Below are 57,379 nucleotides of genomic sequence, written 5' to 3' on the forward strand. Positions count from 1 at the left end.
CAACGCAACAGCCTGTCGAGCCGCCTGTTCGGCCTCCACCAGCAGGCCTTGCTGGCGGCACATCTCGGCCAGGTTGCTGAAGTAGATCGCCGGTGCGCTCAGTGTTTGGCAAGCCTGGCGCAGGTAGCTCACGGCCAACTCCAGACGACCGAAGGCGTGGGCAATCAGCCCGAGCAAATGCAGGGCGTCGGCCTGTTGCGGCCATTGCCCCAGGATCCGCAGGCACAGCTGCTCGGCCTGTTGTGCCTGGCCCGCGTTCCAGTGTTGATGGGCCAGCGTCATGGCTTCGGCAAACGTCAGTTGTGGAGTACCGGGAGTTGTCGGTGTGCCGCTCATGGGGGGCCTTCAAATAGGGAGTAGAGACTACTGTGCAAAGGATTTTCGTCCACATCCGCTGCCGACTGACGGATAAACGCCCATTGTTCATCACTGAACAACAGGCGTTTTCGGTTAGGCGCAATGTAGCGGATCAGAAGTTCCAGCGCACCTGCACATCACCGGTATTGGCGGTGTAACCGCTCGCCGCCTCCAGGGTGTACTTCACCCCCAGGCTGAGGTTTTCGCTGTGCAGCAGGGTCACGCCCAACGCCAGCACGCCGGTGTCGGCAATCGCTTTCGCGCCCGGACTGGTGAAGCTGGTGGCGCCCGAGGTGTCGGCGGCATAGTTGGCGACCGACTGCAGACCCTTGTCGTGATACTCATGCCGCCAGGTCAGTTGCGCCGAAGGCACCACGCTGCCGTAAGAGGTGGCGAAGGAACGCTCCAGCTTGGCGCCCAGGTCGCTCTTGAGCGAAGTGGTGTTGCTGGAGTCCAGGTGCAGCGCCGCGCCATTGCCGCCGCTCTCGGTGTAGCTATCCTGACGCAAGGTGCTGTAGGTCAAACCGGCAATCGGCGTGAGGATGGTGTGAGCCAGGGTCGGGCCGAGGTCGATCGGGTAGCCAGCCTGGGCGGAAGCAATGTACTGCATCCCGTCATGCTGACCTTTGGCCGCGCCGTTGAAACCGCTGAAACTGATTTCACGCTGGGTATCGTACTGATGCTGGATGGCCCCCAGCGACAGGTCCAGATACCACGGCTGGCCCTGGTAGCTGGCGTAGCCGAACAGACCGTAAGACTTCACATCGGCGGAACTGCCGCTGTTGTCGCCGTCGTTGTTGACCGTGGTCTTGGTGTAGCTGAACAGGCCACCGGCGCGCCAGCTGTCGTTGAACGCGGCATCGGCGCCCAGCAGGAAACCGCTATAGCGGGCGTGGTAACCGGCGATATCGTCGCGTTCACCCAGGCGCGAACTGCCGCCGAAGGCCTGGCCCCAGAGCCCGGTGTTGCTGGCGCTTTCGCCTGTGGCGACACCGCTGCCGACGCTGTCGTTCTGTGCGGTGCGCAACCCATCGAGGTGCGCCGCGGCGACATTGAGCACTTGTACGGTGGAAGCGGTCGACGCCTGGGTGGCGGCACTGGCGTTCGCGGTCGGGCTCAACTGGGCCCCGGCGTGGTTGCCAGCGGCCGAAGAGTCGAGGGCGGCAGCGGCGTTGAACAGGTTCATCAAGTCGGCATTCAGACCGTCGTAATGGAACAGCCCGGCCAGGGGGGCGGTGCCATTGGCACTGGTGGCCTGGTTGAGCGGCGCTGTCGACCCCAGCGTTACCAACAAGTCGCTGTTGGCGCCATCGGCCACACTGGTGCCCGCTGCGTTAAAACCCGCAACCGTGTAGTGAAGGGTGTTGGCGTTGTAGTTCGTCCCCGTGGAGTTGGCTTGAATCACCACGTAGCGTTGGCCTTGGGCAAAACCATAGCTGCCCAGCTTCTGCAAACCGATCGTGGAACCCGAAGCGATGTTCGCGCTGCCGGACACCACCAGGCGGCCGTAACCGCTGTCGGTGGCAACATTACCGGTGGTCACGGCATTGTCGGCCACGCCGAGGATCAGGCTGGCGTTGGCGCCCTGCTGGTAATTGCCGTTGATATGGATCGTGTTATTGACCTGCAGCGTGGCCGCCAGGTTGGACACCGTATGGGTAGGGTCACCCAAAACGGTGATGTTGTCATTGAGCAACAGGTTGCCAGAGCCAAATACCAGGTTCGAGAAACTATTGGTGATCTGACCGATGTTGCTGGTGCTCACACTACCGTCGCCTGCTCCCGTCAGGATGCCGAACACCGAGCCTGTACCGCCGTTGATTGTCAGGCTCTGCGCCGCGTCATTGCGGATCGCGCCGGCGATGGTCCCGGCATTGGTAACAGTGCCCAGAGTCGCCGCTGAAATGTTGTAAAGGGCGTATAGGTTACCCGTGATGAAACCGCTGTTGTTCAGGGTCCCGATGCTGCCGGCGTTGTAAATACCCGTGCGCCCGCCAGAGATAATGCCGCCAGTCTCGTTGTTCAGCGAGCTGAGAGTAGCGGCGCCGCCGTTGTAAATACCCACGAGCCCGCCAGAGATAGTGCCGCCCGTCTCATTGTTCAGCGAGGTGAGGGTACCGAAGTTAGCCACACCGTTGGTGTCACTGGAAATACTGCCGCTGTTGCTCAGTGTCCCGATGCTGCCGTAATTGTAAACACCAGAGGAGGAGCCACCGTGAATGGTGCCGCTGTTGCTCAACGTCCCTATGTTGCCGCCGTTGCTAATACCCGTGTCGCCGCCAGAGACGGTGCCGCCCGTCTCATTGTTCAGCGAAGTGATGGTACCGCTGTTGTAAATGCCACCGCTGCCGCCAGAGACAGTGCCGCTGTTGCTCAACGTTCCGATACTGGAGGAGTTGACAATCCCGTTAACGCCGCCATTAATGCTGGTCCCCAGCGGATTGTTCAGCGAGGGGAGCGGGGTGCTGTTGTTAAGACCAATAGCAGGAGGGGTGGCACTGGCCTGACCTGCGGCCAACGCCGAGGCAATGGCGATGGCCAGGACCGTCAAGCGGCCTGGTGTTCGTGATGATGGATGTCTGGACGAGTGCATGCGGTGTTTTCCCCAACGGTAATAAAAGGGTCATTGTGATTTTCGGGATCGACCATGCAGAACAGCTCGTCCTCCTGAATCACGGCCTGACTGGCAGCTTTTTAGGCGCTAATTTTTCAGGGTGGCATTTTGCCAGATTTTCCGGAAAGCACTTGACCGTGCGTATCAGTTGCTGAACTTTTTTGAACCTGAGTGTAGCGTTGCGCTAACGTGTGGCGACCGACGCCTTGGCGGAGACAATTGGATGGATAGCCCCGCAATCAAAGAGCCTTATGGTGGTCCATGGCCTGTTCTCGAACTCCAGCACCATCACTTCAATGTCAGTGGTGAGCCAGTACCTCGGCAGTTGCTGGCCTGGCGGGAGCGGGTCGGCCATGTCATCGATGTGTTGCCTTCATTGACGCAAGTCGAAGCCCCTTTCCAGGGAGTCATCGACCGATACGATCTCGGCACTGGGCGCTTTACCGATTGCCTCAGCGATACCATGGTGCTCGATCGTTCAGTGGCACGTATCTCCACGGATACCCAGCGCGATTATGTCTTTCAGGTATTCACGTCGGGGGGGATCGAGTCCGTCGGGAGGGGCGGCCTGTCACTTCGTCAAGGGCATTCGACCGCCAGTATTTTCGTCACCGATCTGAATCAGCCGATACGCATGCAACGCAGCGCTTGCCGGGTGCTGACATTTTTCGTACCCCGACCGGTTGTGGACGCTGCCTTCCCCCATGCAGAAGCCATCCACGGCAGAGTGTTTGAAAACGCTTCTCCCCTGATGCAATTGTTCATTGAGCAGGTGTTGGCGTTTTCCAGGAACCTTCCCGGACTGAGTGCACATGAAGCGGGCAGCACCTTCGATGTGAGTGTGCAACTGCTGCTCGCCGAGCTTGGCAAACAGAGCAAACTCAGCGGCAATGCACGTGCCGCGGTGCGCGCGGCCATGTTCGACAAAGCCCGACGTTATATTAAGGCCAACCTCCATCAAGCCTCACTGTCCCCCGAACGTTTGTTGGAAGCCCTGCAATTACCCCGCCTTACGCTCTATCGTCTGTTCGAGCATGAGGGGGGGCTCGGCGCCTATATTCGCAATCGCCGGCTGCGCGAAGCGGCCGATGAACTGGTCAAATCCCCGAACGTGCCGGTGACGGATATCGCTTATGGGCTGGGTTTCAAAAGCGCTTCGGACTTTAGCCGAGCCTTTCGTCGGACCTACGAAATGGCACCACAGGATCTGCGGTTCATCGCGTCGCAGCGTCTGCGCAATGGTTCGCGGATCTGATCGAGCGTAGTCGTTGAAGGCTGTCTGGAAACAGGATCAGTGCGAACAGACTGATACACATGACGGCCAACAGATACCAGGCAGGCGCCATTGGATTGCCGGTCACGCCGATCATCCAGGTCACGATAAAGGGGCAAAAGCCGCCAAAAATCAGTGTTCCCAGGCTATAGATCGTCGAAATGGAAGTCGCCCGATAATGACGGGGGAAGGCTTCCAACATCATCACCGTGGTGGCGGCGTTGCTACACAGCAACAGCAGCGAATAGCCACCGATGAGCAGCAATGAGAGCGGCTCGCCAATCCCTGTCGTCAATAGCAGGAAAACCGGGTGAACCAGTACGATGCTGCTGATCATCGTCCAATACTGGATCGGCTTGCGCAGGCGTTGCCTGTCGGCAACGCGGGCCAGTAGTGGCACACCGATGAAAATCAGGGTACTCGACAGACAGGCGGACAGCAGGCTGACGGCCGCCGGCATATGCAGCGTGCCGACCAGGTAAATGGGCATGTAAAACACCAGTATATAAATGCCCGCCGTCGGTGTTGCCATCAACAGGATGCCTAGCCAGAACGGCCGGGAGTGGTGCGCCAGGAGTGTCTTCATGGCCGGGCGGCGGGACTTTTTTATCGCAGCATCAGGTATTTGCCGACGCAGGTACCAGCCGACCGGTCCGATCAACAGTCCAACGGCAAACGGAATGCGCCATCCCCACTGGAGCAGTACCTCAGGGCTCAGCAGCATCGTGGTCAAGGCGCCGACCAGAGCCCCTGCCAACACGGCGGCGGCCTGGCTCGCCGCGCGCCAGCTGACCCCATAACAACGGTTTTTCCGGGCGGTCAGCTCCATCAGCACCACCGAGGAAACGCCAATCTCGCCGCCCACCGCGAACCCCTGCATCAGCCGCGCGGCGACGATCAGTAGCGTGGCCACCGGCCCCATGACGCTATAGGGCGGCGCAAACACCATCAACGCGGTGCCCAGCGTCATCAATGCGATAGAACAGGTCAGGCCCGCCTTTCGCCCTTGGCGATCGGCCAGATGACCAATGAACAACGCGCCGATCGGACGCATCGCGAACCCGGCGCCAAAGGTGAGCAATGACAGCAACAGCGATGCAAACGCGTTGCCGGAAGGAAAGAACAACTTGCCGATGGCCACTGCCGAAAAGCTGTAGACCGTGAAATCATAAGTCGCCAGGCCATTACCGATAGCGGCGGCCAGGACCAGACGTCTTTTTTTCGTGTGTGCCCGCGCTGACAACTCGAACAGGGGCACTGGAGCCAATGGAGAGACGATGGGGTTATGCATTTACCCTGCTCTTGAATAGCACTCCAATCAGGACAGGCTCAGGTAAACACCTTGACCTGGGGCCACCGGAATCCTGTCGCTGAATTTTGAGCATAATGGCATATAGCCTTATCCGACTATAAGCGATTTACAGCAACAAACCCGATATATATGGCCTCCTCACATCAGGCCGGCTTTGACGAGGGCGTTGCTGATCCACGATTGTTCGATCGCTTGGGTGGCGATCTCGGCCTTCACCCGCTCTTCGTGTGCTTCGTGTTCACGGGCTTTGGCCAGCACTTGCTCGGCGGCCTCCTGGGAGAAAGCCACCAATCCGTCTTCATCACCGACAACGATGTCCCCCGGGTTGATCACCATCCCGCCAATGGACACCGGCACATTGATCTCGCCCGGCCCCGTCTTGTAGGGCCCGCAGTGCACGACCGTTCTGGCATAGCACGGGGTGTTCTCAAAACACGCCACATCACGAATCGCGCCGTCGATGACAAAGCCGATACAACCCCGTTGCAGGGCATACAACTTGATCAGCTCGCCGATCACGGCGTTGTTGGTATCGCCTTGCCCATCCACCACCAGCACGTGACCAGGCTTGAGCATCATCATCGCTTTGTAGATGTAGAGGTTGTCGCCTGGACGGGTCTTGACCGTCAGTGCAGTACCGACAAGCTTGCCTGTGCGGTTGTAGCGCGTCAGGCCTCGGGCACCGATATGGCGCCCCATGTTGTCGCTGATATGAGGTGTCACCACAGAGGCAAATGCTTTGATCAAGGCATCAGAAGCAAGCACAGGCGATGGTTCGATACGGGTGCCTGGAAGTAACATGATATCTCCCGGTGTTATTAGGTGTGCTTTCACGAAGACTTGATCTTAGGGAGAATCAAAAAATACTTTTAGCGATATTTATCTATGTTTTAGCATCTCTTTTAGTAATCATATTTGCGCCGCACCGCAGCCCACGCCTCTAGGATGAGCCCTATGCCCTCCCCCTTGCACCGCTGTCTTTCACTCCAGGATTTCGAGCCCCTGGCGCGACGCCTGTTGCCCGCTCCCCTCTTCGCCTATGTATCAGGCGCTGTTGAAGACGAACTCTCGGCCATCGCAAACCGGGCATCATTCCTGGACTACAGCTTCCTGACAAACGTGCTGGTGGACGTGGCGCACGTCGATACGTCGGTGAGGTTGCTTGGCGAAACCTATTCGTCTCCGATCGGCATTGCGCCCATGGGCATTGCCGCGCTGACCAGCTACCGCGGCGATATCGTGCTGGCCCGCGCGGCGACCCAGGCGAAGGTACCGTGCATCATGAGTGGCTCTTCATTGATCCGCCTGGAAGAGGTGATGGAGCAAGCGCCGGGTACCTGGTTCCAGGCCTATCTCCCGGGAGAGGGGAAACAGATCAATGCCCTGATTGATCGCGTTGCCGCAGCCCCTGTTGAAACCCTGGTGCTGACGGTCGATACGCCGGTAGCCGCCAACCGGGAAAACAACATCAGAGCGGGCTTTTCGACACCACTGCGTCCGAGCCTGGGATTGGCCGTCCAAGGGCTTCTGCATCCCCGGTGGTTGCTCGGAACATTTTTGCGGACCTTGATCGTTCACGGGATGCCGCACTTCGAGAACAATTACGCGACTCGCGGCGCACCTATCCTCTCAAGAAATGTACTGCGGGACTTTTCGGACCGAGGCCATCTCACCTGGGAGCATGTCATCGACATTCGTCGCCGCTGGAAGGGCAAGCTGATCATCAAGGGCATCCTGAACCCACGGGATGCGGTGAGGGCCCAACACATCGGTGCCGATGCGGTGATTGTGTCGAATCACGGCGGGCGGCAACTGGATGGGAGCGTCGCCCCCCTGAAAATCCTGCCGCGTATCGTCGAGGCGGTACCGGATATGACGGTGATGCTCGACAGCGGCGTGCGCCGGGGCACCGATGCCATGAAAGCCATGGCGCTGGGGGCCAAGGCGGTCTTTATCGGGCGGCCGTTCAACTACGCCGCGACCGTGGCCGGCGAAGCAGGCGTGCGGCATGCACTCAAACTCATCGGCGCTGAGCTCAAGCGCGACCTGGGTCTGCTCGGTGTCGCCAGGCCCGAAGACCTGGGTGTCGAGAACCTGTTTTCCTCAACCGGGCCTGAGCAATGATCACGTTCAAGCAACTGGAAGCAATCTACTGGATTGTGGAACTGGGCAGCTTCGAATCCGCCGCCATGAAACTGAACATGTCCCAGTCAGCCGTCTCCAAGCGTATCCAGGAACTGGAAGACGCCTTTGACATGCCCATTTTCGATCGATCCAAACGCAGCGCGCGCCTGACGGAAAAAGGTACGGAGTTGTTCGAACAGGCCTCGGAGATCTTGCGCCAACGCGATTACCTGCTTGAGCGCATCAGTTCCAAGGAGGTGCTGGTCCGGCGCTTTCGCATCGGCGTCACCGAACTGACCGCGATGACCTGGCTACCGGTGCTGATCGAGGGCATCCGCAGCGCTTATCCCAAAGTGGTACTGGAACCTTCGATCGAACTCAGCACCGAGTTGGTGGCGAAATTGGAGAACGATCAGCTCGACTTGATCATCGTGCCCGACATTTTTGCCGACGCCCGTTTCGTCAGCACCCCGCTGAGTTCGGTGGAGAACGCCTGGATGTGCGCGCCTTCATTGCATCAGGGCAACGGGATAATGAACATGCAGGCCATCTCCTCGTACACCGTACTGACCCAGGGAGGTGGCTCCGGCACCGGGTTGATCTATGAGCGCTGGCTCGCCCAGAACGATGTCCGGGTCAACCGCACGATCAAAAGCAACTACCTGATCGCCCAACTGGGGCTGACGCTCTCCGGTATCGGCATCAGCTACCTGCCTCGCCAGTGCCTTGCGCCGCTGGTGGAACAGGGCCGGTTGCAGATCATCGAAACCGAGCCTGCGCTGCCTCCCATCCACTACATCGCCGCACATCGTGCCGATCGCCTTCAGGGCCTCAGCGTCGAGGTGGCGCGCCTGGCGGCACAGTGCTGTGACTTCAGCCGCATGGTGTTGTAGCTCGTCGCCCCTACGATATAGCCCAATCCAAGCTGAATATTCATTTTAAGTATTACAAATCAATTTTATAGTGCGTTTAAATCTATTCAGTCTTTTTAAACAACTGCCTGAGTAATCGCCTTTGAAAAAAACAGTCTTTCTACCGCTGGGTCTCGCTCTGCTTGCGAACTGCTCACTGGCACTGGCCGGCTCCACCCTTGATCGAGTGACAAAAAAAGGCGAGCTCGTCGGTGTCTTGATGGAAAGCTACCCGCCCTTCTCCTTTCTCAACGATCAAAACCAGCTGGATGGTTTTGACGTCGATGTCGCCAAGGCCGTGGCGCAGCGTCTTGGGGTGAAGCTGCATCTGGAAACCCCTTCATGGGATGTGATCGCGGCAGGCCACTGGAGCGGACGCTATGACATATGCGTCTGCTCGATGACCCCGAGCAAGGCACGCGCTGAAGTGTTCGATTTCCCGGTGGAGTATTACCAGTCGCCGGCGGTCATTGTGGTGAACGCCAAAAACAATGACATCGCCTCGGGCAAGGACCTCTCGGGCAAGAAAGTCGGCGTGATCAGCGCCTCGACCTACGAGGCCTACCTGAACAAGGATCTGGTGATCGAGGGTGCCGAGGACAAACCCCTGAAGTACCCATTCGATCAGGTCCAGGTCGCGCCCTACGACAATGAAACGGTGGCCTTCCAGGACCTCGCCCTGGGAACCGGCGTGCGTCTTGACGCCATGGTCACCAACCTCATCACCGCCCGCGAACGGATTGCCCAGGACCCTCGCTTCAAGATTGCCGGCGACACCTTGTATGCGGAACCCAACGTCGTGGCCGTCGAAAAAGGCGATGCGCAATGGAATGCCAAGGTCACTCAGATCGTTTCCCAGCTTAAAGCCGACGGGACACTCAGCAAGATTTCGCAGAAGTGGATCGGTGCCGATATCAGCCAATGACAGCCTTTGAGCCAACCCCCACGCCCGTGACTTCGGCAACCGACAGCAAGCCGCGCCGCTGGCACCCTCTATTGAGTTTCCGGGCCCGGCTGTATCTGACCTGGGCGGTCATGCTCGGACTGTGCGTGCTGTTTTTCATGAGCTTCGATCTGAAGTTCTCGATCATTCTGGATAAATGGCCGAACCTGGTCGGCCTGCGCCTGGGACCGAACGGCTTTCTGCAGGGGGCGGCACTGACGTTGTTCCTGTGCTTCTGTTCGATCTGGCTGTCGCTGCTGCTGGGCTTCGTGACGGCCTTGGCACGCTTGTCATCCAGCGCGGTAGCCTTCGGCGTGGCCAGTTTCTACGCCTCGTTTTTCCGCGGTACGCCCCTGCTGATCCAGATACTGCTGATCTACCTGGGCCTGCCACAACTGGGTGTGGTGCCCGGGGCGATCAGCGCGGGCATCATTGCGCTTTCGCTGAACTACGGCGCCTACCTCAGCGAGATCTTTCGCGCGGGCATCATGGCCGTGGCACCCGGTCAGCGGGAAGCGGCAGCCGCCCTGGGCCTGCGCCCCACAGCGACCTTCCTGCACATCGTCCTGCCGCAAGCGATGCGCACGATCATTCCGCCGACCACCAGCCAGTTCATTTCCATGCTCAAGGACTCCTCGCTGATCTCGGTCATGGGCGTCTGGGAAGTGATGTTCCTGGCGCAGTCGTATGGCCGCTCCTCCTATCGCTATATCGAAATGCTCACCACCGCCGCAGTCATCTATTGGCTGCTCTCCATCGGCCTGGAGCTGATACAGGTACGCCTTGAGCGCCATTACGGCAAAGGGTTCAAGAACCAGCGGTGAGTCCACCCCTTCAACGACTTTTTCAGGAACGAAGATGTCCGATCCAAAACCTCTATTGTTTGCCCTCTACGAACAAGCCAGTGTCGGCTGCGGCGGTGCGCCAAGCCTCTGGACGCACCCGGCCGACGAACGCCTGGCCATCAACTCCCTGGGCTACTGGACAAACCTGGCGCGCATTGCCGACCAGGCCAACCTCGACATGCTGTTCTTCGGCGATGTGCTGGGCTTCTACGACGTCTTTGGCGGCAACGCCGATGCCGCGATGAAATGGGCCGTGGAGGCGCCGGCCAACGATCCGCTGATGATCATTCCGGCCCTGGCAGCGGTCACCGAGCATCTGGCCTTCGGTGTCACGGTCACCACCAGCTACGAACACCCCTTCACCCATGCCCGGCGCTTCAGCACCCTGGATCACCTGACCAACGGCCGCGTGGGCTGGAACATCGTGACCTCCTATCTCTCCAGTGCCGCGCGTAATTTCGGCCTGGAACAGATGATCAAACACGATGACCGCTATGAACGCGCCGAAGAGTTTCTCGATGTGGCGTACAAGCTCTGGGAAGGCAGCTGGGCCGACGATGCCGTGGTGGCCGACAAGGCTCGCCAAGTGTATGCACGGGGTGACCGGGTACGGCCGATCAATCACGTGGGCGAGCATTATCGAGTGGCCGGACCGCATCTGACCTCGCCGTCGCCACAGCGCACACCGCTGCTGATCCAGGCCGGCTGGTCGGGTCGGGGTCGTGAATTCGCGGCCAAGCATGCCGAGCTGATTTTCATCGCCAAATCCAACCCCCATGAAATTCGTCAGGGGCTGGAAGACATCTGGGCCAAGGCCCAGGCACGCGGCCGTGAGCGTGAGGATGTGAAGTCCCTGACCGTGCTGCGGATTGTCACCGCCAAAAGCGAGATTGAAGCCCAGCGCAAATATGATGTTTTGCAAAGCAACTACCATCTTCAGGCACAACTGGTCAGCTATGCCGGCGACACCGGTATCGATATCAGCCGCTATGCCGACAGTGATGCACTGTCGACCCATACCGAAGGCTTGACGTCCTACGTCATGCACCCCGATGGCAGTGGCAAACCTTTGACGGCAGGCGACGTAAAACAGCGCTTTGCCAAGGTCACCCGCGGCAGCGACCTGATCCTGGTCGGCACCCCGCAACAGGTCGTCGACCGGATCGAGGAGCATGCACGTATCTCCGGCACCAGCGGCTACATGATCAATCCATTGATCAGTCCCGGCTCACTTGAAGACTTCGTGGAGTTGATCATTCCTGAATTGCAAAAGCGCGGCCTCTACAGAACCCAGCCCCATAGCGGAACCTTCCGGTCCAGGCTGAGGGAAGATGGCAGCAACCATTTACCCGACTCGGCCTACGGAGCATCATTTCGTTTCGGCAGGAAGCTCTAGGGCATAGGAAGGTACGACTCATGGCTCGCGACCCCGGACTCGAAGAACTGATGCGTGACCAACTTCCCATCGTGGAAGGATTGTCGGAAAAAGCCATGTTCGGGGGGCTGGCCTGGTTGATGAACGGCCATAGACCTCGGCCATCACACAGGCAGTAGCTACATTTTTGAGGTCTGGCCTGCCGAACGAGAACAACCTTGAGCGGTTAGCAAAATCATCCGCGCCCGACGAACGTCGCGCGGACTGATCTTATGCGCCGACTCAGTTCAATTTGTTCGTCTTCCCTGAGCACGATGCCCTGAGAGCTCATGTGATCACTAGTCATCCCAACATAGAAAAAGCGACTACTAGTATTTTCTTTACAATTTGTGGATCCTCACCACGAGAGATCTGTGACGAAGCATTACTTAACTGTGCATCGATATAGGCAGATGCAAACTCTGATGACATGTCTGCAGAAAACTCATATTTGGCCTTTGAACGTTCCACCCATTTCCAGTAAGCAGTTGATGCTTGCGCCTGAATGAAATCAATTTGTGCTCGTGCTGCTTCACCCAAGTGCGTGCGTGATTCACGCATTTTTATCAAAAGGCATCCCTTTGGGATCTCTTGACTATCACTAACCGAGGTGGCAAATGACACTAAGTTGTCAAGCGCCTCTCGAAACGGCATTTCTGTATTTAACATCTGCAGCACAGGATCCAGCACCTGCTCCTGATATTTAAGAATAACAGCTTTCATCAAGCCATCTTCATTCCAAAATTCACGATAAAGACCTGGCTTCGATATATCACATCTTCTGCAAATTTCATTAAGGGATAAGTTGCCTATGCCCTCTTTCCAATAGGCATCCATTGCCACATCCAAAACGTGATCACGGTCCAGGGTCTTAGGTCGTCCCCTTGAAGGCTTTGTTGGATTTGAGCTCATTTCGTACCACCTGGTATTTTAACTTGACATGCGATGCCCTGCCACCTTATTGTACCAGTCGGTATTTAATTGACAAGCCACCAGGAAAGAAAATATGAGTAACGCACAAAAAAACGTAATCATCACAGGTAGCAGCAGTGGATTTGGCCTAAAAGCAGTGAAAGATTTTGCAGATAAGGGCTACCGAGTGTTCGCCACCATGCGTGGCACAGAAGGCAAGAACGCCGCAGTCAAGACCGAGCTGGAAGCGTATAGCAAGCTCATCCATGTTGTAGATATGGATGTCACCAGCGACGAATCCGTCAAAACAGCCATTGAAAGTTTGCTGGCTAAAGCGGGCAAGATTGATATTTTGATTAACAATGCAGGCGTAATGTACCTTGGCATTACGGAGGCATTTAGTATTGCCCAAGCCAGGGAACAAATGGAAACCAACTACTATGGCGCTATGCGCATTATACAGGCTGTCTTGCCCGCTATGCGGGAAGCCAAGTCCGGTCTGATCATTAACACCTCATCAATGGTCGGCCAGATTTCGGCGCCGTATTTCTCTACATACGCCGCCACCAAGCATGCTTTGGAAGGCTACGTCCAAGGCTTACGTTACGAAGTGGCGCCCTTCGGCATTGATATTGCCATCGTGCAACCAGGCCCGTTCCCTACAGGTCTAAGTGCAGGAGGGCAAGAGCCTTCCCGTATTGACGTGCTGGACAGCTATGGTGAATTAGCAAAGATACCTGCCGCTATGTTCGCAGAGTTCGCGAAATTTATGCAGTCTGACCAAGCACCAGATCCACAGTTGGTCGTAGATACTTATTTAGCGCTAGCAGATATGCCTGCTGGCAAACGCCCTACACGCACAGCGGTCGGCATGGTTTGGGGTGTTGATGAAATTAACGCTGCCAAGCAACCCATTCAAGACCGTGTTTTAAAAGAAATGCAACTAGAAAATATTTTAGGCGGTGCTGACGTCTAATCTCCAGTATCAGGGCAAGCTGTTTCTTGCCCTGTATCAGCCATATCACAATCGCATTCTTCCTCGGGAGGCGTTCAGTAGCAGTTCCAAGGCAAGATGACTCGGCAATGGCACACCTATAGAGAGCTCGTAAAGAGCAAGGTTGGACAAGGTCGCTGGCATCCATTTCGCCTTATGGGATTAGCCGTTCAGCCATAAGACAGACCTAGAACCGAGTCCGTGGTCAAACCCGCGACCACAGACTCGTTGTCAGATTGCGGCCCTCTGCACGCACCTCTCCGCGATTGGTTTGCCAGATCCCTCACGGGCAAATGCGGAGAAAAAGCGCAGGTCTTCCCAATCAAGCAAATTGAACCCCAGGCAGAGGCATGGGGGGACCGACGCACGAGGATAGCGATCAAAAGTTCGCCGGTGTGTTGGCGCTGATGATCTCGGCTTCATCCTGGCCGATATTGCGAAAACTATGGGGTAGCGTCGTCGGAAAGTAATACCCGTCCCCGGCCGTCAGTACGCTGATCTTGCCGTCCACCGTCAGCTCAATCGTGCCGCGCGTGACCAACCCGCACTCCTCGCCGATGGCATGCACGATCGGCTCTGCCCCTGAGCCTGCCCCGGGGGCGTACTGCTCGCGCAACATGCGCATTTGCCGACCAGGCACCTGGGCACCGACCAGCAGCAACCTGAGTCCGTCACGGCCCAGATCAGGTTGTTCGTTGGCGCGGAAGATATAGCGCTGCTCCTCCACGGGCTGATCGAAGGAGAAGAAGTCCGCCAAGGTCATGGGAAACCCCTCGAGGAGTTTTTTCAGCGAACTGACCGAGGGGCTCACGCGATTTAATTCGATCAACGAAATCGTTCCATTGGCCAGGCCACTGCGCCTGGCCAGCTCCCGCTGGGATATCTTGTAACTTTCTCGCACAAGCTTGAGTCGTGAACCGGTATCCATGACAGCCCTATTCAGAACCTGAGGGTTGCGAGGGGCGGCCTGCTGGTGTCGTACGAAAATATTTCCGCGCCCCCAAATTGTCGCCTGATTAGACCATGTTTGCAGGCGCGGAACCTAGCCGCCCGAGTCATGTCATGGTTCGACGAGCGGCATATGCAGACGCTACAGCCCGGCGCTTTCGTCAGGATTGTTGGGGTTTGCTCTCTTCCTGCCACAATAAGTCGGTGTCTTTGAACCTGTAGCGCTGGACAGGCACACGCGTACAGATCCGGTCCTTCTGCAACGGATCACTCAGGTCCACGAGTTTGGGTGTTATATGGACATTCAAGACCGGCACATAGAACAGCTTCACCTTGGGGGTCAAGAGCGAATGACTGTTCTGTTCAACAACAACGCCAATGCGGCCACTTTTCAGTTGAACAAGCGACCCCACGGGATAAATACCCACGCACTTCAAGAAAGCCCGAAATACTTCATCGTCAAAGTGCCCTTCCCACGATGACATTTTCTGGACCGCAACGGCTGGATCCCAGCCCTCGTTATAAGCACGATCGGAGGTGATCGCGTCATAGACATCACAAACAGCGGCCATCCGGGAAAAGAGGCTGATCTGCTCACCAGCCAATTGATGCGGGTAGCCCTGGCCATCGAACCTTTCGTGATGGTGCAGGCATACATCCACAACCATTTCGCACACCTGCGAGGTGGCCGACAGTGTTTTTTCTCCTTCCAGAGGGTGGGTACGAACCAACTGCAATTCCTCGTCGGTCAATCGCCCGGGTTTGTTGAGGACAGCGCCAGGGATGGCCATTTTTCCAATATCGTGCAACAGGCCGGCGAGCCCCACTCTGCGGATCAATGCTTCAGGCAGGCCCAGTTGATTGCCCAAGGCAATCATCAGGGCGCAGACGGCAACCGAATGCATATAGGTGTAATCATCAAGACTTTTCAGACGAGCCAGGCTGATAAAGGCGTCCGGGTGACGCAAAATCGAACTGGAAATGTCATCGACAAGTGCACCGATGCTTTCCAGTTCCAGGGCACGGCCCATGCGCGCGTGCCTGAACATCTCAACCACGGCGGCGCGGGATTTTGCGCAGAGGCTCCTGGCGGCAACCAGCTCGTCGTTCATCGCTATTCGCGGGGGCTGCGGGGAACTGGAAGCGTCATGGGGAGAGGCTGAGGCTGATAAAACGCTGCTGTCTGGCGTTTCACTGGCGCACCCCATCACGCAATCAACTTCCAACTCGGAGTGAGTGGGTCGATCCCTCCAAAAAGGCCTTGCCTCGCTGTCGGGCGCCGCCTGACAGAACTCATGACATTTCAACATGACCTGCCCTCGTTGAATTTTATTCTATGGCACTTCTAACAGTGTCAAAGCCGGGGTAGGTCATGCCTTTTCGCCCACCGCCGCTCTCTCGGTCGGGGCATCTCCTTGTCGGCGTACCGACATCTCGACTGCCTGGGAAAGATACTGGCCCAACAATGGCACCCTCACCATCGGTGAATCCCTATTCCGGGATAGGAACAACGGAAACAGGGTAGGAAAATCCCTACACCACCGTGAAAATCCGCTTATCGACAAGCTGTAAATCATTATCGAATGTATACAGATGGGGGACACCGGTCGCCAACTCGTAGTCGATTATCTGTTCCGGCGTCATTTTCTCGATGTGCATGATGATGGAACGCAGGGAGTTTCCGTGGGCGGCGATCAACACGCTCTCACCGTTCTGCAGATGCGGGACAATTCGCGCCTGATAGTAAGGCAGGGTTCTGGCCGCGGTCATTTGCAGACTCTCGCCATTGGGAGGCGGAATATCGTAGCTGCGGCGCCACAGGTGCACCTGTTCCGCGCCGTAATGCTGGCTGGCCCAGTCTTTTTGCAGGCCTTGCAGATCGCCGTAGTAACGCTCGTTGAGCTTTTCCGAGACGTGGATTTTCAGTTCGTTCGCATCGCCGTCGGTCGGCATGAAATGCTCATACCACTCACTGCTCTGTTCATGCACCCGCACATATTGATCGCAATGGCGATTCTGCCTGAGGATCTCATACAGGCTGTCCTGTGCCCGTAACAGGGTGGAGGTAAAGGTCACATCAAAATGCTCCTCCCTCAGCAACGCCCCCGCCCGTTGCGCCTCAAGCACGCCCTGCTGGCTGAGCGAAACATCCACCCAACCGGTAAACCGGTCTTGCAGGTTCCAGATCGACTGGCCATGCCTGACCAGGAACAACCGGCTCACGATGCTTGCCTTTGCGCTTTACCCTGTCGACTCATGATGTATCTCCCAAAACGGTTCTACGCTTTGCGATTGAGTGAGAGGCGCTTCTCCACCGCCAGGACATGCTGGGTCGTAGCCAGTACGGCGTCCGGATTGAGACTGATCGAGTCGATGCCAATCTCCACCAGATACTCAGCCATCTCAGGATAGTCGGACGGCGCCTGTCCACAAATACCGGAGTGGCGACCATTGCGTCTGGCCCCCTCCACCGCCAGGCGAATCATCTGTTTCACACCCGGATCGCGCTCATCGAAATCGAAGGCGACGATTTCCGAATCGCGATCCACGCCGAGCGTCAACTGGGTCAGGTCGTTGGAGCCGATGGAGAAGCCGTCGAACAATTTGGCGAAGGCGTCGACCTGGATGACATTGTTGGGAATCTCGCACATGACGTAGACCTCCAGCCCGTTTTCTCCGCGCTTGAGGCCATGGACAGCCATCGCTGCCAGGACCTTTTCGCCCTCCTCGACCGTGCGACAAAAAGGAATCATCAACTTGACGTTAACCAAACCTATCTTATCGCGCACCCATTTCATGGCCGCGCACTCCAGCGCAAAACCTTCGGCATAGGCAGGATGGGTATAGCGGGAGGCGCCACGAAACCCGATCATCGGGTTGCCTTCCTCCGGTTCGAAACAATTGCCCCCCAGCAGCGTCGCATATTCATTGCTCTTGAAGTCGCTCATGCGCACTACGCAAGGTTTTGGATACACCGCCGCCGCGATGGTGGCGACGCCTTCGGCCAAGGTCTTCACAAAAAAATCCGTGGGGTCCTTGTAGGCAATACTCAAGGCGGCGATCTTTTCACGTGTTACGTCATCCAGCTTCTCCGGATGCGCGAGCGCCATCGGATGGACCTTGATGTATTCATTGATAATGAATTCCATACGCGCCAGGCCAATGCCATCTACCGGTAGCGAGGCAAGACTGAAAGCCTGGTCGGGATTACCCAGGTTCATCATGATCTTTGTTTTAGGATGTGCCAGCTGACTGAGATCGATCTGTTGAATGTCAAAACCCAGAAGACCTTCATAGACGTTCCCGGTTTCGCCTTCGGCGCAGCTGATGGTAATCGGCGTGCCGGTTTTGATCTCGGCTGACGCGTTCACGGCGCCCACGATGGCGGGAATGCCCAGTTCACGCGACACGATAGCCGCGTGACAGGTACGGCCGCCGCGGCTTGTCACGATCGCCGCGGCGGTCTTCATGACAGGCTCCCAGTCCGGCGTGGTGCTATCCGAAACCAGTACTTCGCCCGGTTGAAAGTCGCTCAGGTGCCTGGCATCGTTGATCACCCGCGCTTTACCTGTACCAATTCGGGTACCGACCGCCTTGCCCCTGAGCAGGACTGTCGATTTTTGCTTGAGGTGATAGATTTCGAGCAGATTACCTTTTTTTTGCGACTCGACCGTCTCCGGCCGTGCCTGCACCATATATAACTGACCATCGATCCCGTCTTTGGCCCATTCCATATCCATGGGCTTGTAAACACCGGCTTTGCTCGAATAGTGGTTTTCAACCTTGATGGCATAGTCGGCCAACACCATCACCTCTGCATCGGAGATGCAAAAGCGGGTTCGCTCCTTGCTGGGCGTATCAATGTTCCTGGTGTATTCCACCGCGATATTGCTGCTGTTGAGCGTGTCGGTGAAAACCATCGTTTTTTCCTTGCTGCCCAGGCTGCGCTTCAAGACGGCACGATAGCCCTTGAGAAAGCTGGGTTTGTGCACATAGAAACCATCGGGGACCACCGTACCCTGCACGACATTCTCGCCAAGCCCCAGCGCGGCATTGATGAACACGACATCCCTGAAGCCCGTTTCCGTGTCCAGTGAGAACATCACGCCACTGGCGCCTATATCGCTACGCACCATTTTCATGACCACGACAGCGAGATAGACCTTGTAGTAGTCAAAGCCATTGTCGTATTTGTAGTGAATGGAGCGGTCGGTAAAGTTGGAAACCAGGCAGCGTTTGTAGGCATCGAGCAGGGCATCGTCACCGGTGACGTTGAGATAGGTGTCGTTCTGTCCGGCGAATGAGGCCTGTGGCGAATCTTCGGCCGTCGCCGAGGAGCGCACCGCCAAGGAAATGTTTTCGCCGTACTCCTGTTTGAGTTGGGCATAGCTTTGCAGTATCGCCGCCTGCAAATCTCCCGGCAGCGCACAGCCGTATACAATCGCCCTCGCCTTTTCCCCCCGCGCCTGCAAGTCTTCGATATTGTCTGGATCAAGTCCATCAAGTGCCGCATGCAGGGGCTGCCAGGCCTTATTGTGCTCAAGTACATAACGATAGGCCTCAGAGGTAATGGCAAAACCGTTTGGGATGCGCACCCCCTCAGCGGCCAGGTTCTGGTACATCTCTCCCAACGACGCATTCTTGCCGCCGACCAACGCGACATCGTTAAGGCCCAGCTCTTTGAACCAACGGATATGGCTATGGGAATGCGTCACGATGTCTCTCCATTTGATGGGGAAGAGTTTTGTCGGCAGCTCGTGCAGCCATGGGTTACGGATTGGGAAGATTCCCGGACCGCGCTCGCTGCTGCGGCACCCAATTAAGGCAGCGGCACCTCCACCCCTGCCCTCAACAACTTAAGATAAAGCTGGCTATAGGGTTTTACCGCCTGGTCCCAGTTGAACGGTACAGCCATGGCACGGCAGCGCATGGCATTGAGCAGTCGGGGATTGGCGAACACCTTGATCGCCCGCGTCAGCGCCGCGGTATAGCTTTGCAGCGTCGCGTCTTCGAACAGAAAACCGGTCACGCCATCTTCAATGGTGTCAGCCAACCCGCCGGTCCTACGGGCCACCGGCAAGGAACCGAAGCGCTGGGCGTACATCTGGCTCAGGCCGCAGGGCTCATAACGCGACGGCATCAACAAGAAGTCGCTGCCGGCAAACAGGCGGCGTGCATCCGTTTCATTGAACCCGATATGCACGCCGATCCGCCCCGGAAAACGCAGGGCCAGTTCGCCAATGGCCTGCTCTTCCTGCGGTTCGCCACGGCCCATGATCGCAATTTGTCCGCCCTGATTGACGATATGCTCGGCAGCACCGATGGTCAGATCCAGGCCTTTCTGGAAAACCAGCCGCGATACCACGGCGAATAGAGGTCCCGTGCAAGCTGCAAGCCCGAACAAGCCGCGGATGTAGTCCGTGTTGATTGCCTTGCGCTGCCATTCGTTCGGGGCAAACCGACAAATCAGGTGCTCGTCGGTTTGCCCATCCCAACTGGCGTCGATTCCATTGGGAATCCCGCTGAGCAGCCCTTGCCTGGCTTTGCTTTGCAGAAAGCCTTCCAGGCCACAGCCAAAGGCCGGCGTGGTGATCTCCCTGGCGTAGGTCGCACTCACGGTGGTGATGTGACTGGCATACGCCATGCCCGCCTTGATAAATGAGAGCTTGCCGTAAAACTCCATGCCTTCGGCCCCCAACGCGTGGTCAGGAATACCCAGTTCGCGGCTGCTGCCGGTGCTGACCATGCCTTGATACGCAAGGTTGTGAATGGTGAAAATGCTCGGTGTGGACTGACCACGCCAGCGCATATACGCCGGAGCCAATCCGGCGGGCCAATCGTGGGCATGCACCAGTTCCGGACACCATGGGGTTCTCACCGCGCCATTGGCGAAGTCAGCGGCGGCAAGGCCGAGACGGGCGAAGCGGATATGGTTATCAGGCCAGTCACGGCCGTTGTTATCGACATAGGGTGTGCCTTCACGTTCGTACAGCTCGGGGCAGATCAACACATAAATGACCAACCCGTCCTTCGTGTCCATCCGCCCGATCTTGCACGGCGGCAAGGCCGCATGGCCCCCCAGTTCGCCGACGATATGGATCGGGTTATCGCTGGCAAGCACCTGCGGGTAACCGGGAATCAGCACGCGGACATCGTGCTGATGGCGCATGGCTCGCGGCAGCGCGGCCGATACATCGCCCAGCCCGCCGGTTTTCACCAGATCAGCCAGCTCCGAAGTCACGAACAGAATCTTTCTTCTGTGAGTCAGGCCAGTGGTACTTGGTAGAGAAGTCAGCAGTTGCAGTAATGGAGCACCCGTCGAAGCGCAGACCGGTAGAGGGGTCAGCTCGCTGGCAGGCAGGTTGAAACGCTCTCCCTTACGGGAGGTGACTGCAACGCCCATGATTTTTCCCTTCCGCTATCAAGTCGGTAGAACGTTGTTGTGCTGCCAGTATCCGGAGCCCTTGCCAGGGAACTCTGATCTTGATCAACAAATGGTTATCTATTGATCAGCAAACGCCAGGACAGCACACACGCGCAAGACACGACATCGGGATCGACCTCAACAAGGCATTGTTGATTTAGCTCAATGATTTTCCGGGGCTCAGGCGTAGAAGAGATTGACGGGTTCTCGCGACCCTCCCCCGTGCATCAGCCAGAGGACACCCTCATGAGCGATTTGAGTCTGCGCAATACCATAATGGAAGAGCTTGAGTTCCACCCCGAAATCGACGCCGCCAATATTGGCGTGGCGGTGGACAACGGTGTTGTCACGCTCTCCGGTCATGTCAAAAGCTACGCTCAGAAAGTCAGCGCCGAACAGACGGTTAAAAGCGTCAGGGGCGTTCGCGCGGTGGCGGAAGAAATACAGGTACGGCTGGCCAAAGGCGCCGGCATGGACGACGACACCATCGCCAACCGCGCCTTGAATATCATCACCTGGAGCTCCGATATTGCCGAAGACGCCGTCAAGGTCATTGTGCAGAAAGGCTGGATCACCCTGGAAGGCGAAGTGGACTGGCAGTATCAGAAAGAAACCGCTGAACGGGCCGTGCGCAAGCTGTCCGGTGTGCTGGGTGTGAACAACCAGATCACCCTGCGCGCGCGGGTGGACGTTGTCGATATCCAGCAACGCATCGAAGAAGCCCTCAAGCGCAATGCCGAGCTCGATGCCAAGGGCATTCACGTCGAGGTCGATGGCGATGTCGTGAAGCTCGAAGGCAAGGTTCATCTATGGCGTGAACGCCAGTTGGCCGCCCGGGCAGCCTGGTCGGTGCCCGGCGTGAGAAAAGTACAGGATCACTTGCTGATTGCCTGATTCAATCGCCCGGAGGACAGCCATGCCGGATGCAGTCGTTCACTTGAGCCGTATCAGCATCGAGTTCAGCCAGGAATGTGGCGTCCCGGTGGTTGGATGCTTATGGGCAACCCCATGAACAACATGGCCGGCGTCGCGAACCTGGGGGTCATCGTGTCAGTACGGGGCAGCGTCGTCGATATTCACTTCGAGTCCCTGCTTCCGCCGATACACTCGCTGTTGCATGCCGGAGTGGACGGCAAGGTTTTTATTGAAGTCTTTGCCCAGCTCGATGCACAACGGGTGCGTGGCATCGCCCTGACCCCCACCCAGGGACTCGCCCGGGGTATGCCGGTCGCGGATAGTGGCGGGCCGCTATTGGCCCCCATTGGCAAGGAAATCCTGTCACGGATGTTCGATGTCTTCGGCAACGCCATCGACCGGCTGCCGGCACCCGAGGTGAATTGGCGCAGCGTGCATTGCCCACCGCCCCCGCTCGCGCACCGTACGACCCAATCCGAAGTGTTCGAGACCGGCGTGAAAATCATCGACGTCCTGATGCCACTGGAACGCGGCGGCAAGGCCGGGTTGTTTGGCGGTGCGGGAGTCGGCAAGACAGTGCTGCTGACCGAGATGATCCACAATATGGTCGGCCAGCGCGAAGGGGTCAGCATCTTCTGTGGCATTGGCGAGCGCTGTCGCGAGGGCGAAGAGCTTTATCGCGACATGAAGTCGGCCGGCGTGCTCGACAACATGGTGATGGTGTTCGGCCAGATGAACGAGCCACCGGGTGCCCGCTTCCGGGTCGGCCATGTGGCGCTGACCATGGCCGAGTATTTCCGCGACGATGAACACCGTGACGTGCTGTTGCTGGTCGACAACATCTTCCGCTTCATTCAAGCCGGCATGGAAATCTCCGGGCTGATGGGGCAGATGCCCGCCCGCCTGGGCTATCAGCCTACTCTGGGGACCGAGCTGGCCCAACTGCAAGACCGTATCGCCAATACCGACTCCGGTGCCATCACCTCGATCCAGGCGGTGTACGTCCCGGCGGACGACTTCACCGATCCGGCCGCGATGCACACCTTCTCACACCTGTCGGCGTCCATCGTACTTTCGCGCAAACGGGCCAGCGAGGGGCTCTATCCCGCCATAGATCCACTACAGTCAAACTCGAAGATGGCGACGCCCGGGGTTATCGGCACGCGACATTACGCACTGGCCCAGGAGATCCGCCGTACGCTGGCGCAATACGCCGATCTCAAGGACATCATCGCCATGCTCGGCCTCGAACAATTGTCGAGCGAAGACCGCAATGTGGTGGCGCGTGCACGCCGGCTGGAGCGTTTTCTCACCCAGCCGTTTTTCACCACGGAACAGTTCACCGGCATGCAGGGCAAGCTGGTCAGCCTCAAGGACGCCCTTGACGGCTGCGAGCGTATCCTGCGGGACGAGTTCAAGGATGTGCCGGAGGCGGCGTTGTACATGATTGGCCGTATCGACGAAGCCATGGACAAGCACGTCCCGGAGGTGGGAAATGCCCTCAACCCACATGCATCTTAAGATTCTGCTGCCCTTCAAGGTCTTCGCCGAGGAGCACGAGGTCCTGCGCATCGTTGCCGAATCACTCAGTGGCGCCTTTGGCCTGCTGCCCAACCGGCTCGACTGCGCCGCGGCCCTGGTGCCGGGCATCCTGACCTATGAAACGAGGGAGGGAGGCGAAGTCTGCCTGGCGGTCGACGAAGGCGTGCTGGTTAAAACCGGTGGCGAAGTCCTGGTGTGCGTGCGCGATGCGATCGGCAATATGGACCTTGCGCAGCTGCGCCAGGTGATCGAACGGGAGTTCCTCAGCCGGCACGAGCAAGAGCAAAGCGTTCGTTCGGCCTTGGCTAAACTGGAAAGCAGCTTCATTCGCCGCTTCGCCGCCCTGCATCATGAGTGACGACGAGAAAAAGCCGACACCCGGCGAAAAGGCCTTCAGCCAGCAAGTCGGCAGCAAGGCGGCCCGCAAACTCAAGGCTCAACGCCACAGGACGCGGACCGTCTGGTCAGGCCTGGGGATGATGGGGCTGATCGGCTGGTCGGTGGTGATTCCCACCCTGCTCGGCGCGGCCGCCGGCCTGTGGCTGGATGGGCGCTACCCGGGCGGGCGCTCATGGACGCTGGCACTCATGGCCGCCGGCCTGGTGCTGGGCTGTTTCAATGCCTGGCATTGGGTCGCCAAGGAAGAGCGCGAAATACACGAACAGGAGACCGATGACGATGAATGAACTAAACCTCTTGGCGCCCCTGCTGGCCGGTGTGGTGCTGGGTGTCGTGTTTTTTGGCGGCCTGTGGTGGACGGTTCGGCGGGCGATGGCGTCGCCGTGGGTCGGCCTGTGGTTTTTTGCCAGCCTGCTGGTGCGTACAACCATCGTGCTGGTGGGCCTCTACCTGGCCTGCGGCGACACCTGGCAACGCTGGCTGGCCGCCTTGTCCGGCTTTGTCGTGGCACGCCTGCTCATTATGCGGCTCTCGCGCCCGGCAGTGGTGAACCTGGAGGGTGACCATGCACCTTAGTCCGGACGACATCGTGCTGTGGCAATACGGCCTGTTCAAGATCAACGCGACCATCGCCTTCACCTGGGGCCTGATGCTGGTGCTGACACTGGGTTCCCATCTGATCACCCGGCGTCTGGCGACAGGGCTGGAGCGCAGCCGCTGGCAGAACCTGCTGGAAATTGTCGTGACCGGCATCGTCACGCAGATCGGCGAAGTCGGCCTGGTCCAGCCGCGCAAATACCTGGGGTTTCTCGGTACCCTGTTCCTGTTCGTGGGAACGGCCAGCCTCTTCACCATCGTGCCCGGCTACGAGCCACCAACCGGCTCCCTGTCGACCACCGCGGCACTGGCTATTTGCGTGTTTATCGCCGTGCCGTTGTTCGGTATCGCCGAAAGCGGCCTGGCTGAATACCTGAACGCCTACCTGAAACCGACGGTGATCATGCTGCCGTTCAATATCGTCAGCGAATTGTCGCGCACCCTGGCACTGGCGGCCCGGCTGTTCGGCAACATGATGAGCGGCACGATGATCCTGGCCATCCTGCTGACCATCACCCCCTTCATCTTTCCCGTGCTCCTGAGTGCCCTGGGACTCTTGACCGGCATGGTCCAGGCCTACATTTTCAGCATCCTGGCGGCGGTCTACATCGCCGCGGCAACCCGCTCGCGCAAATCACCCAGAACCCCTGAACCTGCCTCAACCACATGACCCCCCGGAAGGCGTGACCATGGACAGCATGACAATTATCGCAGTGGCCTCGATCATTACCTCGGGCCTGACCATCGCCATCGGCAGTATCGGCCCGGCGCTCGGCGAAGGTCGCGCGGTGGCCACCGCGCTCAGCGCCCTGGCGCAACAACCCGACGCATCGGCCACCATTACCCGCACCCTGTTTGTCGGCCTGGCGATGGTCGAGTCGGTGGCCATCTATTGCTTCGTCGTCTCGATGATCCTGATTTTCGCCAATCCATTCTGGAGCCACGCCATCGCCCAGGTCGCTGGAAAGTAGATCATGCTTATCGACTGGTTCACTGTCGGCGCACAGATCCTCAACTTCCTGATTCTGGTCTGGTTGCTCAAGCGCTTTCTCTATCGTCCGATACTCAACGCCATCGACGCCCGTGAACAGCGTATCGCCAGGGAACTGGCGGACGCCGACGCGAAAAAAGCCGAGGCCGGACAGGAGCGTGAAGCATTCCAGCGCAAGAACGCCGACTTCGACAGGGAACGCGCGGCATTGCTCAGCCAGGCAACCGACGCGGCGAACAGCGAGCGCCAGCGTCTGCTGGATGCCGCACGCCAGGAAGCCATCAACCTGGGCGCTCGGCAACAGGACAGCCTGCGCAGTGAGGCCCAGGCCCTGCACCAGGAAATCTTTCGCCGTACGCAACAGGAGGTCTTCAGCATTGCGCGCAAGGCATTGAGCGATTTGGCCGGCGTGACGCTGGAAGAGCAAATGGTCGCCACTTTCATAGAGCGCCTGCGGACCCTGGGTTCAGATGAAAAGCAAAAGCTGGCCGGCGCCCTGCGGAACAAGGCCCTGCCGATAGTCGTGCGTAGCACCTTCGGGCTATCGGCGGCGCATCGCGCCAGCCTCGAAGCCGAACTCCAGGCACTGCTCGGAAGCGCCACCCAGGCCCGTTTCGAAATGGCTCCGGAGCTGGTCAGCGGCATCGAGCTGTGCACCGACGGACAAAAGGTGGCGTGGAGCATCGCGCACTACCTGACGGAGTTGGAAAGCAGCGTCGGCGATCTGCTGGCGGTCAATACCCCGGCCAAGGTTCTCTCCGACAAGGAAGCCCCCCATGCCCGATGAACGGCTGGAGAATGTCCTGGAGCAGACCTTTGCCCGCATACGGGAGGCGACCGAGGCGTTTGTGCCGCCGCTGGCCCCCCGAGAGATCGGGCAGGTGCGCAGCGTCGCTCCGGGGATCGCCAAGGTGAGCGGCCTGCCCGGTGTCGGTTTCGAGGAGGTGCTGATATTTCCGCACGGGATCAAGGGCATCGCCTTCAATATCGACGAAGATGAAATCGGCGTGGTCCTGCTCGGCGACTACTGGGAGCTGCAGGCCGGCGACCCGGTCGAGCGTGGCGGGCATGTCGTCGATGTGCCGGTCGGGGAGGCGCTGCTGGGACGCACCATCGATCCGACAGGACGCCCCCTGGATGACCTCGCGCCGCTACCGCCAGGACCGCGCCTGCCGCTGGAACGACCGGCCGCGCCGATCATGGACCGGGCTCCGGTCAGCGTGCCGCTGCAAACCGGCATCAAAGTGATCGATGCGCTGATTCCGGTCGGGCGTGGACAACGGGAACTGATTCTCGGCGATCGGCAGACCGGCAAGACGACCATTGCGCTCGATACCATCATCAATCAGCGCGACAAGAACGTCATTTGTGTCTATTGCGCCATTGGCCAACGTGCTTCCGGCGTCGCCAAACTTATCGACACGCTACGGGAAAAGGGCGCCCTGCCCTACACCGTGGTGATCGTCAGCGAGGGCAACAACGCCCCCGGGCTGGCCTATATCGCCCCCTACGCCGCAACCAGCATTGCCGAGTACTTCATGGAACAGGGCCGCGACGTGCTGGTGGTCTACGACGACCTGACCCAGCACGCGCAAGCCTATCGGGAGCTGTCACTGCTGCTGCGCCGGCCCCCTGGGCGTGAAGCCTTTCCTGGCGATATTTTCTATATCCATTCGCGTCTGCTCGAACGCAGCACCCATCTGCGTCCGGAACTCGGCGGGGGTTCGCTGACCGCCTTGCCGATCATCGAAACCGCCGCCCAGGACATTTCCGCTTATATTCCGACCAATCTGATTTCCATCACCGACGGCCAGATCTATCTGTCGCCTTCACTTTTTGAACTCGGGGTACTGCCGGCGGTGGATGTCGGCAAATCGGTTTCACGGGTCGGTGGCAAGGCGCAAAGCGCCGCCTACCGGGCCGTCGCCGGCGACCTGAAGCTGGCCTACGCCCAGTTCGAGGAACTCGAGACCTTCGCCCGCTTTGGCGCCCGCCTCGATGAAGCCACCCGCAAGCTGATCGAGCATGGCCGGCGTATTCGCGCCTGCCTCAAGCAGCAGGAGTTCTCCCCCCTGTCGACCTCCGTGCAAATCACCGTCTTGCTGGCCTTGACCGCGGGACTGTTCGATCCGGTACCGCTGACCCGGATGGCGGATGCCGAGCAGGCCGTCCGGGCCGCAGCCGCCACGCTTCCCGCCGCGCTCGGCGCGAGCCTGGCAGGCACCGATAAACTGAGCGATGCCGACAAACAGCTGATGACCGAACTCGCCAGGCAGGCCGTGGCGCAATTCCTGGCGACGCCCGATAACCCGGTGTCGTCATGAGCGACACCGGCGCCAGCCTGCGGCGCAAGATCGCCAGTGCCGGCGATCTCGAATCCGTGGTGCGCACGATGAAAGCGATGGCGGCGTCGAACATCAGTCAATATGAGAACGCCGTGCGCTCGCTGGAGGACTATGACCGAACGGTGCAACTCGGCCTGCTGGCCTGTTTCCGCCAGCGCCAATCCGGCGCTTTGGGCCAGCGCAAACAGCAGGACCCGGGGACGGTCTGCGCGGTGGTGTTCGGCTCCGATCAGGGACTGGTCGGCCAGTTCAACGATGCGCTCGCCGAGTTTGTGCTTGAAACACTGGATCCACTGCCAAACAGAAAAATGCTCTGGGTGGTGGGCGAGCGTATCCAATCGCGCCTTGCCGACAGCCCATTGAACACTTCCAGCCGCTTTATCCTGCCGAACGCTATCGTCGAGATCACACCCCTGGTCAGCCAGATTCTGCTTGAGCTTGAAAGCCAGCGTGAACGGGGCGAAATCGGCCAGGTCTACCTTTTTCACAACAGGCCAAAACCTGGGGCACTCTACGAATCGGTCAGCCAGCGCATGCTGCCATTGGACGATGCCTGGCAACGCCAGCTGGCCAGCAGGCCCTGGCCCACCAATAACCTTCCCGAAGTACAGCAAAACGGCGAGCAGGTTTCGCTCGCGTTTATTCGCGAGTATCTGTTTGTCTCGCTGTTCCGTAGCTGCGCGGAGTCATTGGCCAGCGAAAATGCCAGCCGTCTGGCGGCCATGCAGCGGGCGGAGAAAAACATCGGCGAACTGCTGAAAACCCTGGGGGACGATTTTCACCGACTGCGCCAGGACAGCATCGACGAAGAGCTGTTCGATGTGGTCTCCGGCTTCGAGGCCTATGACCACTGACCTGGCCTCAACGCTGCCAGGCGATCAGCGCATTTTCCGCCGGCAGAAAGGCCTCCGGGTGCCAGGCGCGAACCCGTGGGGTGTAATCCTCCAGGGGTCGCGTGACAGCCATCGAGAGGGAAAAGATATAACCGTGGACGGCGCCGGGAATCGGGCCACTGGCGGTCATCGGCAGGCACAGCGCCGGGAACTCGTCGCGCAAGGCGGCACAGAGCTCCACCTTTACCCATTCCGGGGCGATCTCCCCCAGATAGACAGGCACGCTGATATGTAGCTGATCGCCGTCGCGATGTGCATCGAGCGTACCAAAATGTATGTTGTCCCACCCCGCGCTCAGCGCCTTCTGCCACGCCTGAAGCCCACGGGCGAGCCCGGCCTGGTCCTCGCGGCGGCGTCGGAACGCCTGAATCGCCGGTTGGTAAAAACGCTCCAGGTATTCGAGCAGCATGCGGTTACTGCTGAATTGCGGCCCCAGTTGCGACATGCTGGCCCGCATGCGTTGCACCCAGGCACGGGGAATGCCCTGGGTGTCGCGGGTGTAGAAGGACGGCACGACTGCGTCCTCGAGCAAGCGGTACAAGCACTCGGCATCGACCACATCGTCGCTGGGCCCGTCAGTGCCGATGGCCCAGCCGCAATCGGGCTGGTAGGCCTCCGCCCACCAGCCGTCGCGTTCGGACAGGTTCAATCCGCCATTGACCAACACCTTCATGCCGCTGGTACCGCAGGCTTCCCAGGGGCGTCGTGGTGTATTGATCCAGACATCGACGCCCTGTACCAGATGCTGGGCCAGTTCGAGGTCGTAATCCTCCAGGAACACCACGTGCCGGCGCAGACCAGGACGATGAACGAAGTCCATCCAGGCCTGGATCAATTGCTTGCCCTGCTCATCATCGGGATGGGCCTTACCCGCGATGATCAGCTGGACCGGACGCTGCTCATCGGTGAGCAGACGCGTCAGGCGATCCGGGTCATGCAGCAGCAGATTCGGGCGCTTGTAGTCGGTAAAGCGCCGGGCGAAACCGAGCGTGAGGCAATTGGGATCGAGCACCTGCGCGGCCTCTTCAATCTGCTGCACGGACTCGCCACGCTGCCCAAGATGCCAGGCCAGACGCTGACGCGCGTACTTCACCAGATCAAGGCGTTGCTCGCCGGCCATGGTCCACAGGGCCTGGTCGTCGCTGTCGGAAAGCGGCCCGGGGAGCGACTCCACGCTACCGAGCCAACGCTCCTTGCCGCAGCAGGTGGTCCACAGGTGATCGGACCAGACCGAGTCCCAGGAAGGCACATGGACGCCGTTGGTCACATGCCCCACGGGTACTTCCTGAAACGGCCAGCGTGGATACAGATCGCTGAACAGACGACGGCTGACCTCACCATGCAGGCGACTCACCCCATTGCACTGGGCACAGCCACGCAAGGCGAGAAAAGCCATGTTGAACGGCTCGTCGTCATCCAGCGGATCACGCCGACCCAATGCCAGCAGTTCGCGCAATGAAAGATCACAGTCTTCGAGGTAGGGACGCGCGTACTTGCCGATCAGCGCGGCGGGGAAGACATCAAAACCCGCCGCCACCGGCGTATGCGTGGTGAAGACATTCCCGGCACGCGTCGCCCACCAGGCTTCCCGGAACGAAACGCCCATCTTGTGCATGAAGCAGCGGGCCCGCTCCAGCACCAGCAGTGCGGCATGCCCCTCGTTCAGGTGGCACACGTCCACGTCGATCCCCAGGGCTTCGAGTACCGTCCAGCCGCCGATGCCGAGCACCACTTCCTGGAGCAAGCGCATTTGCGAACCGCCGCCGTACAATTTGGAGGTGATCCCGCGGTCTCCGGCGCCATTGAGCAGATCGTTACTGTCCAGCAGATACAGGCGTGTACGTCCGACGATGGCCTGCCACACCCGCAAATGCAACGTGCGCCCCGGAAGTTGCAGCGCGACTTTCAGCCAGGCGCCGTCGCTGCCAATAGCCGGCTGGATCGGCAGGCTGGTCGGGTCGTTGTAGGGATAGGCCTCATGCTGTCGACCGGCCGAGTCGATGCTTTGCCGGAAATAACCTTCCTGGTAGAGCAAGCCCACTCCGACTACCGGGGCGCCCAGGTCGCTGGCCGTCTTGAGATAATCCCCGGCCAGTACACCGAGTCCGCCGGCGTAGAGTGGAAAGGCCTCGCTCAGGCCAAACTCCATGCTGAAGTATGCGATCCGCGCCGAATCGGCGGGCGCCGACTGCTGTGCATACCAGCCCGGCTCACCGAGATAACGCCGGTGCTCTTCGATGGCCTGTGTGAGTGTCTGCGAGAACGAGGTATCCCGACAGAGCGCCTCAAAACGCTGCGGCGACGCGTTCTGCAGAATCATCCAGGGGTTATGGGTACGCTCCCATAGCATTGGATCGATCGCTTCCCAGAGACCGTCGAGTGCGTGATTCCAGGTCCAGCGCAGGTTGAGCGCAAGCTCGGTCAATATGAAGAGTTGCTCCGGCAACTCCCGTGGCGAGAACGCGTACACATCGACACCTCAATGCAATAGTCGTTGCCAGGCACTGATGGAGTGCAAGCACGAGCGCACACTATCGGAGTTGGAGGACTTTCCGGCTTGATCTACATCAAGTCGAATGGATCCCATGAGCGGCTCGAGGGTTTGAGCCGCCCTGCACGTCACCTGCGGGTCAAGGGCCTACCCTAGTACCCGATGACTCAGCCGTCTTGCCGTCCAGGCCACTGCGACTGCAATGGCCCCGGCGATCAGTCCCACGGCGGCCTGGATCAAATAGTTCTCCAGCCAATGCTTGATGGCCGGCTTGACGATCCATTCAGGTCCACCGTGAACCGCTTCCGCAATGAACGCCCCTCCGACAAAAAACATGGCGATGGTGCCCACCCACGACAGCAGTTTCATCAGCTTGGGCGCGGCCGATATCAGCCAGCCGCCCATCCGGCGAAGCATTGCCGAGAAATGACCGGGGTGGGTGATCTTGCGCAGCCGCAGTCCGAGGTCATCCAGCCGAACGATGCCAGCCACTAGCCCGTACACACCAAACGTCACCAGCAAGGAGATCAACACAAGCGTTATCAACTGCTGCACGAAAGGCGCCTCAGCCACAACATTGAGGGTGATCACCACGATCTCGGCGCTCAGGACAAAGTCGGTCACGATGGCGCCTTTCACCTTCTTCGCCTCGTAGACCTTTGCCTCGGCTTCATTGAGCCTCTTTACCTTTCGTGCTTCATCCTGGCCGCCATGGGGACTCAACTTCTCGATAAGCGACTCGATACCTTCATAGCAGAGGTAGATCCCGCCAATCACCAGCAACCAATGGACCAGCGCAGGGGCCAGGTAATTGAGCCCCAGCGCCAGCGGGACAAGAATCGCCTTGTTGACCAGGGAGCCCTTGCACACGGCCCACACCACTGGCAGCTCACGATCCGCCTTGAGCTCAACCACCTTCTCCGCGTTCACCGCCAGATCATCCGTCAGAACACTGGCGGTTTTCTTCACGGCGACCTTGCTCATCACCGATATGTCGTCCAACAAGGTTGCGATGTCATCGAACAACGCGAAAAAACTGCTACCTGCCATGGTTTCAACTCCTGAACCTAACCTGCCTGGACGGCGGGCCAAGTATAAGGTTCAGGGGCGTGATGAAGCGCTTTTTCTTCAATAGCGCTACAGGAAACGGAATCCGACTGCTGAAAAGCGCGCGCCATCACCTTGATCGACGCTCCAGGCAATCAATGGGTTAGACGCACAATGGCTGGCAGGGTAGCGCCTAACAAGACAAGCGCCATGACGATATTGAAGACCAACGCCACATTCGCTCGCATCAGGAAACGTCGAAATACCACCCCACCCACCGCCCAGATCCCGACACAGGGAGTAGACACGACCGCCAGCAGCGCAGCGGTCATGAACACGTTCACAAGATGGTTCTCGAGGGGAATATAGGTGGCTGCCGCGCTGATCGATATGGCCCACGCCTTGGGATTGATCCACTGGAAAACCACCCCGCCGAAAAACCCCATGGGCGAGCGCTCCTCATCGCCGATCACCAACGGACCGCTGGAGGCAATCTTCCACGCGAGCCATAAGATGTAGGTCGCCCCCACGATGCTCAACGCGGTGTGAAACCCCGGAATGGCCTCGAACACCGCTCCGAGGCCCAGGCCCAATATCACCATCTGGAGCGCCACACCCGCCACGATGCCCCACACGAGGGGCATCGTGCGCCAGACCCCTACCCGGGCACCCGATACGAGGACCATCGCATTATTCGGGCCCGGCGTGCCTGTCATCACGATGGCGAAAAGCAGAAAAGGGAAAAGAAACGCCATATCGCTCATATATTCATCTGTTGTATCAAGCCCATGAAGCGGAATATTCTATTGCTTAAATCACAGAATTTTCTTGTGAACTCACGAGCAAAAATCGGATCCATGCAACAAACAACAGCTTTAGACCGAATTGACGAAAGAATATTGTCCGAGCTTGCCAAGGACGCGCGCCAAACCAATGTGAAACTGGCTGAACGGGTCGGTCTGTCCCCCTCTGCTTGCTTGAGGCGGGTACAGGACCTGGAATCTGCCGGTATCATCACCGGATACCGGGCCGTTATCGATAGATCCCGCCTGGGGGCTGGCTTTGTGGTGTACATCACCGTAGGCCTTTCCAATCACACCAAGGAAAGCCTTCAGGCCTTCGAGCGCGCCATCGCTGGCGCTCCGGAAGTCGTGGAATGCCACACCATCACGGGCGCCATCGAGTACCTGCTGCGCGTAGAGGTTGCGGATATCAAGGCGTACAAGACGTTTCATACCGACGTTCTCGGTACCTTGCCTCATGTATCGTCGATCACCAGCTACATCGTCATGGACTCGTCGAAGAACGAGCGGGCTTAACCCTCGTTAAAGTGAGCGGCGGCCTTCACATCAGATGAAAAAAAGGAAGCTCACTGTGGGATCTGGCCGAAGACCAGCACTCGACCCAGTTGATCCAGTCGTTCCTCGCGGCCGGTAAACCTGCCGCCCTCGTCTGCCACGCGCCCGGCGTACTGCGTCATGTCAAGAAAGCGGATGGCCGTCCGCTGGTCGAGGGCAAGAAAGTCACTGGGCTCACCAATACCGAAGAAGAGGCCGTGGGCCTGACCAACGTGGTGCCGTTCCTGGTCGAGGACGTACTCAGGGCCCAGGGTGGCCTGTACTCGAAAGCCGACGATTGGACCTCTTATAGGGCTCCTGCATAGAAACACAAATCGGCGAGATTTCCCGGAGTGGGGCGGATGAAACGCGCCGGGCCATTGAACAGCCGTTGACCCTGCCCAAAACTACTTCAACCGCCCCGCCCCCTCCAGCCAACCTGGCGCGCCTTTCAGCAACCATTCGGTGGCCGCGGAATTGTGTTTGACGCGGCTATCGAGAAACGCCACACCGATTGCCTGAATCGCGGCCACTTGCTTGGGATCCGGGGCCGGTTCGCCCGCCATCGAACTATGGACGCCACCGCCGGGCTTGGCGCCACCGTGCTTGTGCCCTCTGCTCTTGGGAGCATCGCCGGACGGGTCGCTGCCCTTGTCGGCTTTTTTCGATGGTCGGTTGAACAGCTCGGTACCGGACAAGGTCTTGTGCGTCGCTTTGTTCAGCTCCAACTGAACGCTGCCGGCCACCGTCACCGACTCCCCCAGCACCTGTCGCTGGCGATAGGAACTGACCCAGTTGAACGGATCTTCATCCTCCTGACCGGTCATCGACAGCACGGGCGCCGACATCTGGGCGAACAGCCCTGGCCGAGCACCGGCTTCCACATAAGGACTGAGCAACAACACCGCCTTGGGCTGAATCGCGACGCCCGACGTAGCGCCAGGTTCCAGCGCCCCGGCCAGTGCCTCAGCGGTCTGTGCCCCTAAATCAAAGCCGGCCACCACGACCTGGTCCCAGTCGATGGCCGCCAGTTGTGCGTCGCCTTTCGCCGCCCGAGCCCGAACCTCAGTCAGGACTTTCTGCAAGGTGGCCAGCCTGTCGCGCAAGGCGGCGGCGGTGTAATGAGTGCTGGCCACGCCACGGAAGTCACCATCCAACGCCTGCGCCGAGGCAAAAATCGACTGATCATAGGCGTGCCCTTGAACAGACAGCACCGCATAACCGGCTTGCGCCCAAGCCTTGCACCACTCCACACCGCCCGAGGCCGGCTCACCCAACCCCGGCAAGTAGATAATCAACGGCAGGCGCTCATGGGTAGCCGGCGCCAACCAGGCCACATCCACCGATTGCTGATCGAGTTGCCAGATGGCGCCCCAACCGGTTGTTTCGTTGTGGGACGGTTGATAGGCGCTGGCCAGGTCTTTATTGACCAGCTCGGTGAATTCGATTCGCGGGTCTGGCGGATCGCCCGCGCAACCAGAGATCAATCCCAGGCTGCCCACTAAGGCGCCCACCGCTAGCCAGTAACGAGGTTGAAGGTTCATTCGATTCACAAAGTCGTCAAGATCAAGATGGCTAGCAGCGTAACCGAGCCTCTGGCGAACGAGACACAAGGGCAGGTAAAGAATGGGTAAAGGGTGGCTGGAGAAGCTGGGGGTTACGCGTCTGCGCTGCCGCTCCAGCCAAGAACCGATCCGCTGCCAGAAAAACACCCCATCAACGCCTGCAACCCCATCGGTTTGGCAAAATAGTAACCTTGGGCCTGTCCCGCGCCCATTTCACGCAGCAATTCGAGCGTCTCGGCGTCCTCGACCCCTTCGGCCACCACGCTCAGGTCCAGGGATTCGGCCATCCGCACAATCGCCCGGACAATCGCGCGACTGCGGGCACTGCTGGTCAGTTCGAGGATGAACGACTTGTCGATCTTCAAGCCGCTGAAGCGGTATTGATGCACGTAGCTCAGGGATGAAAAGCCCGCACCGAAGTCATCGAGCACCACCGACATGCCGTTGTCGGCCAGCTGTTGCATGGTGCGTCGAGCCAGCGCCGGCTCCGCCACCAGGGCACCTTCGGTCAGTTCCAGGCAGATCCGCGACGGCGAGACCTGGTGCCGCGCCAGCAGTGCAAGCACATCGCTGGCGAAGTCCGGGCGCGTCATGCTGTAGCTCGAGCAATTGACGTGCACCGGTGGCCAGTGGGCGTGCTGGGGCTGGGCGAGGATCACGGCAATGCTGCTCAGCATGTACAGGTCCAGTCGACCGATCAGGCGCAATCCCTCGAAGTCCGGCAGAAACTCGCCCGGCGCGACCACCCGCCCGCCCGGCTGATGCCAGCGGACCAGCGCTTCAAGGGCCAGCAGCTCACCGCTTTCGACGCTGACAATCGGCTGGAAATACGGCAGCAGTTCATCCGTGCGCTTGAGGGCGTTGCGCAAGGCCCCTTCACGCTCGACCTGGTCCGAGACTTCGCGGCGCACTTCCTGATTGAACACCGCGTAGCTGTCGCGCCCGGCGCTCTTGACCCGGTACATCGCCGCATCGGCATCGCGCAGCAGGTCGGCCGGCTCCTGATGGAACTGGCTGTCGGCGCTGACAATACCGATACTGCAGGACGAAAAGACTTCATGGCCATTGATGAAAAACGGCAGGTCAAACGCCACCAGGATCCGTTCGGCAATGTCGATCACCCTGTCCAGCGGCGCCTCGGGAGCCAGTACCGAAAACTCATCACCGCCCAGACGCGCCAGCATGTCGGAGTCACGCAGGCAACCGCGCAAACGGTCGGCGGCCTGCATCAGCAGCAGATCGCCGAAATGATGGCCGAGGCTGTCATTGACCATCTTGAAACGGTCGAGGTCGATGAACATCACCGCCAGGTGCCCGCCTTCGCTATCGAACCGTGACCAGGCCTGGTTGAGGCGCTGTTGCAGGTAGGTACGGTTGGCTAGCCCGGTCAGCGCATCGTGGGAGTTTTCGTGTTGCAGCTTGGCATTGGCATGATCGAGTTCGCGGGTGCGGTTCTGCACCCGGGCTTCGAGCATGAGGTTGGCAGCGTGGATCGCTTCGGCGGCCGTGCGGCGCGACAGCGCGGTGTCGATGTGTCGCGACACGAACGTCAGCAACTCCTGGTCACGCAGGGTGTAGCACACCTGCGAGGTGTAGCTCTGTACGGCAAGCACGCCCCGCACCACATCGCCATCGAACAAGGGAATGCCCAGCCAGGAGTAGGCGCGGACAGACTCATGGGCCCTTTCGGTTTCACCGCTCTCCGACAAGCGCTCGGACTCGCCGGCATCGATCAGGCAGGGTCGACGCTGGCGGATAACGTACTCGGTCAAGCCCCGGCGCCCGCGCCGGGCCACCGGGTGGGTGGTCAGTCGCTCATCGACATAGTAAGGAAAGGTCACTTCGCCGGTCGCGTCGTCGAACAGCGCAATGTAGAAGTTCTGCGCGAACAGCAACTCGCCGACGATGCCATGCAGGGTTTGAAACAACTCGGCCATGTCGCCCGGCTGGCTCGACAGTTCGGCTATCTGGAACAACGCGCTCTGTAGGTGTTCGGCGCGCTCGCGGTCAAGCACCTCCTGCCTCAAGGCATCGTTGAGTGCCGACAGCTCCAGCGTACGACGCATCACCGTCTCTTCCAGGTCCGCCCGGTGCAGGATCCGGTCCAACGCCATGGCCACGTGGCGGGCCACCACCAGAAACAACGCGCGGTCTTCGGCACTGTAGATACGGGCCACGTCGTAGACCTGCATCGCCAGCATGCCAAACACTTCATCCGAGGCATTTTTCAAGGGTGCGCCCATCCAGAACTCGGGACGATCACCCACGCAGTGGAAATGGCCCCCGGCCTGGGCCTCGAGAATACCGGCGGAGTCGATCAGCAGTGGCTGGCCGCTGGTCAACACCTGGCCGGTCAAGGACAGGTGCCCAGGGTCAAGGTATTCGTAGTTCTCGGCTTCAAGGGCATCCACGTCGATAATGTCGACGTAGTACGGGTAGTCGATCTTGCCACTGAGCGGGTCATACAGCGCGAGGTAGAAGTTCTCGGCGTCGATCAGGCTGGCCAGCAACTGGTGAACCCCCACCAGAAACACCGAACGGTCGCGGGTTGAACTGGCCAGGTAGGTAATCTCATACAACACACGCTGAGTGACCTGCGCACGGGCCAGGGTATTGGTCTGTACCTCAATGCCCAGGCGCTGGGCAAACTCGGCGAGCGCCGGTTCCGCGGCATCCTTGATGGGTGCGAGCAGCCAGCCCAGCACGTTTTCGCCTCTGCCCGTCGGCCAGCGGTGCAACTGGCGAGTCAGGCAAAAGGCGTCAAACGCTTCATGGGCGACGCTTGAGGGCCACTGCAGCGAGGGGTCGCCCTGCCCGACCCGGTGCATTTGTTCTCCGGCGCGGTAAACCACCCAGGCAGTGGTATGGGCCCAGTTGCGCGCTGAGTCCAGCAAGTCTTCGATCCTGTCCTCGTTGCCAACGTAGGCCATGCCAACCGTACCCGGGGTCCCTTTTAGTTGAGAAGCGACACTATCGCAATCGTTCGATTGCAGCGGGGAGTCGGTCAATGGACGAACACTCATCAGCGCTCCCTGAGCCAAAAATTGAAGACACTCACTGATTACTAGCAATGTGCCTTCCAAGTAAAGCTTATAGCGCTTGTTTCAAACGTTTATTCGTTTGGGTGCCAACCGTGGCTGAAGCGCCCCCACGCAGATAGCATATTGCCTCTATTGGTTCGTTATGAGAATGACCGTCCGGCATGAGCTTTTTCAGAGTTGGCCGGTTGGGCCGCTCAGACCAGCCTGGCGCCCAGCGCTTCAGTGAAAATGGGGGGATTGATCGGACCGGGTGACAGCGTGTTGACCCGTATCGGCGCCAACTCCAGGGCGAGGCCTCGGGCCAGCGCTTCCATTAGACGCGGACGCGGATTGTATCGGCGCCCGTGAGTCCGTTTTCAGAACGATCAGTTGGGATTTGTGGCTGTCGATGTCGATCGACTCAGCGCCACCGACTCATTCGAAAACACCTGCGCATCGGTGAATTTCTCCACCTCGACCCGATGGGGAAAGATCTTCTTCTCGACGAAAAGATCATCCACCTGCTGCAACGCCTGCAGGTCCCTCGCCTCTACCGGCAACAACGACTCATCCCCCCAACGGCGCAGCAACTGAGAAACCTCAAGGGGAATATCATTGGCCTTGGCAAACACCCGCGCGTATTCCTCGGGATTTTTCTGCGCCCATTCAAAAGCCTTGGCGAAACGCTGCAACACATCGCCCAACGCCCTGCGCTTGAGGGGATCGGCAAGCACTTCATCGGACGCGGTGATAAAGGTCAGCCCGGTATTGATCCCCTCCCCGCTGATCAGCACCCTGGCACCTTTCTGCTCGGCAAATGCCTGATAGACGCCGAAGGTGGCCCAGGCTTCGATCTTCCCGGCATTGAAGGCGGGTAACGCATCCGTGGGCAGGACAAAACCGACCTTGACGTCTTTCTCATCCACTCCGGCATTGGCCAGGGCACGAATCAGCAGGTACTGGGAAATGCTGCCACGGGCGGACGAGACCACCACATTGTGTCCTTTCAGGTCCGCGACGGTGTGAATCGGTGAATCGGGTGGCACCAGGATCGCAATGCCCCGGGATTGGCTGCGGCGTACGGCAACGATACGCAAGGCCGTGCCCCCCGTGGCCGCGGCCAGTACCGGTGTGTCACCGGCCGGGCCCAGGTCCACCGCGCCGGCGCGCAAGGCTTCGAACAGCGGCGCGGCGCCCTGGAAGTTGGCCCATTCAACCTTGTAGTCGATGCCTTCCAGGGCGTGGGCCGCTTCTACCACCGTGCGCAAACCCTTGGCCTGATCACCCAGGATCAAGGTCACGCCCGATAAATCAGAATGGGTTTTCGGGGCCTCGGCCGCTTTATCACAGCCCCCCAGCAACAACGCGGCCGCCACCAGCATCAACACTCTCAACTCAACCATGGGCAAACCGCCGCACGCCACTGGCAGCCGCTTGCCCCACCGCCGCCGGGACGTCCACTTCAACCCCGAGAAGACTCAGCAAGCGTGCCCGGATCGCCTGGAAGCCGTCCTGACCCGTGTCCCGCGCCCGAGGCAGATCGATGGTCAGCTGCTCGGCAATCTTGCCATGGGCCAGGACGATCACGCGGTCGGCCAGCAAAATCGCTTCGTCAACGTCGTGGGTGACCAGCAGCACGGCCGGCGTATGCTTGCGCCACAGTTCGATAATCAGCCGATGCATCTTGATCCGGGTCAGGGCGTCCAGCGCGGCGAAAGGTTCATCCAGCAACAGCAGCTTGGGTTCGCGCACCAGACCACGGGCCAACGCCACGCGCTGGGCCTCCCCACCGGAGAGCGTCGCCGGGTAGGCGTCCAGTCGATGGGCCAGCCCTACCTCCGTCAACGCCTGCACCGCGCGTTCCCTGGCATCGGGAATGCGCAGTCCGAGGATCACGTTTTTCCAGGCCCGCTTCCAGGGCATCAGCCGCGGCTCCTGAAACACGGCCGCCCGGGCCTTGGGCACGCGCAACTGGCCGCTGTCGATGCTGTCCAGCCCGGCCAGGCTGCGCAGCAAGGTGGTCTTGCCGGAGCCGCTGGCGCCCAGCAGTGCGACAAACTCGCCGGGGGCGATGTCCAGGTCCAGGCCGTCGATGACCCGTTGCTGACCGAACTGGCGCACCACATTGCGCAACTGTACCGGTGCCGCCAAGGATTCGATATTCGACATGTCAGTTCCTCACGAAAGATGGGCGCCAGGCCAGGGCGAAACGTTCCAGGGTGCGGATCAGCCCATCGATCAGCAGGCCGAGGACGCTGTAGATCAACAGGCAAATCACAATCACGTCGGTGCGCATGAAGTCCCGCGCATCGCTGGCCAGGAAGCCGATACCGGCGGTGGTGTTGATTTGCTCGACGAACACCAGGGCCAGCCAGGAAATCCCCAGGGAATAGCGCAGGCCGACAAAAAAAGAAGGCAACGAACCCGGCAGGATCACATGCCAGATCAACTCGCGGCGATTGAGCCCCAGGGTGTTGGCGGCCTCGATCAACTTGGGGTCGATGTTGCGGATACCGGAAAACAGGTTGAGGTAGACCGGGAAGGTGGTGCCGGTGACGATCAGCGCGATCTTGGTGAACTCGCCGATGCCGAACCAGAGGATGAACAACGGCACCAGGGCCAGGGAGGGAATGGTGCGCAGCATCTGCATCGGCGAATCGAGGATCACCTCGCCACGCTTGGACAGGCCGGTGATCAGCGCCGCCGCCACACCGATGCTGACGCCAATGCCCAGCCCCAGCAGCGCCCGTTGCAGGGATACCAGCAGGTGCTTGCCCAACTCGCCGGAAACGATCATCGCCCACAAGGTACCGCCGATCTGCGACGGCGCGGCGATGATCCGTTGCGGGATCAGCCCTAGCTCGGAGGCCAACTCCCATACCAGCAGCAACACGATCGGGCTGACCAACCGCAATAACACCTCGGGGGTGCGCCAGTTGCGCAACCAGGGGGGCACCAGTCGTGACACACCTTCAGGCTCGCCCTGGAAGCGAGCCGCCTTGTCGACGGAAAACGAGCTGGCATTCAGGGTTTTTTCATTCATCGGGCTTCCGTCCTCACAAAAAACACGGCCAGGAGCGCCGTTGCAGCTTCATGCTAGTCGCATAAAAAACCTCAGTGAAATTCTTTTTGGGAATAACCTAATATGATTAAAAATCAGACATAAAATCCAAACAATAAATTATTTGCATAATCAAGCGAGCCTCGCCGCCCACGCCGACCTCAACCAACAAAATGCATATTACTGATAAATAGCATTTCTTAAAATTCTACAAATTAATAATTAACTTAGAACAAAACGGCATTTTACAGCCCCGCCCCCGCCCCCTACTTTCGACCCCTACAGAGCGCCCCTACCCACAAGGAACTGAGCATGAGCATTGAATTTATCGGCTACATCGGCGGCCACCACGCTTCGGAGATCCATCCCCGCAGTGGCCTGACCTTGCAACCCGACTACGTGGAAACCGTCGCTCGCGCCCACGAAGCAGCCGGCTTCGACCGTGCCCTGGTAGCCTTCCACTCCAACAGCCCGGACAGCACGCTCATTGCCTCCCACGCGGCCAGCGTGACCAAAAAACTGCAGTTCCTGATTGCCCATCGGCCCGGTTTTGCCCAGCCGACCCTGGCCGCTCGACAGTTCGCCACCCTGGACGTGTTCAACGGCGGGCGTACCGCCGTTCACATCATCACTGGCGGCGACGATCGCGAACTTCGGGCCGACGGCAGCCATATCGACAAGGACGAACGCTACGCCCGCACGGATGAATACCTGAGCGTGGTGCGCCAGGAATGGACCAGCGAGAAACCCTTTGCCCATGAAGGCACCTACTACCAGGTCGAGGGCGCGTATTCGACGGTGAAGTCGCCGCAACAGCCGCATATCCCGTTGTACTTTGGTGGTTCTTCAGCCGCGGCGATCGCCGTGGCCGGCAAGCATGCGGACGTGTATGCGCTATGGGGGGAAACCTACGAACAAGTGCGGGAAGTGGTGGCCCGGGTACGGGCTGAAGCCGCCAAACACGGACGGACGATCCGCTTCAGCTTGTCGTTGCGGCCGATCCTGGCCGAAACCGAGGAGTTGGCGTGGCAGCGTGCGGAGCAGATCCTGCAACAGGCTACCGCGCTGGCCGAGCAGAACGGTTTTGTCCGGCGCGAACCACCGAACGAAGGGTCTCGTCGCCTGCTGGCGGCGGCGGCCCAGGGTTCGAGGCTGGATAAACGCTTGTGGACCGGGATTGCCGGACTGCTGGGGGCACAGGGTAATTCGACGTCACTGGTGGGCACGGCGGAACAAGTGGCAGAGGCCCTGCTCGACTATTACGACCTCGGTATCACCACCTTCCTGATTCGCGGCTTCGACCCCCTCAATGATGCCATCGACTATGGCAAGCGCCTGATCCCCCTGACCCGCCAGTTGGTGGCGGAACGCGAGCGGCAAGCGGCTGAAAAGGTCGCATAGAGCGGCCTTTTTGAAAGCGTCGGGTTCGACCTTTTGTACTCGGGTTGATCCCCCTGCAAAACCCACCTTTCCCTCTCGGGAAGGGTGGGCATCAACTCACCCATGACCGATCAATGCTTGTAGTCGGTATCGGTACGTTCCAACTGCCGAATCAACGCATTCCAATGCCGTGCCACCCCCGGCCCTTCCCCGCTCTTGAACACCTCGGCCTGCTTCTCAACCTTGGCCACCACCTCGGCCGGCGGAAAAATCAGTTCGGCATTCCCCGCCGCCTGCGCCGCGATCTGAATATTGCACGCCCGCTCCAGGCCCTGCAGTTGCTGAAACGCATGCTCGACACTGATCCCCGCCGTCAACAAGCCATGGTTGCGCAGGATCATCACGCTCTTGTCCCCCAGGTCCGCCACCAGGCGCTCACGCTCATCCAGGTCCAGGGCCACGCCCTCATAGCCGTGGTAAGCCACCCGCCCGGAAAAGCCGATGGAGTGTTGGGAAATCGGCAACAACCCACTCTTCTGCGCAGACACCGCAATGCCGTCGCGGGTATGGGTGTGCAACACCGCTTGCAGGTCAGGACGGGCAGCATGGATGGCGCTGTGGATCACATAACCGGCGTAGTTGATGCCCAGCCCGGTCGGGTCGTCGACGAGGGTGCCATCGATGTCGACCTTGACCAGGTTGGAGGCCGTGATTTCATCGAACAACAGCCCGAAGGCATTGATCAGGAAATGCTCCTCGGGTCCCGGCACCCGGGCGGAGAAATGGGTGTAGATGTGATCGGTCCATTTGTACAAGGCCGCCAGCCGATAGGCCGCAGCCAGCTTGACACGGACCTCCCACTCTTCTGCAGTGACCCGCAGTCGGACATTGTTCGAAACGCTGGATAACGGACTGACGCTGCTCATGGCAAAACTTCCTGGATGGCCTTAAGGACTTCCAGGCAAGCCTATGGGATGGAAAAAAATAATAAAAAGCACATTTTAATCTAAGCTAATTATTATTTTTTTTCATATCCAGCAGCGCAATCATGCGGCGTTTCTGACTTTGTGCAACGACGCCGCCACCCGTTTGCCAAAGGCATCCACCGGCCCTTGCAGGTTGCCGAGGAAGTGCGGGTAGATCAGCCACAGGTCCATCACCGGCTTGAAATCCTTGAGGGGCATGACCGCCAGTTGCTCGCGATGGACGCTGCGTTCCAGCAACGGCCGCGGCACTAGGCCCAGCCCCAGGCCGTCAGCCACCAAGCCCAACTGCAACTCGGTACCGAAGGTTTCCAGGTTGACCCGCAAGGCCAGGCCCTGGTCCGACAGGGTGCGTTGCAGCCCGGCCCGGAAGCCGCAGCCATCGGGATTGAGAATCCAGCCGTTCTGGTAGACATCCGCCAGCTTGCACGGGCGCTTGGGCAACTGGGCCTTGGCGCACACCACCACCAGTTCCATCTTGCCGATGGATTCACCGATGATGTTGTCCGGGAAGATCTTGCCCGCCGGAAACAGCGCCGCCGCCGCGTCCAGTTCACCGCGCTCGATCTTGCCGACCAACTGGCTGCCCCAGCCCGTGGCCACCTGGGCGCGCAGATCGGGGTATTCGGTGCGCAGGTGCTTGAGGGCGTCCAGCAGCACCACGTCACCGATGGTTTGCGGCACACCCAGGCGCAACAACCCGGTGGGCGGTGCATCGGTGGCCACCAACTCGCGCAATGCATCCATCTCCCGCAGGATCAGACGGCACTGTTCATACACCCGGGTTCCGATCAGCGTAGGCTTGAGAGGCTTGGTGTTACGGTCGAACAACTCCACTCCGAGCGCCTGCTCGAAGTTCTGCACGCGGCGGGTGATCGCCGGCTGGGTCAGTTGCAACGACTCGGCGGCATGGCTGATGGACTGGCAACGAATCACTTCGACAAAGGCATCGATATCGTCAATTTTCATTTGGGCCGCACATAGAGAACAGTCATTAAGATGTGTGAAAAGCATAGTGAGATAAACGACGCCTGGATAGCCCACCCGCCCTATCGATAACGCCTAATGCTAGTCAAGCCGGTTCTAAATTACTTTCAGCTATAACCTAATCATTAAAAAATAGCATATTAACTATAAACATTATGCTTATATAACCCATCACCACGAACCACCCACGATGGAACTGCCATGACCCAGGCCCGACACCCGGAGAGACTCAGAGCATTCATAGGCGCCCTGGCGGAATTGATCGACGGCAACCCTCGCGAAGGCGATCTGCTGCACCGCGGCGGCAAGCTGTTGGCGCAACTGGTCAGCCATGATGACTGGCTGCCGGACGAATTTGCCCAGCCCAGCCCCGAGCGCTATCAGCAATTTCTGCTGCATGCCGATTCTCGGCAGCGTTTCAGCATCGTCAGCTTTGTGTGGGGACCGGGACAAAGCACGCCGATTCATGATCATCGGGTGTGGGGGCTGATCGGCATGCTGCGCGGCGCCGAGTATTCCCAAGGGTTCGAACGCAATACCGACGGCACGTTGAGCGCCGAGGGCAAGCCGATCCGGCTGGAACCGGGCCAGGTCGAGGCCGTCTCGCCGAAGATCGGTGACATCCATCAAGTCAGCAATGCCTTTGCTGATCAGGTGTCCATCAGCATCCATGTCTACGGCGCCAATATCGGTGCCGTGCGCCGTGCGGTGTATCAGCCCGACGGCAGCGAGAAACTGTTTATTTCCGGTTATTCCAACGCCTTTCTCCCGAACATCTGGGATTTGTCCAAAGAGAGCCCTGCCCAATGAGCACTGTATCGAACCGCACCTTCGCCCAGATCCGCCAGGCCCTGTTGGACCATGAAGAAGTCGCCCTCGTCGATGTACGCGAGGAAGCACCTTTCGCCGAATCCCACCCTCTGTTCGCCGCCAATATCCCGCTGTCCAAACTGGAACTGGAGGTTTACTCGCGCATCCCCCGCCGCGATACCCAGGTGACGCTCTACGACAACGGCGAAGGCCTGGCGAACATCGCCGCCGAGCGCTTGCAGGCGCTCGGCTATACCCGGGTCAGCCTGCTGGCGGGCGGTCTTGATGGTTGGCGCCGCGCCGGTGGCGAGCTGTTTATCGACGTCAACGTGCCCAGCAAGGCCTTCGGCGAGCTGGTGGAAAGCCGCCGCCACACCCCGTCCCTGGCGGCGGAAGAAGTCCAGGCGCTGCTCGACAGCGAGGCCGATGTGGTGGTGCTCGATGCCCGGCGTTTTGATGAGTACCAGACCATGAGTATTCCCACTGGCATCAGCGTCCCCGGCGCCGAGCTGGTGTTACGCGCCCGCGAGCTGGCGCCGGATCCGGCCACCCATATAATCGTCAACTGCGCCGGGCGCACCCGCAGCATCATCGGCACCCAGTCGCTGATCAATGCCGGCATCGCCAATCGGGTATTCGCCCTGCGCAACGGCACCATCGGCTGGACCCTCGCCGGCCAGACGCTGCAGCACGGTCAGTCGCGACGCTTCGCCCCCACCTCGGAAGAACATCGCCAGGTCGCCGCCCAGGAAGCTCGCCGCGTTGCCGACAAGGCCCGCGTGGGCCGCGCCACCCTGGCCGACCTGCAAGGCTGGCAGCAGCAAGCGGCGCGCACCACCTACCTGTTCGATGTACGCACCCCGGAAGAATACGAAGCCGGTCACCTGCCCGGCGCCCGCTCGACGCCGGGCGGCCAACTGGTGCAGGAAACCGACCATGTCGCCAGCGTGCGCGGCGCGCGCCTGGTGCTGGCCGATGACGACGGTGTAAGGGCCAATATGTCCGCCTCCTGGCTCGCCCAGCTGGGTTGGGAAGTGCATGTGCTGGATGACCTGCAACCGACTCATTTCAGCGAGCAAGGCCCGTGGCGGGCACCGGTCCCGGCGCCTCGGCAGGCCGAAGTCATCAGCCCGCAGACCCTGGCCGAGTGGTTGACCCACGGCGACACCGCCGTACTCGATTTCACCAGCAGCGCCAACTACGTCAAACGCCACATCCCCGGCGCCTGGTGGGCCCTGCGCGGGCAATTGCCGCAAGCCCTGGCCAAGGTGCCGGCGACGCAGCGCTATGTACTGACCTGTGGCAGCAGCCAACTGGCGCGCCTGGCGGTGGCCGAAGTCGAGGCCCTGACCGGCAAGCAGGTGTTCCTGCTGCAAGACGGCACCGCCAGCTGGATTGCCGCACAACTGCCGCTGGAAGAAGGCGAGAGTCACCTCGCCTCGCCGCGCATCGACCGCTATCGCCGCCCCTATGAAGGCACCGACAACCCAAGGGAAGCCATGCAGGCCTACCTGGACTGGGAGTTCGGCCTGGTGGAGCAACTGGCCCGCGACGGCACCCATGGCTTTTTCGTGATCTGAGCCCTCCAGGCTTCTGCACCGCATGCCGGGCAGCGCCGTTTGCCATACCACACATTGAATTCAGCCCGACCCCTTTCTCCAGGCGGAGGTGACACGAAACATCAAGCTTCGCCTGGAGCACGCTGTCATGCGCTTTACCCAACCGTTCAAGCACCTGCTGCTCGCCTGCGCCCTCGCGTTCGGCGCGGCGAGCCACGCCGCCGACCTGCAACCGCTGTTGGTGGCCAATCAAAAGTCGACGATCAAAGTGCTGCTGGAGGTCTCCGGCGAACTGGCCGACGTGCCCTACGAGATCCAGTTTTCCGAGTTCCCCGCCGCCGCCCCGCTGGGTGAAGCACTGAATGCCGGTGCCGTGGATATCGGCGCCTTGGGCGATGCACCCTATGTCTTCGCCCTCGGTGCCGGTGCGCCGCTGAAGGTGGTGAGCATCATCCACGCCGAGGGGCGCTACACCACGGCCATGCTCACGCTGAAGGATTCGCCGCTGAACACTGCCGCTGATCTCAAGGGCAAGCGTATCGTCACCACCCGCGGCTCCATCGGCCACTTCCTGGCGATCAAGGCGCTGCGCAGTGTCGGCCTGAGCACCCAGGACGTGCAATTCATCTACCTGCTACCCAGCGAGTCGCGCCTGCTGCTGGACAACGGCAGCGCCGACGCCTGGGCGACCTGGGATCCCTACACCACCATCGCCACCACCCAGAGCCAGGCCAAGGTCCTGGTCAGTGGTGACAGCCTGCTGACCAACCACTTGTACCTCGCGGCCACCAGCCAGGCCATTGCCGGCAAGCGCCAGCAACTGGACGACTTCGTCGCCCGGGTCGATCGCGCCTATCGCTGGAGCAATGCCCATCCCGAAGCCTATGCCGCCGCCCTGGCCAAGGTCACCGGCCTGCCCCTGGCGGTGCATATAGCCGTGGCCAAGGCCACCCATATGCAACCGGTGGCGATCGACGACGCGGTGATCAGCGGCCTGCAAACCACCGCTGACATCTACCAGGAAGAAGGGCTTCTCACCCGACACATCGACGTCTCCCAAGGCTTCGACAAGAGCTTCAACGCCCAGCGTGCCCCCTTTACCCAAGCTTCTCGATAAACAGCCGTCCCGCTAAAGGAGTGAGAACATGAGCAAACGCCAACTGAAACTCGGTGCGATGGTCCATGGCGTCGGCCATGGCTGGGGCGAATGGCGCCATCCGCAGGCCCAGCCCAACGCCAGTGTCAACTTCGGCTTCTACAAGCAGCAGACACAACTGGCGGAAGGCGCGAAGTTCGACTTCGTGTTCATTGCCGACAGCCTGCATATCCATGAAAAATCCAGCCCCCACTACCTCAACCGCTTCGAACCGCTGACCATCCTTTCGGCCCTGGCGGCGCTGACATCGCACATCGGCCTGGTGGCGACCGTGACCGTCAGCTACACCGAACCCTTCCAGGTGGCGCGCCAGTTTGCCTCCCTTGACCATATCAGTGGCGGCCGCGCCGGCTGGAACGTGGTGACCTCCTGGCTCAGCGGCACCGCCGACAACTTCGGCAAGGCCGAGCACCCGCCCCATGCCGTGCGCTATCGCATCGCCAAGGAGCACGTGGAAGTGGTCAAGGGCCTGTGGGACTCCTGGGAGGACGACGCCTTCGCCTATAACAAGCAAAGCGGCGAGTTCTTCACCCCCGGCAAGCTGCATGCCCTGGAACACAAGGGTGAGTTTTTCTCGGTCAAGGGCCCGCTGAACATCGCCCGTTCCCGCCAGGGTCAACCGGTGATTTTCCAGGCCGGCACCTCCGAGGCCGGGCGTAACTTTGCCGCCGAGAATGCCGATGCGATTTTTGTCCACGCCGAGAACTTCGACGAAGCCCGTGCCTATGCCCAGGACCTGAAAAAGCGCGCCCGTGGTTTTGGCCGCGATGCCGATCAGCTGTCGATCCTGCCGGGCATCCGGCCGATTGTCGGCCGCGATGAAGCCGAGGTGGAAAGCCGCTATCAACAAGCCGTGGAACTGGTGACCGTCGAGGATGCCATCGTGGCCCTGGGTCGGCCGTTCAACGATCATGATTTCAGCCAATATCCACTGGACGCGCCGTTCCCCGAATTGGGCGACCTGGGTTCCAACAGCCAGAAAGGCGGCTCTGACCGCATCAAACAGCTGGCCCGGGACGAAGGCCTGACGTTGCGGGAAGTGGCGCTGCGCTTTTCGCGCCCCAAGCGTGATTTCGTCGGCACCCCGGAGCAGGTCGCCGACGCGATCCAGACCTGGTTCGAAGCGGGCGCGGCCGACGGTTTCATTATCAACTCGCTACTGCCGGATGGCTTGCAGTCCTTCACCGAGCAGGTCGTGCCCGTGTTGCAGCAACGTGGTCTGTTTCGCAGCGAATACAGCGGCGTCACCCTGCGCGACAACCTCGGCCTGGAGGTCCCGGCCAATCGCCATAGCCTCGCCCTTGAATCCGAAGCGCAACAGGAGGCACTGGCCTGACCATGATGAACACGATCATCCAGGGACAGCTCAATCGTCGCGGTTTCCTGACCGCCAGCTCCGTAGCCTTGGCCGCACTGGGGTTGTCGACACTGGTGCCACGGGCGCTGGGGGCCACGGCAAAACTTTCTGAGCTGACCCTCGCCGTCGCCAGCTACCGTGGCCAGGACTCCTATTTCACCGACGATGCCGGCACCTCCGATACCCCCTACAAAGTCGACTATGCGGAATTTGCCGGCGGCAACCTGATTGTCGAGGCATTGGCCTCAGGCAGCCTGGACATCGGCGGCATGAGTGAAATCCCGCCGATCTTCTCGATCCAGAGCCATCGCGAGCCCAAGCTGATCGCCGTCCTTCAAGGCGACGTGAACAACCAGGTGATCCTGATCCCCAAGGACTCGAAACTGGAATCCGTCGAGCAACTGAAGGGCAAGCGGGTGGGCTATGTACGCTCCACCACGTCCCACTACTTTTTGATCAAGGCCCTGAAGGAACAAGGGCTGACCTTGAACGACATCACCGCCGTCGCACTCACCCCACAAGATGGTTTCAGCGCGTTCCAGAGCGGCCAGCTGGACGCCTGGGTGATCTACGGCGTGTTTATCCAATTGGCGAAATTTCGCAGTGGCGCCCGGGTGCTGAAAACCGCCCTGGGCTACCTCTCGGGCAACTACCTGATCGCGGCCCGCCCCGCCGCCCTGGAGGACCCTCTGCGCAAACAGGCGATCCAGGACTACCTGCAGCGCGAAGCGCGCACCCTGGAGTGGATGAACAACAACCCCGAGCCCTGGGCCGTGAAATCGGCGCAACTGCTGGGGGTGGATAAAGCGGTGTTCCTCGACATGTACAACAGCCGCAGCCAGCCCTACAAGCTGATCGAAGTGAATGAACAGGCCATCGCTTCGCAGCAGGAAGTGGCGGATCTGTTTTTCAGCGCCGGGGTATTGAGCCAGCGCTTGGATGTCAGCCCGTTGTGGGATCGGCAGTTCAAGTTGCTGCCGATATAAACACTATTTTGATCGAGTGAGCCGACCATGAGCCTTTCCTCCCAACAAACGCCACTGCTGCGCTCGGTGGCAGTGGCCAATTTCGAAGCCTTGCTGGAACGCATCAGCAGTCAGTTGGCCGCCACCGCTCATCTTTACGACGAAAGCGGCGCCTTCCCCCATGACAATTTCAAGCTGTTGCACGAACACGGCCTGGTGGCCCTGACCGTGCCCAAGGCCCTGGGCGGTGGCGGCGCCAACCTGGCCCAGGCGCGCAAGGCCATCAGCGCCATTGCCAAGGGCGAGCCCTCCACCGCCTTGATCCTGGTGATGCAGTACCTGCAACACACCCGCTTGCAGGACAGCAAAACCTGGCCTCCGGCCTTGCGCACGCAGGTGGCCGAGGACGCGGTGAGCAAGGGGGCGCTGATCAACGCCTTGCGCGTCGAACCGGACCTCGGCACACCAGCCCGTGGCGGCCTGCCGGCGACCATCGCGCGCCGCACCTCTGCCGGCTGGCGGATCAGCGGGCGCAAGATCTACTCCACCGGCAGCCACGGTCTGAGCTGGTTCAGCGTCTGGGCCCGCAGCACCGACGAAGACCCGCTGGTCGGTGCCTGGCTGGTGCACAAGGACACGCCCGGCATCAGCATCATCGAGGATTGGGACCATCTGGGCATGCGCGCCACCTGCAGCCACGAGGTGGTATTCGACAATGTCCTGGTGCCGCTGGATCACGCCGTCAGCGTCAGCCCCTGGAGCGCACCGCAACCCGAGCTGGATGGCGACGGCTTCCTGTGGATGTCGGTACTGCTTTCATCGGTCTACGACGCCGTTGCCCAAGCGGCTCGGGACTGGCTGGTGGGCTGGCTGGAACAACGCAAGCCCTCCAACCTCGGCGCGGCACTCTCGACCCTGCCGCGCTTCCAGGAAACCGTCGGGCATATCGACACCTTGCTGTTCGCCAACCGCAGCCTGCTCGATGCCGCGGCTGAGGGACACACGCCCACGAGCAACGCCGCGCAACTGAAATTCCTGGTCACCGGCAACGCCATCCGCGCCGTCGAACTGGCCATCGAGGCGTCCGGCAATCCCGGCCTGTCACGCCACAACCCCTTGCAACGGCATTACCGCGACGTGCTCTGCAGTCGCGTTCACACGCCGCAGAACGATGCCGTGCTGCAAGGTGTCGGCAAAGCCGTCTTCGCCCAGCGCCAGCCAAAGGAACGCCCATGAGCCAGCTTGTGATTGCCAGCCAATTGGATGAAGACCTCAACGAGGTGGTCCGCCAGCGCCTCGCCCAAGCGCACCCTGGCGTGCGCCTTATCGGCGTCCCGGCCGGGGTACCCAGCGACCTGGCACCCGAGGTCAGTATCCTGCTGGCGCGGCCGATCAATGTACGCGGCTACCTGGCGCCGGACACCCCACCGCCGGGCTGGCCCTATGGGTTGAAATGGATTCAGGTGGTGTCTTCCGGTATCGACTTCTACCCCAAATGGTTCTTCGACGGCCCACCGGTGAGTACGTCACGGGGCAGCGCCGCCGAGAACATCGCCGAATTCGCCCTGGCCGCGATCTTCGCCGCCGCCAAGCGTCTACCGGACATCTGGGTGCATGACTCACAGTGGAATTTCACTGCGCTGACACCGCTCAAGGGCACCACCCTGGGGATTCTCGGCTTTGGTGCCATCGGTCGCAGCCTCGCGGCCAAGGCCCACGCCCTGGGCATCAAGGTGCTGGCGTTGCGTCAGAGCCAGACGCCCTTCGAGGTGGAAGGTGTCGAGGCCGCGCGGGATATCCATGACCTGTTTGCCCGCGCCGATCACCTGGTGCTGGCCGCCCCCCTGACCGGCGCGACCCGGCATATCGTCAACACTGCCGTGCTCGCCAGCGCCAGGCCCGGCCTGCATCTGATCAACATCGCGCGCGGTGGCCTGCTTGACCAGGGAGCGTTGCTTGAAGCGCTGGAGAACGGAACGATCGGCCTCGCCTCGCTGGACGTCACCGAGCCCGAACCGCTGCCGGACGGACATCCGTTCTACGCCCATCCACGGGTTCGTCTGTCACCCCATACGTCGGCGATTTCCAGCAACAGTGGTCACGAAATTGCCGACAGTTTCCTCGCCAATCTCGAGCGCGTCCTCAACGGCCTGACACCAGAGAACCTGGCGAACGTGCAGCGCGGGTACTAGCAACGGAGCCAAAGGCGCGGCCAGCGGCGCCGGAGCGGGACCTTGCGAAACGCCTCCAGCAACTGATCGGTATTGATGCTCCGCTGCTCGGGGTCGAAGCTCAGCGTCTGGCGCAAGGCAGGCCAGAGACGGCCCGGCAGTTGTGCCGGACGTCGCAGGGTTCGCTCCAGACCTTGGTCCCTGGCCTTGAGCGCATCCAGACGATGGAAAGGGTGCATGCCGCTGGCCAAGACAAGCCCTCGGGCCGCTCGCACAGCAGCCGGTCCAAGCTCATGCCCTCAATCAACTCCTGGGTCATGAAGGTCCGCGCACAAGCAGTGTCGACTTCGAAACTGTAGGTACGTACCACACAGGGATGACACAGCCGTTGCATCAGGGCGAACTCGCTGTAGAGCAACGCACTGGCATCCGTGACATCGACAAAGTCGGGCAGGCGCAGGAACTTCAGCCCTTCGAGTCCTTTAACTTCAGATACGGGTTGTCATAGGGCTTCTCAGTGAAAATCAGCAGTGGATCCTTGAGCAAATAGCCCTTGATACCTCGGGTTTTGCGAGGACCTTTGACCTCACAGATCCAGATATTCAGCCCCCCTTCACTCTTGTGGTGCAGGCCCAGTCTCTCGAAACGACGCTGAACCCAACGCCAGTCGCTGGTCCCCTGCTCCTTGGCCATTCGTGCAGTTTCGGGGTGTTCCTGGGCATAACGCTGAAAGATCTTCGGCGTAACCAGAAAGGCCGTCTCGGCGACGCTATGGACCGAAGCGTGAGCGTCGTTAATGGTGATTGTGTGCTTCAGAATGCCTTGGCGCAGCCATGTCATGAAAGCCTCTCCCAGGTCTTTCACTTTCACGTCTGGGATTGGCAAACGAACTGGCGAGGAAGGTTGGCGTGAAAGCGGGGATTGGCGCACGGGCGATGGACGGGGCTCGGCAGTGGCCGGTTCATCAGCCTCATGGTGATACACCTCCATTGAGCTACCCTCGTCCAACATCCTAAACCACTCCGGTGGTTCCTCCTCTAGCGCCCCCTCTTCTAAACCGCAGGGTGCATCCGCCTCCAAGATGAAACTCGCCTGAGCAGATATCTGCATCAGGTCAGACTCCATCTCCCAAGGTGGAGAGAGTCCAGGCGATGAGCGATCCCCGGCCATTGTTTCATTTCGTTCCCCCGTTGTTTCGACTGCCGTTTCAACCGTGATCGAACCGCTAAATACCGGAGGGCGTTTACCCTCCTCCCAGAGCAACGACGGCGAGACTTTGAGGAACGTCAGGGTCTTTTTCCATTTGCCACTCTCAACGGTGGCAGTCCAGATCGCCTTGCCATCAGTGTTGACCTGAATGATCGCGTTGTCCTGCAGGACGTTAAACAGCGTGGCATTCGAGGACGGAATCCCATCCGCACCTTGAGACAGCAAGTGAGCGCGAAGCTTGTCCGCTACCGTCTTGCTGACCAGCCACACGCTGTCATCCGTGAGCCAGCCGTCTGAAGCACGAGCCTGGTTCAGCTTGAGCCGCTCGTTGACGAGATAGCGCAGCCCTTCAATCAATTGACGCTGCAGGGAGCTCTTCGGCGCGGCCAGTGCCCGAACGGGATTCCCCCCCAGCTCCTGCGCCACCGACGCCTGATCAGCCTGACTGACCAGTTCACCCAAGGTACCGGCATGTTCGTATTGCCCGGCCAGCACATAGATCAGTGCGCCCCAGGGTTCTGGATAGGTGCTCAGCCAATCGAGAATCGACGGTGGCAGCACTTGCATGGAGAGCAAGCCCGTCGCGGCGCAGTGGAGCTTGTAGGGGCGGCCCTTCAGGTACTTAAAGCGATACGCGCGGCTGACCGGGCCCTGCCACGGATGCCAGACTGTGCCGTCGTCCAGGTGCACTTCCACGTCGACCGCGATTTTTCCAAGGTCATGCAAAAGGGCCGCGTATGCGACGGTGGCGCTCCAGGCTTCGGTTTGCGCTGCCTGGGTTTCAGGGGGAGCGCCCATGGGCAGCAGGTGGGACTGTCGGATTTTCAAGGCATAGGCCACGATCTCAAGGCCGTGATCAAGCATACCGCCAGGGTAAGCGTGGTGATGATTTTCGGAGGCCGGCAGTTGCTGAACCAGTTCGGCGTAGCGCTCGATGGGGCTCAGGTAGAGTTCGGAAAACTGTTTACGGGACAGCGAGGTGCGCTGCCAGATGTGCTCTAGGAGTTTGCGCCGGCGCGGGGTCGACAGCAGCTCGGCGGCAGTCTGCGGTGTGAAATAGTTGGACGCCCCGGTCTTGCGAGTTGGCTCGTGATCAGCCGCCTTTTTCAGCTTGAATTGCCAGAACATTCAGCCTGCCATCCGTGTGGTGTGAGGGAGCCTTTTGGCTGTTCAGTGCACGGATGACCGTTTGCGGGTAGGCCCTTTGCCCTTCGTTTTGCTTCCCTTGGCCCCTTCCGTTTCGCCTCTCCTTTTATGACCTTTTTTGGGCGCGGAATGCCAGGGGAAAACAGGATTACGTCCCACTGCATTTATTTTTCGAAGGTAGGGCCGAGGTGTATCAGCTAGAAGAAGCATGGGAAGTGACACAACGCGGGATGCTTCGCCAAGCTGACGGAGCTCAAATTGAAATATCCGACACACTCCGTCTGAAAGGGAGGACTAGACCAACTAGGGTTCTTTTTCTCATGCTGAAAGGGTGTCCTGCTGACGTTGTCGGCAACATGCCCAGGTAGCCCGGATCTAAAAGGCTACGACGCGATGATCGCGTTGATCACCACCGGACCGCTCTCGCATTCATCATCGCGGTCAGTCGTCAGTGCCTTTGACGGCCGAATGCCTACTGCACCACCACCCAATGGGGAATCACTTTCCCCTTGGGGATGAGTGTTTCCCCATTTTCCTATTGAAATTGGAGACACTCATGACGACTCAAACTCAACCCGTTGCTGAAGAAAAAAAGCATTTCAACATGTACCTTGACTGCATCGGCTATCTCAACAATGTCAGCACGATCACATATCATAAACAATCGTACCTGAAGGTTTCCGTTACCGTGCTCATGGGCCCTGCCGACAAAGTCGAATACAGGTACTTTAGTTGCACCGTGGTCGGTACCGAGGCCAAACAGCTCATCAGCCACTGCGCACAAGAGATCAACTCAGGTCAGACCGTCGTGGCATGCTTCAAACTCAGCGGCCTTTGGACCAGGTCTTTCACCCATCAGACAGGTGAGTTCAGAGGTCAGCCGGATACCAGACTGATAAGCAATTTACTTTCTCTGTCCTTGATCAAAATCGATGGTGAAGTGGTGTACCACGCGCCCAAGGAAGAGGAATCAGACGTCGATTCGGCGAATGTAGCGCAGACATCCAATCCGCTAGATACAACAAATGCACCAGAGACTGCCTATGACTCTGCCTCCAGCGATATCGGTGATCTAACCGACATCACGGAAGCTGCAACGGTCGCGCACCACGCGGTCTGATCCATCACCCAGGCGCCCTGACCGGCGCCTTCTTTCACCTTCGGGGGCATACGCGTCCCTCGGGGATGGCGTGCCTCCATGATTGGAAACAGAGGTTGACGTCATGAGTTCTACCCACGCCCCAAACGACATGCGGGCTCTAGCTGCACTAAGCCCAGCCCAGGAAGATGTGTTGATCGAAAAGGCCATGAGGATTCTGGATCGACGGCTATTTACTCGGGGCCCTAAGCTCGAAAGCCCACCAGAGGTCGGCCGCTTCCTCAAACTGAAACTGGCCGGGATGGATCGCGAGGTCTTTTCCATCCTTTTCCTGGACACCAAACACCAAGTCCTCGCGTTTGAAATACTGTTTCAAGGAGACATTGATCAAACCACTGTTCATCCCAGGCAGGTGGTCAAGCGTGCAATTGCCCACAACGCCTCAGCGGTCATCGCAGCTCACAATCATCCTTCGGGGTGCACCACACCCAGTCAGGCTGATCGCATACTGACCCAACGACTACGTAAGGCCCTGGCGCTAATTGATGTGGTGTTGCTGGACCACATCATTGTCGGTGCCGGTGATCCATTGTCCATGACCCAACATGGACTGATGTAACCCTTATCAAGGCGCCCTCCCCGGGCGCCCGCCTTCTGGTTTCACCTCAGCCCCTGCCGTGACAGATCTGCCCCCTGGCTGGAGGCTACCTGCGACCAGACGGACTCTTGCCCATGTCTTCATCTGAACGACAACCGTCGATAGAAACCTGATGCAACTCACCTAACGGGGAATCACTTCCCCTAGGGGACAGTGTTTTCTCCGCGTCCTATTCTGCAGGAGCGACACCATGTCCACACTCAGCTACAACATTGGCTTCGCACTCGGCACTGTCACACGGGAATTCCTGAGTGCAGTGAAATCAACGAATGTATTGCCTGTCACCCAACCCAAGGCTAGCCCTTCAATTCAGCTACCACCTCCCTGCGTCCCAGATTCTCTGGTTCGTGAAATGGATCGCCTGCCAGCAATGGTTCGCACCAAAGGCATCGATCTGAGTCACTGGTATGTGGCCAATACTCGATTGGTCCAAAAGGCGTCTCGTAAACGCCGCACCAGGCCGAAGAGTGTTGACACTGCAAGACCAGATTTCGTCGGTCCGCTGATGCCTTCTGCTCGTTGAGTGGGTTCCACTTACCCCTGCTGGGAATCCTCCCGCAGGGGGGCTTTGCTGAATTTCAGCCAATTAGGTCACGGTGATGTCATCTCCTGAATCAGGAAAACG

The 57,379-nt window shown here is 59.7% G+C and carries 51 protein-coding genes and 2 pseudogenes (1 of these 53 cut by a window edge); 30 read left to right on the plus strand and 23 right to left on the minus strand.

Annotation, left to right across the window (positions count from 1 at the left end; genetic code table 11):
* Both M5C01_RS21200 and M5C01_RS21205 read right to left on the minus strand, forming a co-directional pair.
* Positions 1-336, minus strand: the 5' end (the start) of a protein-coding gene (locus M5C01_RS21200; protein ID WP_152740798.1) for a tetratricopeptide repeat-containing sulfotransferase family protein. The gene continues 1,761 nt to the left of window position 1, outside the view; only the first 336 of its 2,097 coding nucleotides appear in the window; the start codon lies at positions 334-336; its stop codon lies off the left edge, out of view.
* A 133-nt stretch (positions 337-469) separates the two neighbouring features.
* Positions 470-2,950, minus strand: a complete 2,481-nt coding sequence (locus tag M5C01_RS21205) for an autotransporter domain-containing protein (protein WP_152740797.1) — start codon at positions 2,948-2,950, stop codon at positions 470-472.
* A 244-nt stretch (positions 2,951-3,194) separates the two neighbouring features.
* Here M5C01_RS21205 and M5C01_RS21210 point away from each other — a divergent pair, with 244 nt between their 5' ends.
* A complete protein-coding gene (locus tag M5C01_RS21210; RefSeq protein ID WP_152740796.1) occupies positions 3,195-4,226 on the plus strand; it encodes a helix-turn-helix domain-containing protein in 1,032 nt (343 codons plus the stop codon).
* On the opposite strand, the gene M5C01_RS21215 is transcribed toward M5C01_RS21210, so the two are convergent.
* Both M5C01_RS21215 and M5C01_RS21220 read right to left on the minus strand, forming a co-directional pair.
* On the minus strand, positions 4,186-5,535 hold the full coding sequence (locus M5C01_RS21215) for an MFS transporter (protein ID WP_152740795.1): 1,350 nt from the start codon (positions 5,533-5,535) through the stop codon (positions 4,186-4,188). The genes M5C01_RS21210 and M5C01_RS21215 overlap by 41 nt on opposite strands.
* A gap of 159 nt (positions 5,536-5,694) precedes the next feature.
* Positions 5,695-6,357 (minus strand): RraA family protein, encoded by a 663-nt coding sequence (locus M5C01_RS21220; RefSeq protein ID WP_152740794.1) that lies wholly within the window; start codon positions 6,355-6,357, stop codon positions 5,695-5,697.
* A 153-nt stretch (positions 6,358-6,510) separates the two neighbouring features.
* Between M5C01_RS21220 and M5C01_RS21225 the strand changes: the two genes are divergently transcribed.
* The 5 genes from M5C01_RS21225 (at position 6,511) to M5C01_RS21245 (ending at position 11,775) form a co-directional block, all read left to right on the plus strand.
* Positions 6,511-7,680: an alpha-hydroxy acid oxidase gene (locus M5C01_RS21225; protein WP_152740793.1), complete on the plus strand. Its 1,170-nt coding sequence runs from the start codon at positions 6,511-6,513 to the stop codon at positions 7,678-7,680.
* Positions 7,677-8,573 (plus strand): LysR family transcriptional regulator, encoded by an 897-nt coding sequence (locus M5C01_RS21230; RefSeq protein ID WP_152740792.1) that lies wholly within the window; start codon positions 7,677-7,679, stop codon positions 8,571-8,573. Before M5C01_RS21225 ends, M5C01_RS21230 begins: the two co-directional genes overlap by 4 nt.
* A gap of 238 nt (positions 8,574-8,811) precedes the next feature.
* Complete coding sequence (locus M5C01_RS21235; protein ID WP_248764388.1) at positions 8,812-9,516, plus strand: transporter substrate-binding domain-containing protein; 705 nt, start codon at positions 8,812-8,814, stop codon at positions 9,514-9,516.
* Complete coding sequence (locus M5C01_RS21240) at positions 9,513-10,358, plus strand: amino acid ABC transporter permease (RefSeq protein WP_103498184.1); 846 nt, start codon at positions 9,513-9,515, stop codon at positions 10,356-10,358. Before M5C01_RS21235 ends, M5C01_RS21240 begins: the two co-directional genes overlap by 4 nt.
* Before the next feature lie 34 nt (positions 10,359-10,392).
* Entirely contained in the window at positions 10,393-11,775 is a 1,383-nt protein-coding gene (locus M5C01_RS21245) for an LLM class flavin-dependent oxidoreductase (protein WP_152740790.1), read from the plus strand.
* A 182-nt stretch (positions 11,776-11,957) separates the two neighbouring features.
* On the opposite strand, the pseudogene M5C01_RS21250 reads toward M5C01_RS21245, so the two are convergent.
* Positions 11,958-12,085, minus strand: a pseudogene (locus M5C01_RS21250) (IS630 family transposase); the annotation flags it as partial.
* Between the two features lie 11 nt (positions 12,086-12,096).
* Positions 12,097-12,705, minus strand: a complete 609-nt coding sequence (locus tag M5C01_RS21255; RefSeq protein WP_152740789.1) for a TetR/AcrR family transcriptional regulator — start codon at positions 12,703-12,705, stop codon at positions 12,097-12,099.
* 94 nt (positions 12,706-12,799) lie between these two features.
* On the opposite strand from M5C01_RS21255, the gene M5C01_RS21260 reads away from it, so the two are divergent.
* The gene (locus M5C01_RS21260; protein WP_152740788.1) at positions 12,800-13,681 is read left to right on the plus strand and encodes an SDR family oxidoreductase; all 882 of its coding nucleotides are present in this window, start codon (positions 12,800-12,802) and stop codon (positions 13,679-13,681) included.
* 397 nt (positions 13,682-14,078) lie between these two features.
* Here M5C01_RS21260 and M5C01_RS21265 read toward each other — a convergent pair whose 3' ends face one another.
* The 5 genes from M5C01_RS21265 to glgA form a co-directional block, all read right to left on the minus strand.
* Positions 14,079-14,627: a cupin domain-containing protein gene (locus M5C01_RS21265; protein WP_103498179.1), complete on the minus strand. Its 549-nt coding sequence runs from the start codon at positions 14,625-14,627 to the stop codon at positions 14,079-14,081.
* A gap of 181 nt (positions 14,628-14,808) precedes the next feature.
* The gene (locus M5C01_RS21270; RefSeq protein ID WP_305123121.1) at positions 14,809-15,759 is read right to left on the minus strand and encodes an HD-GYP domain-containing protein; all 951 of its coding nucleotides are present in this window, start codon (positions 15,757-15,759) and stop codon (positions 14,809-14,811) included.
* Positions 15,760-16,180: 421 nt separating this feature from the next.
* Entirely contained in the window at positions 16,181-16,870 is a 690-nt protein-coding gene (locus tag M5C01_RS21275; protein ID WP_178129935.1) for a 2,3-bisphosphoglycerate-dependent phosphoglycerate mutase, read from the minus strand.
* A 56-nt stretch (positions 16,871-16,926) separates the two neighbouring features.
* Positions 16,927-19,362: a phosphoenolpyruvate synthase gene (ppsA, locus tag M5C01_RS21280; RefSeq protein WP_178129934.1), complete on the minus strand. Its 2,436-nt coding sequence runs from the start codon at positions 19,360-19,362 to the stop codon at positions 16,927-16,929.
* A 104-nt stretch (positions 19,363-19,466) separates the two neighbouring features.
* On the minus strand, positions 19,467-21,053 hold the full coding sequence (gene glgA, locus M5C01_RS21285) for a glycogen synthase GlgA (protein WP_178129940.1): 1,587 nt from the start codon (positions 21,051-21,053) through the stop codon (positions 19,467-19,469).
* Between the two features lie 264 nt (positions 21,054-21,317).
* Between glgA and M5C01_RS21290 the strand changes: the two genes are divergently transcribed.
* The 10 genes from M5C01_RS21290 (at position 21,318) to M5C01_RS21335 (ending at position 28,714) form a co-directional block, all read left to right on the plus strand.
* Entirely contained in the window at positions 21,318-21,965 is a 648-nt protein-coding gene (locus tag M5C01_RS21290) for a BON domain-containing protein (RefSeq protein ID WP_103498175.1), read from the plus strand.
* 114 nt (positions 21,966-22,079) lie between these two features.
* The gene (gene atpD, locus M5C01_RS21295) at positions 22,080-23,507 is read left to right on the plus strand and encodes a F0F1 ATP synthase subunit beta (RefSeq protein ID WP_152740784.1); all 1,428 of its coding nucleotides are present in this window, start codon (positions 22,080-22,082) and stop codon (positions 23,505-23,507) included.
* Positions 23,497-23,886, plus strand: coding sequence for a F0F1 ATP synthase subunit epsilon (locus tag M5C01_RS21300; protein ID WP_152740889.1), 390 nt, complete (start codon positions 23,497-23,499; stop codon positions 23,884-23,886). The genes atpD and M5C01_RS21300 overlap by 11 nt, the downstream gene beginning before the upstream one ends.
* Positions 23,879-24,214 (plus strand): AtpZ/AtpI family protein, encoded by a 336-nt coding sequence (locus M5C01_RS21305; protein WP_103498173.1) that lies wholly within the window; start codon positions 23,879-23,881, stop codon positions 24,212-24,214. Before M5C01_RS21300 ends, M5C01_RS21305 begins: the two co-directional genes overlap by 8 nt.
* Positions 24,207-24,503, plus strand: coding sequence for an ATP synthase subunit I (locus M5C01_RS21310; protein WP_152740783.1), 297 nt, complete (start codon positions 24,207-24,209; stop codon positions 24,501-24,503). The genes M5C01_RS21305 and M5C01_RS21310 overlap by 8 nt, the downstream gene beginning before the upstream one ends.
* The gene (locus M5C01_RS21315; protein ID WP_103498171.1) at positions 24,493-25,194 is read left to right on the plus strand and encodes a F0F1 ATP synthase subunit A; all 702 of its coding nucleotides are present in this window, start codon (positions 24,493-24,495) and stop codon (positions 25,192-25,194) included. The genes M5C01_RS21310 and M5C01_RS21315 overlap by 11 nt, the downstream gene beginning before the upstream one ends.
* Positions 25,195-25,213: 19 nt before the next feature.
* Positions 25,214-25,495 (plus strand): F0F1 ATP synthase subunit C, encoded by a 282-nt coding sequence (locus M5C01_RS21320; protein ID WP_100943204.1) that lies wholly within the window; start codon positions 25,214-25,216, stop codon positions 25,493-25,495.
* A 3-nt stretch (positions 25,496-25,498) separates the two neighbouring features.
* The gene (locus M5C01_RS21325; protein ID WP_152740782.1) at positions 25,499-26,302 is read left to right on the plus strand and encodes a F0F1 ATP synthase subunit B; all 804 of its coding nucleotides are present in this window, start codon (positions 25,499-25,501) and stop codon (positions 26,300-26,302) included.
* Positions 26,292-27,839 carry an alternate F1F0 ATPase, F1 subunit alpha gene (locus M5C01_RS21330; protein WP_152740781.1) on the plus strand — a complete coding sequence of 516 codons (1,548 nt, stop codon included), beginning with the start codon at positions 26,292-26,294 and terminating at the stop codon, positions 27,837-27,839. The genes M5C01_RS21325 and M5C01_RS21330 overlap by 11 nt, the downstream gene beginning before the upstream one ends.
* The gene (locus M5C01_RS21335) at positions 27,836-28,714 is read left to right on the plus strand and encodes a F0F1 ATP synthase subunit gamma (protein WP_152740780.1); all 879 of its coding nucleotides are present in this window, start codon (positions 27,836-27,838) and stop codon (positions 28,712-28,714) included. Before M5C01_RS21330 ends, M5C01_RS21335 begins: the two co-directional genes overlap by 4 nt.
* A 7-nt stretch (positions 28,715-28,721) precedes the next feature.
* Here M5C01_RS21335 and glgP read toward each other — a convergent pair whose 3' ends face one another.
* The 3 genes from glgP to M5C01_RS21350 all read right to left on the minus strand — a co-directional run bounded on the left by glgP (position 28,722) and on the right by M5C01_RS21350 (position 33,055).
* Positions 28,722-31,223, minus strand: a complete 2,502-nt coding sequence (glgP, locus tag M5C01_RS21340) for an alpha-glucan family phosphorylase (protein WP_178129933.1) — start codon at positions 31,221-31,223, stop codon at positions 28,722-28,724.
* A 168-nt stretch (positions 31,224-31,391) separates the two neighbouring features.
* A complete protein-coding gene (locus M5C01_RS21345; protein ID WP_152740779.1) occupies positions 31,392-32,294 on the minus strand; it encodes a DUF808 domain-containing protein in 903 nt (300 codons plus the stop codon).
* 152 nt (positions 32,295-32,446) lie between these two features.
* Positions 32,447-33,055: a LysE family translocator gene (locus M5C01_RS21350; RefSeq protein ID WP_103498165.1), complete on the minus strand. Its 609-nt coding sequence runs from the start codon at positions 33,053-33,055 to the stop codon at positions 32,447-32,449.
* A 24-nt stretch (positions 33,056-33,079) separates the two neighbouring features.
* Here M5C01_RS21350 and M5C01_RS21355 point away from each other — a divergent pair, with 24 nt between their 5' ends.
* Together M5C01_RS21355 and M5C01_RS21360 are read left to right on the plus strand one after the other, a co-directional pair.
* The gene (locus M5C01_RS21355) at positions 33,080-33,610 is read left to right on the plus strand and encodes an Lrp/AsnC family transcriptional regulator (protein ID WP_248764389.1); all 531 of its coding nucleotides are present in this window, start codon (positions 33,080-33,082) and stop codon (positions 33,608-33,610) included.
* Between the two features lie 53 nt (positions 33,611-33,663).
* Positions 33,664-33,939, plus strand: a pseudogene (locus M5C01_RS21360) (type 1 glutamine amidotransferase domain-containing protein); the annotation flags it as partial.
* Between the two features lie 96 nt (positions 33,940-34,035).
* On the opposite strand, the gene M5C01_RS21365 reads toward M5C01_RS21360, so the two are convergent.
* From M5C01_RS21365 to M5C01_RS21385, 5 genes are all read right to left on the minus strand, one after another.
* Positions 34,036-35,172 carry an alpha/beta hydrolase gene (locus M5C01_RS21365; protein ID WP_152740778.1) on the minus strand — a complete coding sequence of 379 codons (1,137 nt, stop codon included), beginning with the start codon at positions 35,170-35,172 and terminating at the stop codon, positions 34,036-34,038.
* 113 nt (positions 35,173-35,285) lie between these two features.
* Entirely contained in the window at positions 35,286-38,216 is a 2,931-nt protein-coding gene (locus M5C01_RS21370) for an EAL domain-containing protein (protein WP_152740777.1), read from the minus strand.
* A gap of 383 nt (positions 38,217-38,599) precedes the next feature.
* Positions 38,600-39,616: an ABC transporter substrate-binding protein gene (locus tag M5C01_RS21375; RefSeq protein ID WP_103498416.1), complete on the minus strand. Its 1,017-nt coding sequence runs from the start codon at positions 39,614-39,616 to the stop codon at positions 38,600-38,602.
* A complete protein-coding gene (locus M5C01_RS21380) occupies positions 39,609-40,382 on the minus strand; it encodes an ABC transporter ATP-binding protein (RefSeq protein ID WP_152740776.1) in 774 nt (257 codons plus the stop codon). Before M5C01_RS21380 ends, M5C01_RS21375 begins: the two co-directional genes overlap by 8 nt.
* Before the next feature lies 1 nt (position 40,383).
* On the minus strand, positions 40,384-41,256 hold the full coding sequence (locus M5C01_RS21385) for an ABC transporter permease (protein WP_152740775.1): 873 nt from the start codon (positions 41,254-41,256) through the stop codon (positions 40,384-40,386).
* A gap of 330 nt (positions 41,257-41,586) precedes the next feature.
* On the opposite strand from M5C01_RS21385, the gene M5C01_RS21390 reads away from it, so the two are divergent.
* Positions 41,587-42,675: an LLM class flavin-dependent oxidoreductase gene (locus tag M5C01_RS21390; protein ID WP_152740774.1), complete on the plus strand. Its 1,089-nt coding sequence runs from the start codon at positions 41,587-41,589 to the stop codon at positions 42,673-42,675.
* Between the two features lie 110 nt (positions 42,676-42,785).
* Here M5C01_RS21390 and M5C01_RS21395 read toward each other — a convergent pair whose 3' ends face one another.
* Together M5C01_RS21395 and M5C01_RS21400 are read right to left on the minus strand one after the other, a co-directional pair.
* Positions 42,786-43,580, minus strand: coding sequence for a class II aldolase/adducin family protein (locus M5C01_RS21395; RefSeq protein WP_152740773.1), 795 nt, complete (start codon positions 43,578-43,580; stop codon positions 42,786-42,788).
* Between the two features lie 120 nt (positions 43,581-43,700).
* Positions 43,701-44,606: a LysR family transcriptional regulator gene (locus M5C01_RS21400; RefSeq protein WP_103498421.1), complete on the minus strand. Its 906-nt coding sequence runs from the start codon at positions 44,604-44,606 to the stop codon at positions 43,701-43,703.
* A 219-nt stretch (positions 44,607-44,825) separates the two neighbouring features.
* Between M5C01_RS21400 and M5C01_RS21405 the strand changes: the two genes are divergently transcribed.
* The 7 genes from M5C01_RS21405 to M5C01_RS21435 all read left to right on the plus strand — a co-directional run bounded on the left by M5C01_RS21405 (position 44,826) and on the right by M5C01_RS21435 (position 52,663).
* Positions 44,826-45,434 carry a cysteine dioxygenase gene (locus M5C01_RS21405; protein ID WP_103498422.1) on the plus strand — a complete coding sequence of 203 codons (609 nt, stop codon included), beginning with the start codon at positions 44,826-44,828 and terminating at the stop codon, positions 45,432-45,434.
* Positions 45,431-47,014, plus strand: a complete 1,584-nt coding sequence (locus M5C01_RS21410) for a rhodanese homology domain-containing protein (protein ID WP_152740772.1) — start codon at positions 45,431-45,433, stop codon at positions 47,012-47,014. Before M5C01_RS21405 ends, M5C01_RS21410 begins: the two co-directional genes overlap by 4 nt.
* Before the next feature lie 127 nt (positions 47,015-47,141).
* Complete coding sequence (locus M5C01_RS21415) at positions 47,142-48,110, plus strand: ABC transporter substrate-binding protein (RefSeq protein ID WP_152740771.1); 969 nt, start codon at positions 47,142-47,144, stop codon at positions 48,108-48,110.
* A gap of 28 nt (positions 48,111-48,138) precedes the next feature.
* On the plus strand, positions 48,139-49,485 hold the full coding sequence (locus tag M5C01_RS21420; RefSeq protein ID WP_152740770.1) for an LLM class flavin-dependent oxidoreductase: 1,347 nt from the start codon (positions 48,139-48,141) through the stop codon (positions 49,483-49,485).
* A gap of 2 nt (positions 49,486-49,487) precedes the next feature.
* On the plus strand, positions 49,488-50,492 hold the full coding sequence (locus tag M5C01_RS21425) for an ABC transporter substrate-binding protein (protein WP_103498426.1): 1,005 nt from the start codon (positions 49,488-49,490) through the stop codon (positions 50,490-50,492).
* Between the two features lie 27 nt (positions 50,493-50,519).
* Positions 50,520-51,707 (plus strand): acyl-CoA dehydrogenase family protein, encoded by a 1,188-nt coding sequence (locus M5C01_RS21430; protein ID WP_152740769.1) that lies wholly within the window; start codon positions 50,520-50,522, stop codon positions 51,705-51,707.
* Positions 51,704-52,663, plus strand: a complete 960-nt coding sequence (locus M5C01_RS21435) for a D-isomer specific 2-hydroxyacid dehydrogenase family protein (protein ID WP_152740768.1) — start codon at positions 51,704-51,706, stop codon at positions 52,661-52,663. Before M5C01_RS21430 ends, M5C01_RS21435 begins: the two co-directional genes overlap by 4 nt.
* On the opposite strand, the gene M5C01_RS21440 is transcribed toward M5C01_RS21435, so the two are convergent.
* Together M5C01_RS21440 and mobH are read right to left on the minus strand one after the other, a co-directional pair.
* Positions 52,660-52,881, minus strand: coding sequence for a hypothetical protein (locus tag M5C01_RS21440; protein ID WP_152740767.1), 222 nt, complete (start codon positions 52,879-52,881; stop codon positions 52,660-52,662). The genes M5C01_RS21435 and M5C01_RS21440 overlap by 4 nt on opposite strands.
* Positions 52,882-53,107: 226 nt before the next feature.
* The gene (gene mobH / locus M5C01_RS21445) at positions 53,108-54,979 is read right to left on the minus strand and encodes a MobH family relaxase (protein ID WP_152740766.1); all 1,872 of its coding nucleotides are present in this window, start codon (positions 54,977-54,979) and stop codon (positions 53,108-53,110) included.
* Positions 54,980-55,553: 574 nt separating this feature from the next.
* Between mobH and M5C01_RS21450 the strand changes: the two genes are divergently transcribed.
* The 3 genes from M5C01_RS21450 to M5C01_RS21460 all read left to right on the plus strand — a co-directional run bounded on the left by M5C01_RS21450 (position 55,554) and on the right by M5C01_RS21460 (position 57,277).
* On the plus strand, positions 55,554-56,117 hold the full coding sequence (locus tag M5C01_RS21450; RefSeq protein WP_178129932.1) for a DUF3577 domain-containing protein: 564 nt from the start codon (positions 55,554-55,556) through the stop codon (positions 56,115-56,117).
* A 103-nt stretch (positions 56,118-56,220) separates the two neighbouring features.
* Positions 56,221-56,715, plus strand: coding sequence for a DNA repair protein RadC (radC, locus tag M5C01_RS21455; protein ID WP_152740764.1), 495 nt, complete (start codon positions 56,221-56,223; stop codon positions 56,713-56,715).
* A gap of 229 nt (positions 56,716-56,944) precedes the next feature.
* Positions 56,945-57,277 (plus strand): hypothetical protein, encoded by a 333-nt coding sequence (locus M5C01_RS21460; RefSeq protein WP_152740763.1) that lies wholly within the window; start codon positions 56,945-56,947, stop codon positions 57,275-57,277.
* Positions 57,278-57,379: the final 102 nt, after the last annotated feature.

Origin of the sequence: Pseudomonas sp. MWU12-2319 (assembly GCF_023242525.1) — a bacterium.
GTDB lineage: Bacteria > Pseudomonadota > Gammaproteobacteria > Pseudomonadales > Pseudomonadaceae > Aquipseudomonas > Aquipseudomonas gingeri_D.

Excerpts from the sequence above, each read along its gene's own strand:
- M5C01_RS21205 (WP_152740797.1), bottom strand. The coding sequence starts at position 2,950 with ATGCACTCGTCCAGACATCCATCATCACGAACACCAGGCCGCTTGACG.
- M5C01_RS21210 (WP_152740796.1), top strand. The coding sequence starts at position 3,195 with ATGGATAGCCCCGCAATCAAAGAGCCTTATGGTGGTCCATGGCCTGTT.
- M5C01_RS21215 (WP_152740795.1), bottom strand. The coding sequence starts at position 5,535 with ATGCATAACCCCATCGTCTCTCCATTGGCTCCAGTGCCCCTGTTCGAG.
- M5C01_RS21220 (WP_152740794.1), bottom strand. The coding sequence starts at position 6,357 with ATGTTACTTCCAGGCACCCGTATCGAACCATCGCCTGTGCTTGCTTCT.
- M5C01_RS21225 (WP_152740793.1), top strand. The coding sequence starts at position 6,511 with ATGCCCTCCCCCTTGCACCGCTGTCTTTCACTCCAGGATTTCGAGCCC.
- M5C01_RS21230 (WP_152740792.1), top strand. The coding sequence starts at position 7,677 with ATGATCACGTTCAAGCAACTGGAAGCAATCTACTGGATTGTGGAACTG.
- M5C01_RS21235 (WP_248764388.1), top strand. The coding sequence starts at position 8,812 with ATGGAAAGCTACCCGCCCTTCTCCTTTCTCAACGATCAAAACCAGCTG.
- M5C01_RS21240 (WP_103498184.1), top strand. The coding sequence starts at position 9,513 with ATGACAGCCTTTGAGCCAACCCCCACGCCCGTGACTTCGGCAACCGAC.
- M5C01_RS21245 (WP_152740790.1), top strand. The coding sequence starts at position 10,393 with ATGTCCGATCCAAAACCTCTATTGTTTGCCCTCTACGAACAAGCCAGT.
- M5C01_RS21255 (WP_152740789.1), bottom strand. The coding sequence starts at position 12,705 with ATGAGCTCAAATCCAACAAAGCCTTCAAGGGGACGACCTAAGACCCTG.
- M5C01_RS21260 (WP_152740788.1), top strand. The coding sequence starts at position 12,800 with ATGAGTAACGCACAAAAAAACGTAATCATCACAGGTAGCAGCAGTGGA.
- M5C01_RS21265 (WP_103498179.1), bottom strand. The coding sequence starts at position 14,627 with ATGGATACCGGTTCACGACTCAAGCTTGTGCGAGAAAGTTACAAGATA.
- M5C01_RS21270 (WP_305123121.1), bottom strand. The coding sequence starts at position 15,759 with ATGAACGACGAGCTGGTTGCCGCCAGGAGCCTCTGCGCAAAATCCCGC.
- M5C01_RS21290 (WP_103498175.1), top strand. The coding sequence starts at position 21,318 with ATGAGCGATTTGAGTCTGCGCAATACCATAATGGAAGAGCTTGAGTTC.
- atpD (WP_152740784.1), top strand. The coding sequence starts at position 22,080 with ATGAACAACATGGCCGGCGTCGCGAACCTGGGGGTCATCGTGTCAGTA.
- M5C01_RS21300 (WP_152740889.1), top strand. The coding sequence starts at position 23,497 with ATGCATCTTAAGATTCTGCTGCCCTTCAAGGTCTTCGCCGAGGAGCAC.
- M5C01_RS21305 (WP_103498173.1), top strand. The coding sequence starts at position 23,879 with ATGAGTGACGACGAGAAAAAGCCGACACCCGGCGAAAAGGCCTTCAGC.
- M5C01_RS21310 (WP_152740783.1), top strand. The coding sequence starts at position 24,207 with ATGAATGAACTAAACCTCTTGGCGCCCCTGCTGGCCGGTGTGGTGCTG.
- M5C01_RS21315 (WP_103498171.1), top strand. The coding sequence starts at position 24,493 with ATGCACCTTAGTCCGGACGACATCGTGCTGTGGCAATACGGCCTGTTC.
- M5C01_RS21320 (WP_100943204.1), top strand. The coding sequence starts at position 25,214 with ATGGACAGCATGACAATTATCGCAGTGGCCTCGATCATTACCTCGGGC.
- M5C01_RS21325 (WP_152740782.1), top strand. The coding sequence starts at position 25,499 with ATGCTTATCGACTGGTTCACTGTCGGCGCACAGATCCTCAACTTCCTG.
- M5C01_RS21330 (WP_152740781.1), top strand. The coding sequence starts at position 26,292 with ATGCCCGATGAACGGCTGGAGAATGTCCTGGAGCAGACCTTTGCCCGC.
- M5C01_RS21335 (WP_152740780.1), top strand. The coding sequence starts at position 27,836 with ATGAGCGACACCGGCGCCAGCCTGCGGCGCAAGATCGCCAGTGCCGGC.
- M5C01_RS21345 (WP_152740779.1), bottom strand. The coding sequence starts at position 32,294 with ATGGCAGGTAGCAGTTTTTTCGCGTTGTTCGATGACATCGCAACCTTG.
- M5C01_RS21350 (WP_103498165.1), bottom strand. The coding sequence starts at position 33,055 with ATGAGCGATATGGCGTTTCTTTTCCCTTTTCTGCTTTTCGCCATCGTG.
- M5C01_RS21355 (WP_248764389.1), top strand. The coding sequence starts at position 33,080 with ATGAAGCGGAATATTCTATTGCTTAAATCACAGAATTTTCTTGTGAAC.
- M5C01_RS21365 (WP_152740778.1), bottom strand. The coding sequence starts at position 35,172 with ATGAACCTTCAACCTCGTTACTGGCTAGCGGTGGGCGCCTTAGTGGGC.
- M5C01_RS21370 (WP_152740777.1), bottom strand. The coding sequence starts at position 38,216 with ATGAGTGTTCGTCCATTGACCGACTCCCCGCTGCAATCGAACGATTGC.
- M5C01_RS21375 (WP_103498416.1), bottom strand. The coding sequence starts at position 39,616 with ATGGTTGAGTTGAGAGTGTTGATGCTGGTGGCGGCCGCGTTGTTGCTG.
- M5C01_RS21380 (WP_152740776.1), bottom strand. The coding sequence starts at position 40,382 with ATGTCGAATATCGAATCCTTGGCGGCACCGGTACAGTTGCGCAATGTG.
- M5C01_RS21385 (WP_152740775.1), bottom strand. The coding sequence starts at position 41,256 with ATGAATGAAAAAACCCTGAATGCCAGCTCGTTTTCCGTCGACAAGGCG.
- M5C01_RS21390 (WP_152740774.1), top strand. The coding sequence starts at position 41,587 with ATGAGCATTGAATTTATCGGCTACATCGGCGGCCACCACGCTTCGGAG.
- M5C01_RS21395 (WP_152740773.1), bottom strand. The coding sequence starts at position 43,580 with ATGAGCAGCGTCAGTCCGTTATCCAGCGTTTCGAACAATGTCCGACTG.
- M5C01_RS21400 (WP_103498421.1), bottom strand. The coding sequence starts at position 44,606 with ATGAAAATTGACGATATCGATGCCTTTGTCGAAGTGATTCGTTGCCAG.
- M5C01_RS21405 (WP_103498422.1), top strand. The coding sequence starts at position 44,826 with ATGACCCAGGCCCGACACCCGGAGAGACTCAGAGCATTCATAGGCGCC.
- M5C01_RS21410 (WP_152740772.1), top strand. The coding sequence starts at position 45,431 with ATGAGCACTGTATCGAACCGCACCTTCGCCCAGATCCGCCAGGCCCTG.
- M5C01_RS21415 (WP_152740771.1), top strand. The coding sequence starts at position 47,142 with ATGCGCTTTACCCAACCGTTCAAGCACCTGCTGCTCGCCTGCGCCCTC.
- M5C01_RS21420 (WP_152740770.1), top strand. The coding sequence starts at position 48,139 with ATGAGCAAACGCCAACTGAAACTCGGTGCGATGGTCCATGGCGTCGGC.
- M5C01_RS21425 (WP_103498426.1), top strand. The coding sequence starts at position 49,488 with ATGATGAACACGATCATCCAGGGACAGCTCAATCGTCGCGGTTTCCTG.
- M5C01_RS21430 (WP_152740769.1), top strand. The coding sequence starts at position 50,520 with ATGAGCCTTTCCTCCCAACAAACGCCACTGCTGCGCTCGGTGGCAGTG.
- M5C01_RS21435 (WP_152740768.1), top strand. The coding sequence starts at position 51,704 with ATGAGCCAGCTTGTGATTGCCAGCCAATTGGATGAAGACCTCAACGAG.
- M5C01_RS21440 (WP_152740767.1), bottom strand. The coding sequence starts at position 52,881 with ATGCACCCTTTCCATCGTCTGGATGCGCTCAAGGCCAGGGACCAAGGT.
- mobH (WP_152740766.1), bottom strand. The coding sequence starts at position 54,979 with ATGTTCTGGCAATTCAAGCTGAAAAAGGCGGCTGATCACGAGCCAACT.
- M5C01_RS21450 (WP_178129932.1), top strand. The coding sequence starts at position 55,554 with ATGACGACTCAAACTCAACCCGTTGCTGAAGAAAAAAAGCATTTCAAC.
- radC (WP_152740764.1), top strand. The coding sequence starts at position 56,221 with ATGAGTTCTACCCACGCCCCAAACGACATGCGGGCTCTAGCTGCACTA.
- M5C01_RS21460 (WP_152740763.1), top strand. The coding sequence starts at position 56,945 with ATGTCCACACTCAGCTACAACATTGGCTTCGCACTCGGCACTGTCACA.